The sequence below is a fragment of the Sphingopyxis microcysteis genome, from assembly GCF_012274265.1.
Classification (GTDB): domain Bacteria; phylum Pseudomonadota; class Alphaproteobacteria; order Sphingomonadales; family Sphingomonadaceae; genus Sphingopyxis; species Sphingopyxis microcysteis.
On sequence record NZ_JAANYY010000004.1, the window covers coordinates 1 to 57,414 of the forward strand.

A 57,414-nucleotide genomic window follows, 5' to 3' on the forward strand; every position below is an offset into this window, starting at 1 on the left:
TCGGCCGCCTGAAGGACTGGAGACGCGTCGCGACGCGCTACGATCGGTGCCCGAAGGCCTTCTTATCTGCCGTGGCTCTCGCCGCAACCGTCATCTTCTGGCTCTGATCAATGAGTCCTGACCCTAGGCGCTGCGCCGCTCGTACTGAGCGTCGCCCTGGTTTCGGCTCCTGCCTATGCGCAGGACGCCGCAGAAGATGGTACCACGACCGGCGGCGAAATCGTCGTGACCGGTACGCTGATCCGTAACCCCAACCTCGAACAGTCGTCGCCGGTTAACGTCACCACCGAAGACGAAATCCAGCTGCGTCAGGCCACCAGCGCCGAACTGCTGCTGCGTGAAACCCCCGGCATCGTTCCCAACCTCGGTTCGAACGTCAACAACGGTTCGGCGGGTTCGGCGCGCGTCGACCTTCGCGGCCTGGGCGCCAACCGTAACCTCGTCATGCTGAACTCGACCCGCCTCGTGCCGTCGAGCTTCTTCGGCGCGGTCGACCTTAACAACATCCCGGTTGCCCTGGTGGAGCGCGTCGACGTTCTGACCGGCGGCGCATCGACCACCTATGGTGCCGACGCCGTGACCGGTGTCGTCAACTTCATCACCAAGCGCGACTTTGCCGGTATCGACCTTTCGGCGACCCAGCAGATCAGCGAACAGGGCGACGCCAACCTGTTCCGCGCCGACCTGGTGATCGGTGCGAACTTCGACGATGGCCGCGGTAACGCCGTGATCTCGATCGGTTACATCGAAGCCGACAAGCTGCTGTTCGGTTCGCGCGGTTTCGGCCAGTGCGTGCTCAACTCGCTGTCGGGCTTCTGCGGTGGCGACTCGCCGACCGCGACCCCGACCTCGTTCGGCATCACCGGCGTGGCCGGCAACCGCCAGGTCAGCGCCGATGGCCTGAGCCTCGTGCCGCAATATTCGCTGTACAACTTCAACCCGGCGAACATCTACATCACCCCCTACGAACGCTTCAACTTCTACGGTGAAGGTCGTTACGACGTTTCGGACAGCGTGACCGTCTATGGTCGCGGCCTGTTCTCGAAGAACACCGTCAAGACCGAAATCGCGTCGTCGGGTATCTTCGGCGAAGCGCTGACGATCAACGGCAACAACCCCTATCTGCCGGCCGGCATTCGCGACCAGCTTTGCGGCTTTGCCGGTATCGCGCTGGGTGCGGCCTGTAACACCAACGCAGCAATCCCGCTCGGCGCCGTCTATCGTCGCTCGGTGGAACTCGGGCCGCGTCTGTCGGAATATGTCACCAACATCTTCGACATCAAGGCCGGTGCGACCTTCAACATCACCGACAATATCTCGTTCGACATCTACGGTGCCTATGGCGAATCGGAAAACACCGAAACCCGCCGCGGCTACGTTTCGCGTTCGCGCGTTGTCCAGGCGCTGGCTGCCACCAGCACCACCGCCTGTACCAACCCGGCCAACGGCTGCGTCCCGCTGAACCTGTTCGGTCCGGAAGGCAGCATCACCCCGGAAATGGGTGCGTTCATCGGCGGCATCACCAGCTCGATCCAGCAATATGCGTCGCTGGCGCAGGTGCATGGCGTGCTGTCGGGTTCGGCCGGTTTCGGATCGCCGTGGGCGAGCGAAGAAGTGTCGTTCGCGCTTGGCGGCGAATATCGCAAGTATAACGCTGCGCAGCGTCCCGATAACCTTGCACAGGTTCCGGGCGAGCTCGGCGGTGCAGGCGGCGCGGTCCGTCCGTTCTCGGGCGCCTATGACAGCACCGAAGCGTTCGCCGAATTGGTCGTGCCGCTCGTCAGCGACAAGCCCTTCTTCGACGATCTGACGGTCGAAGGCGGCATTCGCTACTCGCGTTACTCGGTCGACGCACCGGGCAACCCGAAGTTCAGCCCGACGAGCTGGAAGGTCGGCGTCAACTGGGCACCGGTCGACGCGCTGAAGTTCCGTGCGAACTATCAAAAGGCCGTTCGTGCACCGAACATCGGCGAATTGTTCGCGCCGCTCAACGTGCAGCTGACCAACCTTGCGACCGACCCCTGCGCCGGCGCAGCGCCGATTGGCAACGCCAATCTGACCGCTGTCTGTCTTGCCCAGGGTGCGCCCGCAGCTTCGATCGGCTTCATCGAGCAGCCGGCCGCAGGTCAGGCGAACGTGACCACCGGTGGCAACCCGAACGTCGGCCCGGAAACGGCGAAGACGTTGACGGTTGGCGCAGTGTTCACGCCGCGCGGCCTGATCCCCGGCCTGACGCTGTCGCTCGACTACTACCGCATCAAGGTTACGGACGCGATCACCGCACCGCTGCCGGGCGACATCATCGCCGCCTGCTTTACCGGTCTGTCGGCCGCTTCGGCGACCAACCCGGCCTGTACGGCTATCCGCCGCAACCCGGCAACGGGTCGCCTCAGCGGTTCGCCGGCGACGACGGGCGGTCTGCCCGCGCCGCTCAGCAACGCGGGTATCCTGTTCACCGACGGTTTCGACCTGATCGCGAACTACAAGCGCGACATCGGTTTTGCTGACCTGACGCTGAACTTCTCGGGCAACCACACCCGCAAGGCGACCTTCCAGGCGTCGGAAACGGTGACCAACTTCCCGAATTGTGCCGGCGTTTACAGCGTGAACTGCGGTATCGCCCAGGGTCAGTTGCAGCCGAAATGGTCGTGGACGATGCGTACCACGCTCGGCTTTGACGGCGTCGATGTGTCGCTGTTGTGGCGCCACATGTCGAGCTTCCGCTCGCAGGCCGGCAACCTCTGCGGCCCGGGCGTCACCGCCAACGGCTGTACCGGGTTCGTGCGCGGCGATGCCACGCGCTTCCCCGACATCGTCGGCCAGCCGATCAACCTGAACCGTATCAAGGCGTATGATTATTTCGACCTGACGACGCGGTTCTCGGTGACCGAGAACTTCGACCTGACGCTGACCGCGTTCAACCTGCTCGACAAGAAGCCGCCGCTTCTTGGCGGCAACGCAGGCACGACCTCGGCCAACAGCGGCAACACCTATCCGTCGACCTACGACGTGATCGGTCGCCGTTACAGCGCCACGGCACGCCTGAAGTTCTAATCGCTTCAGACGCAAATCAGGAAAGGGCGGGTCGCGTGCGGCCCGCCCTTTTCTTTTGTCTGATGGCCAAGCCGGGTGGCGAGGTGCCGACGATGCGCTGCGGATAACCGTCGCGCGCACGTCCGCGATCCTTCCGGCCGTTTTGGCGGGGGTGGCCTAGGGTCTTTCCTGTTCAAATTGATCCGTAGCCCTGAGCTTGTCGAAGGGCGCTTCTCGCCGATAAGCGCCCTTCGACAAGCTCAGGGCTACGGCGACTTGATTCAGCCTGAGCAGGACAGACCCTAGGCACAATATCGAGCGCCATTGGCGCGGCAGCGTCGGTACCGGTGGTTCGGATCGATGTTCGCGTCGATCGCGGTGGCCCGCGTGGCGCTATGTCCCAAGACGGTGGCGGGCCATGATCGCCGGGGCCGCTGGCCGGATGTTTGCGCCGAAACGCTGGGCTATTGGGCGATCAGCGGTGCGCCGAGCGTGGTGTCGATACCAACCGCGTGCGCGACCTCCTGTGCCCACAGGGTGACCTTGGCGATCTCGTCGCCATGCGCGGCGCGGCTCGCGTCATAATCCGCCGCGCGGTCGGCCGCGCTATAGCGCGCGCCGTCCTTCGAATTGCGTTGCAGCGGCCCGGCGAGAATCTGGGCGAGCTCGGCGGGATCGAGGGTCAGGCCGAAATGCGCCGCGGCATGGTGCAGCGCCGCGTCGGGCGCGGCCATGAACGCGGCGCTGTCGAGGGTGCGAACGCGGCCGGGGGCGCCAAGGATCAGGCTGCTGAACAACGACTGCTGGGCCAGCCACGCCATCGCCGCGATCTGCAGATCGGTCTGGCCCAGAAAATCGAGGTCGGTGAAGCCCAACGCCTGAACGCGTCCTTCGGCACGCAACTTCACGAACAATTCGCGCACCCAGCGGCGCCCGTCGAGACCCTTTTTCGCGATCGATGTCAGGAAATCGTCGAGCGGCGCATGCATGACGATCGCGCGCGCTTGCGGCTGGATGACCAGCATGGCCGCCGCCAGCCCGTTGACGACATTCGACGGCTTGACCACCGCCGCCTGATCGCCGGGGAAGGGCCGCCCGAGCAGGCGCAGCGCGTCCGCGAGCAGCGGGCCGATCGCCTCGGGCGGCGCGCCGCGCATCCGCCATCCGACGATATCATTGAGGATGACGGGTTCGCTCAGGCCGCTCGCCAGACCCGGCCGATCGAGGCAGGCGGCGAGCAGCGTCGAGCAACAGAATCCCGAGTGAAAAATGAAATGAACGGGCGCCGTCTGACCGATCGCGCGCGCCTCGTCGCGCGTCATCGAACGAAAATCCCGGCGCGGCAGATGGTCGTCGGTCAGAAAGGGGACGGCGGCGCGCGTTTGCCGATCATAGTCGACGAAGCGGATCGTCCCGGTCGCTTCATCGAACCGGTGCGCCAGCCATTCGGCCCCCAATGCCGCTGGGCTGGCCAGGATGTTGTCGGCCATGATCCGTCTCTAATCCCGCCGCACTTGCGCTCGATTTGAACCTATGATTAGGCGTCACGGTGACAGAGCAAGCCAACAAAGTCCAGCAACACCTGGCCGCCTTCAGCGACGCGCGGCGGCGCGGCGATCGCGGCGCCGAACTGCGCCATCTCGACGCAGCGCTCGCGCTGGCGCCGCACGACCCGCAACTGTTAAACGCGCGCGGGATGCATCATTTGCAGGATCAGAATTGGGACGCGGCGTCGGATCTTTTCAAGCTGGCCGCCGCTGCCGATCCGGGCGAGCCGATCCTGTGGATCAACCTGGCGACGGCGCGGCGCGCGCTGGACGACGTGCCCGGCGAACGCGCCGCGCTCGATCGCGCGCTGGCCGCCGATCGCTTTCAATTCACCGCCCTGTTTCGCAAGGCGGAACTCGAACAGCGCGCCGGGACGGAGGGCGATGCGGTGCTGGCCTGGGCGGCGGTGATCCAGGTCGGTCGTCAGATCAGCAACCCGCCGCAACCCGTGCTCGACGTGATCCGGCAGGGTGAGGCCTTTATGGCTACGCATGCGGGGAAGCTCAGCGATCGTTACGACGCCCTGTTCGGCGCCGATCGCGCCGCCGATCCCGACATGCGCCGGTTCAACCGCTGTCTCGACATCGTCCTGGGGCGCGGCACCACCTATCGCAACGAGTGTCACGGGCTCTATTATCCCTTCCTGCCCGCCGATGAGTTTTTCGACAAGCGGCTGTTCCCCTGGTTTGCCGAGCTGGAGGCCGCGACGGCGGATATCCGCCGCGAGGGGCTGGCGCTGATCGAACAGGGCGGCGAGGATCTGCGTCCCTATGTGCGGATGGAAGAGGGCGCGCCCGAAAGCAAATGGTCGCCGCTCGATCAGTCGCTCGACTGGACCGCCTGTTTCCTGTGGGAATATGGCGTCCCGAACCAGCGCGTTCTGGATCGTTGCCCGGCAACCGCCGCCGCCTTGGCGCGGGCGCCGCTGGCACCGATTCCGGGGAAGGCGCCTTCGGCCTTTTTTTCGATGCTGCGCCCCGGTGCGCATATTCCGCCGCATACCGGGGTCACCAACACGCGCGCGATCATCCACCTGCCGCTCGTCGTGCCGCCGGGCTGCGAATTCCGCGTCGGCGGCGAGACGCGGCAATGGGTCGAGGGCGAGGCGTTTGCGTTCGACGACACGATCGAACATGAAGCGATCAATCGCAGTGACGAGAACCGCCTGGTGCTGATCTTCGACGTGTGGAATCCCCATCTGTCATCGCGCGAACAGGCGTTGCTGGTCGACTTCTTCGCCAGTCAGGCCGGCTGATCGCGTCGCCTGACGATCGGTCGCGGTAGCGCTGCTAAACCCGGTCGAGCGCCGCGATGACCGGCGCCAGTTCGGCGGCATAATTTTGCCATCGCCCCGATGATTGCGCGTGGAGCGCCGATCGCGCCTTCCAATTGCTGGGGGTGCGGATGACCGGTGCGGCGCTGCCTTGCGGGGCGGTGGGGTCGATCGGCGGCAAACCAAACGCGCGCCACGTTGCCGCGAGCACCTGATCGGGGGTCCGGACCAGCTGGTCGTACGAAACGGTGACAACATCGTCGCCAAAGATCGCCCGCCAATGCGCCATCAGCCGACAATGCTGACCGAAATAATGAACGGCATCCTCCAGCCGGTCGCTATAGTTGATCGTGTCGGCAAAGTTCAGGAAATAGATCGACAGGATATTGTCGAGCGCGGCGCGTTCGGTGCACAGGATCCGCGCGTCGGGAAAGAGGGTCTTGATCAGCCCGATATGCAGGAAATTGTCGGGCCGCTTGTCGGTGACATAGCGGGCGCCGGGAAAATTTGCAGCAACCGCGGCCAGATAGGTGTCGCGCAGATCTTTTTTGGCGTCGGCGTCCAAGGATTGCAGCGCCGCGGGGTAGGGCATCAGGCGTTCGTGAACCAGCGCCGGGATCAGCTCCAGCTCGCCGCCGATCCTGACGAACGGATGTCGCCCGAGCAATTGTTCGATCACCGTCGATCCCGAGCGGAACATGCCGCAGATGAACAGCATTTCGGGGCCATCGGTTGTCGGCGGACCTTGCGGGCGCGCGGGAAAAGCCGCGATCAGATCATCGACGAGGCACTCCAGCCGGTCCGGATTGTAGCGGCGCGAAGGCGGCCGTAGCGCCGCGTTGATCCGGTTCGCCTGCGTGATCGCCGCAAAGGCTTCCGGATAACGCCCGGCGGCATCGAGCGCGTTGCCCAAGGCGAAGAAGAGTTCGGCAGCGTCGTCCTGGCTGTCGGCGCCGCTCTGCAACTGGCGCTCAAGGTCGCCGATCGCGGCGGCGGTGTCGCCCCGGTGAACGCGGATCGCCGCGAGGCGCGCGCGGGCGCGGCCATTGCCGGGGGCGCGGTGCAGCACCTCGGCATAGGCGTCCGCCGCCGCTTCGGCGTCGCCGACATCTTCCATCAGACCGCCAAGGTTGAGCCAGGCGGGCAAGAAGCCGGGATTGATCGCCAGCGCGGCGCGCAATTCGGCCGCGGCTTCGTCGGTGCGCTCCATATACTCGGACAGGATGGCGGCGCGGTTGACGTGTACCGCCTCGGCGCCGCCGATCCCCAGGCGCAGCGCTTCGGCATAAGCGCTCAGCGCGTCGGGATAGGCGCGCGTCTGGCGCAGCACATAGCCGAGATTGAACCAGCCGTCGGCGTGATCGGGGCGGAGCACGAGCGCTTGCCGCAGCAGCGCTGCGGCGTCGGCGTGGCGCCCCTGCGCGATGCTTCGCCCTGCCGCAGCGTCAAGCCGCGCCCACTCGTCGTTCACGCCAACCGCTCCTGCGCCGCCCTTATGTCGGCGTCAGTTTCAGCGCGCCGTCGCCTTCGTCGACCTGGATCGTCGAGCCGTCCTTCACTTCGCCTTTCAGGATCAGATCGGCAAGCGGGTCTTGCAGATATTTCTGCACCGCGCGCTTGAGCGGGCGCGCGCCATAGACGGGATCATAACCGACCCGGCCAAGCCAAGCGCGCGCCGCGTCGGTCAGCGCGAGGGTCACCTTGCGGTCGGTCAGCAATTTCTGCACCCGCGCAACCTGAATGTCGACGATACCGCCCATATGTTGCTGCGCCAGCCGGTTGAACAGCACGATCTCGTCGAGCCGGTTCAGGAACTCGGGCCGGAAATGCGCGCGCACGACTTCCATCACCGCGGGTTCGGCCTGTTCGACCGGCGCGTCGTCAGGCAGCGCGGCGATCGCCTGGCTGCCGAGGTTCGACGTCAGGATGATCAGCGTGTTGGTGAAGTCGACCGTGCGCCCCTGCCCATCGGTCAGCCGCCCGTCGTCGAGCACCTGGAGCAGGATGTTGAACACGTCCTGATGCGCCTTCTCGACCTCGTCGAACAGCACCACCTGATAGGGGCGGCGGCGCACCGCTTCGGTGAGCGTGCCGCCCTCCTCATAGCCGACATAGCCCGGAGGCGCGCCGACAAGCCGCGCGACGCTGTGCTTTTCCATGAATTCAGACATGTCGATGCGGACCATCGCATTGTCGTCGTCGAACAGGAAGCGTGCGAGCGCCTTGGTGAGCTCGGTCTTGCCGACGCCCGTGGGGCCGAGGAACAGGAAGCTGCCGAGCGGACGGTGCGGATCCTGCAGGCCCGCGCGCGCGCGGCGCACGGCGGTCGACACGGCGCGCACCGCTTCGTCCTGACCGATCACGCGCTGGGTCAGCGTCGTTTCCATGCCGAGCAATTTTTCGCGCTCGCCTTCCATCATCCGGTCGACGGGGATGCCGGTCCATTTGCTGACCACCGCGGCGATGTCGTCGGCGGTGACTTCCTCGCGCAGCATGGCGTTGCCCGCCGCGGCCTCGGCATCGGCGAGCTGTTTTTCGAGCCCGGGAATGGTGCCATAGCTGAGCTCGCCGGCCTTCGCGAGATCGCCGGCACGCTGCGCCTGCTCGAGCGCCGAACGCGCGGCGTCGAGTTCTTCCTTGATCTTCGCCTCGGCGTGGATCTTGTCCTTTTCGGCCTGCCATTTCTGGGTCAGTTCGGCGGACTGTTGTTCGAGGTTGGCGAGTTCGGCCTGAAGCGTGGCCAGTCGATCCTTCGACGCCGCATCACTTTCCTTGCCGAGCGCCGACTCTTCGATCTTCATCTGGATGATCCGGCGGTCGAGCGTTTCGATTTCCTCCGGCTTCGATTCGACCTCCATGCGAATGCGGCTCGCGGCCTCGTCCATCAGGTCGATCGCCTTGTCGGGCAGGAAACGGTCCGAAATATAGCGGTTCGACAGCGTCGCAGCGGCGACGATCGCGCCGTCGGTGATCCGCACCCCGTGGTGCAGCTCATATTTTTCCTTGAGCCCGCGCAGGATCGAGATCGAATCCTCGACCGTCGGCTCGCCGACGAACACGGGCTGGAAGCGCCGCTGGAGCGCGGGATCCTTTTCGACATGCTTACGATATTCGTCGAGCGTCGTCGCGCCGATGCAATGGAGTTCGCCGCGCGCCAACGCCGGCTTGAGCAGGTTCGACGCGTCCATCGCGCCCTCGCCCTTGCCCGCGCCAACCAGCGTGTGCATTTCGTCGATGAACAGGATGATCTCGCCCTCGGCGGCCTTCACATCGTCGAGCACGCCCTTGAGGCGTTCCTCGAACTCACCGCGATATTTCGCGCCCGCGATCAGCGCGCCCATGTCGAGCGACAGCAGGCGGCGGTCCTTCAGACTGTCGGGAACGTCGCCGTTGACGATGCGCAGCGCCAGCCCCTCGGCGATCGCGGTCTTGCCGACGCCGGGTTCGCCAATCAGCACCGGGTTGTTCTTGGTGCGGCGCGCGAGGATCTGGATCGTGCGGCGGATTTCCTCGTCGCGGCCGATGACCGGGTCGAGCTTGCCTTCGCGCGCAACCTCGGTGAGGTCGCGGGCAAATTTCTTGAGCGCGTCATAGCGGTCTTCGGAGGTCGCCGTGTCGGCGGCGCGGCCGCCGCGCAGCTCGTTGATCGCGCTGTTGAGCGCATCGGTCCTGAGCCCGGCGTCGGCAAACGCTTTGCCGACGGGCGTCGCGGCCGACAGGACCATCGCCAAGAGCAGGCGCTCGACAGTGACATAGCCGTCGCCTGCCTTCGTCGCGACCTGTTCGGCCTGGTCGAGCAGGCGCACCGCGTCATTGTCGAGGCCGGGAGTGGCCTGCGCGCCCGATCCCGACACCGCGGGAACCTTGGCGAGCAGCGCGTCGATGCCCTGCACCGCGCGCGCGGCATCGCCGCCGCTCTTGGTGATCAGGCCCGCGGCCATGCCTTCGCTGTCTTCGAGCAGCGCTTTTGCGATATGCTCGGGGCTGATCCGCTGATGGTTCATGCGGATCGCGATCGTCTGCGCCGCTTGCAGGAAGCCCTTGGCGCGGTCGGTGAATTTTTCGAGGTTCATGGGAAATAAGCCCCTTTCTTGTCCTGCAAGATAGTGTTGCTATTTGGCAACACAAGGGGTTGTTGGCCAGTTCCCATTCGTATCGAGCGAGGTCAAGACGCGCATCGGCAGCGTCCGACTTCGCGGTGTCTCGACTTCGCTCGACACGAACGGGATTGGAGATTGCTATTCCCCGCTGCGCGCCACTTGATCGAGCAGGCGCACGCCAAAGCCGCTCATTCCCTTCGGGACCAGCGGCGATGCCTTGTCGGCCTGGTTCACCCCGGCGATGTCGAGATGCGCCCACGGCGTCGCTTCGTCGACGAAATAGCCGATGACATGCGCGCCGATGCTGGCGCCCGGCCCCTGGCTTGGCGCGATGTTGCGAATGTCGGCGATGTCCGACTTGATCTTTTCGGCATAATTTTTGTGCAGCGGCATCCGCCACACTTCCTCGCCGCTCGCGGTTCCGGCGGCGAGCAGCGCGGCGGCGAGCTTTTCGTCGCGCGCGAACAGCCCGGCATATTGATCGTCGAGTGCGCCGACGATCGCGCCGGTCAGCGTCGCGATATTGACGATCGCGCGCGGCTTGTACGCCTGTGCGACATATTCATTGGCGTCGGCGAGGACGAGGCGCCCTTCGGCGTCGCTGTTGAGCATCTCGATCGTCTTGCCCGACATCGTGCGGGTGACGTCGCCGGGGCGCTGAGCATTGCCGTCGGGCATGTTTTCGGCAAGCGCCGCGACCCCGACGACATGCGCCGAGGCGCGCGACTTGGCGAGCGAGAGGACGGCGCCCATGACCGAGGCGGCGCCCGACATGTCGCCCTTCATGTCCCACATGCCCGCGCCGGGCTTCAGCGAAATGCCGCCCGAATCAAAGGTGATCCCCTTGCCGACAAAAGCCATCGGCGCGGCGGGGGCATTGGCGCCGCGATAGCGCACCAGCATCAGGCGCGAACCGCGCGGGCTGCCCTGGCCAACCCCGACGATCGTCCCCATGCCGAGCTTGCGCATCGCGGCTTCGTCGAGCACCTCGATGCTGACCCCGGCGGTTCCGGCAAAGGCTTCGCGCACCCGGGCGACGAAGCTTTCGGGATAGATGATGTTCGCGGGTTCGTTGGCGAGGTCGCGCGACAGGCGGACGCCATCGACCAGCGGTTTCCAGCGCCCGTTGAAGGCGGCTTCGGCCGCAGCCGGATTGGCGCCCACGACGGTCACGGCGCCGCTCGGCGGTGCCTTTTTGTCGACCGTCTTGTACCGGTCGAAACGATATTGGCCGAGCGCGAAGCCATAAGCGACATCGGCGGCGGACGCATCGCCGAACGCGCCGGCGATCGTCACCGGCTGGGCTTCGCTTTTCAGTTCCTGCGCCGCCTTGCCGCCTGCTTCGGCGAGCGCGAGCGAGGTCGGGGTGGCACCGGTGCCGACCAGCAGGATGCGCGAATAGGTGCCGATCCCGCGCAGGGACAGCGTCGATCCCGCTTTGCCGTCGAAGGTCGCGGCGGCGATCGCGGCGGTCACCGCCTGACGTTCGGCGGCGCCGAGCGCGATCCCGTCGAGCGGCGGCAGCGCCGCGTCGGTCATCGCGATGACGAGCGCGCCGCTTGCCGGGGCGCTCGCCGCAAAGCCGATTGCGCGTTCGGCGCTGTTGCTGGCGGTCGCCGGGATCACGCCCGACCCGGTCACCGTTTGGGCCATAGCGGGCGGGACCAAAGCGAATGAAAGGCACGCGGCAAGAAGCAGGCTTTTGTGATTCATGGAAATTCCCCGTTTGAAGTTATGGCGCCCTGCATAGCCAAGTGGCGCCTGATCGCAAATTCGGCTCGACGAACGACAGTTGCTTGCCATCGGACGACATGGCGGTCAGACAGGCGCGGATCGAGCGCATGAAAAGGACCAGAGATGTTGCGACGGATTTTGCTGGGATTTTTGCTGTTGCTCGTCGTTACCGCCGCGTCGCTGGCGCTATGGGAACCGCTGACTGCCGAAGCGCCCGCCGCACCGGCCTACAAGCCTGCCGACGTCCGCATCGCGCGCGACAAGTTCGGGGTGCCGCATATCTTTGGCAAGACCGACGCCGACGTCGCCTATGGCGTGGCCTATGCGCATGCCGAGGATGATTTTGCGACCTTGCAGGAAGTGCTGGCGATGACGCGCGGGCGCGCGGGGGCGATGCTGGGCGCCGATGGCGCGAAGGTGGATTATGCCGCGGCACTGCTCGACGTGCGCGCGACGACAGTACGCGACTGGCCGCGGCTGCCCGCCGATGTGCGAGCGCTGTTCACCGCCTATGCCGCGGGGCTCAATCATTATGCAGACAAGCATCCGGACGAGGTGCGCTTGTCGGGACTGTTCCCGGTGACCGGCGAGGATGTGGTCGCGGGTTTCGTGCTGCGCTCGCCCTTCTTTTTCGGTCTCGATTCGGTGCTCGGCCAACTGGTCGAGGGCAAGGATATGCACCGCGAGGGCGGACCCGCGCTCGACGCGACGGGGAAGATCGTGCCGCGCGCCGATACGCCGGTCGGCAGCGATCCCGCCAGCAACGGATCGAATGCGATGGCGGTCGCGCCCGCGCGCTCGACCGATGGCGCGACGCGGCTGGTGTCGAATTCGCACCAGCCATGGACGGGCGGCGTCGCCTGGTACGAACTCGTCGTCCATAGCGAGGAAGGCTGGGACTTTGCGGGCGCCAACTTCCCCGGCTCGCCCTATCCGTTCCTTGGGCACAACAAATATCTGGGGTGGACGAACACGGTCAATCGTCCCGACCTGATCGACGTGTACAAGCTGGTGCTCGACGAGAGCGGCGAGCAATATCGCTACGATGGCGCCTGGCGGCCGCTGGAACGGAAGCGCGTCTGGCTGAAGGTCAAATTCGGCCCGTTCGTGCTGCCGGTGCCGCGCACCGTCTATCGATCGATCCACGGCCCCGTGGTCAAGAACGACAAGGGCGCCTTTGCCATTCGCTATGCCGGGATCGACCAGGCGGCGATGGTCACCCAATATTACCGGCTCAACAAGGCAACGGATTTTGCCGCGTGGCGCGCCGCGATGGCGGGGCAGGGCGTCCCCGCGACCAATTTCATCTATGCCGATGCGAAGGGGAATATCGGGCTATTCTATAACGCGATGTTCCCCGAGCGGCCCGACGGGTTCAACTGGCGCGGCATATTGCCGGGCGATCGCTCGGCGGCGCTGTGGACAAAGACACTGCCGTTCGATCGCGTTCCGGCGCTGGTCAATCCACGCTCGGGCTATGTCATGAACGCCAACAACACGCCGTGGGTCGCGGCGGGCCCGGGCGACGAACTCGACGCGGCGGCTTTCTCGCCGCTGCTGGGGGTCGAGGACGATATGACCAATCGCGCGACGCGGTTGATCGAGCTGTTCGAAGCATCGGGGCAGATCGACGAGGCGCGGCTGAAGGCGATCAAATATGACACCGCCTATGCACGGTCGGGTTACGCCAAGGCGTGGATGGACCGGCTGCTCGCGCTGAATGTGAAGGACGATCCGGCGCTGGTCGCGGCGCAGAATTTGCTCCGCCGCTGGGACTGGAACCTCGACGGCAAGGGGAAGGGCGACGCGCTCGCGCTGATGGTGCTGCGCCCCGCGAACGGCAGTCATTACCAGCGCCGCGCCGGTCCCGATCCGCGCACCGTGCTGGCCGAAACGGTGGCGCATTTGCAGGAACATTTCGGCGGGCTCGATCCCAAGCTCGGGACCGTGCTGCGGCTGCGTCACGGCGAAGGCGCGTCGCGGATCGACCTGCCGCTCGACGGCGGCAACGACACGGTCCGCGCCTCGACGCTGTGGGACGCCGAGCCCGACGGGCGGCTGAAAGTGCGCCATGGCGACAGTTTCATCATGTTCGTGACCTGGGACGCGGCGGGCCAGGTGCGCTCGGAATCGATCCAGCCGTTCGGATCGGCGACAACGCGGCCCGAAAGCCCGCATTATAATGATCAGGCGCCGCTGTTCGTGCGGCACCGGCTGAAACCCGTGTTGTTCGATCCGGCGGCGCTGAAGGCCAGCGGGGCGCGCTTCTATCGGCCTTGAAAGCCGCGAAGGGCTGTCCTAAACCCCTGATACAGTGCCGTCCGGCACGCGGTCGCGCGCAGGCGCAAAAACTTCTGCGTTCGTAATCCAAGAGGATGTCCATGCCCCGTTTCCATCGTTTCGCCCTTGCCCTGGCGGCGACCACGTCGCTCGTCGCCGCCGGCCCCGCGTTCGCCAAGTCGAAGGCCGCCGATCCGGCGCCGATCGCCGACCTGGTGAAGGCGGTCGATATTCCGCACGAAGCCTTCACGCTCGACAATGGTCTGCGCGTCATCGTCCACGAGGACCGCAAGGCGCCCGTCGTCGCGGTGTCGGTGTGGTACCGCGTCGGATCGAAGCATGAACCCAAGGGCAAGACGGGCTTTGCGCATCTGTTCGAACATCTGATGTTCAACGGGTCGGAAAATGCACCGAACGACTTTTTCGAACCCTTGCAGCAGGTTGGCGCGACCGATTTCAACGGGACGACCAACGTCGACCGGACCAATTATTTCGAGACGGTTCCGACCGGCGCGCTCGATCTCGCGCTGTTCCTCGAAAGCGACCGCATGGGGCACCTGCTCGGCGCGGTGACGCAGGAAAAGCTCGATAACCAGCGCGGCGTCGTCCAGAACGAAAAGCGACAGGGCGACAACAACCCCTATGGCCTGCTGCGCTACGAGATCTTCGAAAATCTGTTCCCCAAGGGGCATCCCTATCACCACAGCACCATCGGTTCGATGGCCGACCTCAATTCGGCGAGCCTTGACGATGTGAAGAAGTGGTTCACCGACAATTACGGGCCGAACAATGCGGTGCTGGTGCTGGCGGGCGACATCGATGTCGCAACCGCAAAGGCGAAGGTCCAGCAATGGTTCGGCGACATCCCGCGCGGGACTGCGGTTCAGGCGCCCGCCGCGTCGGTGCCGACGCTGCCCGCGCCGCTCGCCAAAGAGGTCAAGGACCTGATCCCGACCCCGCGCGTCTATCGCATGTGGGCCATTCCGGGGCTCAACGACGCCGAAGCGGTGCCGCTGCAGATGGCGACCGCGGTGCTCGGCGGGCTGTCGTCGTCGCGGCTCGACAACGCGATGGTCCGCACCGATCCGGTGGCGGTGAGCGTCGGCGCCTTTGCGCAGACGTTTGAAGATGCGGGCTTGCTGGTCGTCCAGGCCGATGTGAAGCCCGGTACCGATGTCGATACCGTCGGCAAGAAGCTGGACGCGGAAATCGCCAAGTTCCTCGCGAACGGGCCGACCGCCGATGAGCTTCAGCGCGCCGCGGCGAGCTATCTGGGCGGCACGATCGCCGGGCTGGAAGCGGTCGGCGGCTTTGGCGGCAAGGCGGTCGCGCTCGCGGAGGGCGCGCTCTATTCGAACGATCCCGCCTATTACAAGGTCGAGCTTGACCGGATGGCGAAGGCGACGCCCGAACAGGTCGCCGCCGTTGCGCGCAAATGGATGTCGCGCCCGGCCTTTTCGCTGACCTACACCCCCGGCGAACGCACCGAAGGCGGCGAGAATCGCGGCGGCGCGGTGACCGCAGGCAAGCTGACCGAAGCGGTAGCGCCCGATCGCTTCTGGAATCCTGCGCTCGGCGATATCGGTCCCGACACTGGGATCGGCGCGGCGACCTCGATCGCCGACCGGTCGCAGTTTCCTGCGGTCGCCGACCTCACCGCGCTCGATTTTCCGGCAATCGAGCGGGCGACGCTGAAAAACGGCGTCGAGGTCGTCTTCGCGCGCCGTACCACGGTGCCGACGGTCAATGTCGCGGTCAGCTTCGATGCGGGCTATGCCGCCGACCCGCATAGCGCGCTCGGCACCCAGTCGCTGATGCTCAGCCTGATGGATGAAGGCACCACCAGCCTCAACTCGATCGCCTTTGCCGAGGCAAAGGAGCGGCTGGGGGCGCAGATCGATGCGACCGCCAACGCCGATGAAACGGTGTTCAGCCTGTTCGCGCTGAAGCCCAATCTGGGCGCATCGCTGTCGTTGCTCGCCGACTATATCCGCAATCCGGCGTTCGATGCCAAGGAACTCGAGCGTGTGCGGGCGCAGCAACTCAACCGGCTGAAGGCCGAACTCAACAATCCGAATGCGATCGCGGCGCGGCTGATGGCGCCGATGCTGTATGGCGCCGACCATCCCTATGGCATTCCGCCGTCGGGGCTGGGCGACGCGAAGGCGGTCGAGGCGGCGACGCGCGATCAGCTCGCCGCGTTCCACAGCGCCTGGATCCGTCCCGACAACGCGCGCGTGTTCGTCGTTGGCGATACGACGCTGGCCGAAGTGAAGAAACAGCTTGACGCGACGCTGGGCCAGTGGAAGGCGCCGAAAACCGCGAAGCCGGTCAAGAATTTCGACGTCGCAATCCCGGCGCCCAAGCCGCGTATCCTGTTCTTCGACCGCCCCAAATCGCCGCAGTCGATCATTCTGGCGGGCAAGGTGCTCGATGCCAAGGGCGGCGACAGCCTGGAAGTGCTGCGGTCGGCGAACGACATTTTCGGCGGCAATTTCCTGTCGCGCTTCAACACCAATTTGCGCGAGACCAAGGGCTGGTCCTATGGCGTGCGCAGCCGCATTTCGGGTGAGACCGACCGGCTGAGCTGGGTCGCGGTGGCGCCGGTGCAGGCCGACCGCACCGGCGATTCGATCAAGGAACTGCAGAGCGACCTCAAGAGCTTCCTCGCCGACAAGGGCGTGACCAAGGAAGAGCTGGAACGCACGGTCAACGGCAGCGTGCGCGAATTGCCGGGCAGCTTCGAAACCTCGGCCGATGTGCTGGCCGGGTTGCGCAATATCGTGAAATTCGGGCGGCCCGACAATTATTACGAGACGCTGCCCGCGACCTATGAAGCGATGACGGCGGCCGAAATCGATGCCGCGGCGCGTAAGGCGCTGAGCACCGATGATCTCGTCTATGTCGTCGTCGGCGATGCCGCGGTCGTCAAACCGCAGCTTGACGGATTGGGTTTGCCGGTGGAAACAGCGACTCCGATTAACTAACATTGATTTCAGTAAGGAGAGCTTCGATGTCCGTAGATGGCAGCTATGATTGCGTAACCAAGTCGCCGATGGGCGACCAGAAATCGGTGTTCACGGTCAAGAGTGACGGCGACAGCTTCACCGGATCGAACGCCGGCGCCATGGGCGCGCTCGACGTGGAAAATGGCAAGGTCGACGGCAACAAGCTGACCTGGACCATGAACATGAAGGTGCCGATGCCGATGACGCTCGAATGCGAAGCGACGATCGACGGCGACGCGCTCACCGGGACGATCAAGGCCGGTGCGTTCGGATCGATGGCGATGACGGGCACCCGTCAGGGCTGATCTGTCCGGCAGAGACATGCGAAGGGCCGTTCCCCAAAGGAGCGGCCCTTTTGCTATGCATAGCAATGCTCTTTGCCTTGGGGGGTGGTCAAAGCAACTGCATCGGCGCATAGGCTGCCCCGATGCACAGCCCGGCCCCACCCCCCAAGCGGACCCTGCCGGGTGACCGCGAAATGGTGGTCATGATGGCGATGGTGATGGCGCTCAACGCGCTCGCCATCGACGCCATGCTGCCCGCGCTGCCCGCGATCGGCAAAGGGCTGGGGGTGCTTGTTGCCAACGACCGGCAATATGTCATTTCGCTCTATCTGCTCGGTATCGGTTTCGGATCGCTGATCTATGGTCCGCTCGCCGACCGGTTCGGGCGCAAGGGCGTGCTCGTTCCGGCGCTGTTCGCCTATGTGGCCTTTTCGATCGGCTGCGGCCTGGCGACGAGCTTTCCGATGCTGCTCGCGCTGCGTTTCGGCCATGGGCTGGTCAGCGCGGCGCTCGGGGTGATCGTGGTCGCGGTGATCCGCGACCTGTTCGCGGGCGATGCGATGGCGAAGCGGCTGTCGCTGATCTTCCTCGTCTTCATGATCGTGCCGATCATCGCGCCGACGATCGGTGCGGGGGTCGCGGCGCTGGCGGGCTGGCGCGCGATTTTCATCGTGCTCGCGGTGATGGGGCTGGCCATGATTATGTGGCTGCGCCGTCTGCCCGAGACGCTCGAGCCCGCCGACGTGCGCCCGCTCGACTGGCGGACGATGGTCAGCGGCTGGGCAACGGTGACGCGGCATCGCCGCGCCGCGGGCTATATGATCGCGTCGGGCATGATGCAGGGGGCGCTCTACGGCTATCTCAACAGCAGCGAGCAGATCATCGACGAGGTCTTCGATGCGCAGAGCTGGTTCCCGCTGATCTTTGCTTGCGTCGCGGTGGGAATCGCCATCGCCAATTTCTCGAACGCGGCGATCGTCGAGCGGTTCGGCGCGCGGCGTGTGTCGCAAAGCGCGGTGTTCGCGTTCATGGCGACGTCGATTGCGCAGATCGCCGCTGCGCTCAGCGGCGCCGAAACGCTGTGGATGTTCACCGTGCTGATGATGGTCAATGTCGGGTTGATCGGCTTTATCGGCAGCAATTTCGGATCGATTGCGATGGAGGATTTCGGTCATATGGCCGGGGTCGCCTCATCGTACCAAAGCTTTGCCAAGACGCTGCTTGCCGCGACGGTCGGGGCGTTGATCGGCCAGCAATATGACGGCACCACGCTGCCGCTCGCTTATGCCTTTCTGATCAGCGCGATCGTCGGCCTGACGCTGGTGTTCTGGGCCGAGCGCGGCAAGCTGTTCACCCGGCCCGGGACCGCGCCCAAGACGCCTTACTGACAAAAATGAAGGAGCCGCCGCAGCACAGGCTGCGGCGGCTCCCCCAAATTTGTCGGCGATGACGGTGTTCAGTCGTGGATCGGCGCCGCCGGTTCCAATTCGCCTTCATGCACCTCGACGCGACCCTGACCCAGATGGCTTTTGCGATAGCCATAGGCGAAATAGATCACGAAACCGACCGCTGCCCAGCCCGGCAGGACCAGCATGGCTTCCAGCGGCAGGTTGAGAAACAGGAAGACGCAACCAGCCATCGTCAGCGGCCCGATCAGCCACAGCGCCGGCGTACGGAACGGCCGGGTCCGGTTGGGTTCCGACTTGCGGAGCAGCATAACCGCGAGCGCGACCATGAAGAACGCATAAAGCGTCCCCGCATTGGCGATATCGGCGAGCTGTCCCACCGGCAGGAACGCCGCGGCAAAGGCGACGACGCTGCCCGTGATCGCGGTGACGACATAGGGCGTTTTCCACTTCGGGTGGATTTTCGACAGGCCTTCGGGCAGCAGGCCGTCGCGCGACATCACGAAGAAGATGCGCGTCTGGCCGAACAGCAGGATCAGGATCACCGACGGCAGTGCGACGAACGCTGCGATCCCCAGCATGTTGCCGATGCCCGAGAAGCCGATTTCGCGCAGCACATGCGCCAAAGCTTCGTTCGAGCAGACCAGCATCCCGGCATATTCGGGCAGCGCGCACTGGCGTGCGAGCTCGGCCGAACCGGCGGGGAAAGGAATGCCGTTCGGCCCCATGATCGGCTGGCCACCGATCGTGCCGATCGCACCGGCGGCGACGAGGATGTAAAAGATGGTGCAGATCAGCAGCGATCCGATCAGGCCGATCGGCACATTCTTTTGCGGATCGCGCGTTTCTTCGGCAGCCGTCGATACCGCGTCGAACCCGACATAGGCGAAAAAGGTCGTCGCGGCGGCGCCAACGGCGCCGATCCCCGAGCCAAGCCCGCCGAACACGCCCGCGGGCAGGAAGGGGTTGAACTTGTCCATTTCGGCCTGCGGCAGCGTCAGGATGATGAAGGCGGTGAGCGCGGTCACCTTGATCGCGACCAGAACGGCGTTGACGCGGGCGGATTCGGTGGTGCCGATCATCAGCAGCCAGGTCACCAGCAAGGCGATGACGACGGCGGGCAAGTTGATCAGACCGCCGGGCGCGCCGCCCAGGGCCAGCGGACCGGCCGCCAGATAGGCGGGCAATTGTATGCCCAGAAACTCGTTCAATATTGTCCCGGAGAAATAGCCGGACCAGCCGACCGACACTGCGCTCGCCGCGACCGCATATTCGAGGACGAGCGCCCAGCCGACCGACCAGGCGAGAATTTCACCCATCACCGAATAGGTGTAGGTGTAGGCCGAGCCCGCGACGGGCATCATAGCGGCGATTTCGGCGTAGCAGAGCGCCGCGACGATGCAGATCGCCCCGGCGATGGCAAAGGCGAGCATCAGGCCGGGACCGGCCTTTTGCGCGCCTGCCGAGGTCAGCACAAAAATGCCGGTACCGATGACGCAGCCGATCCCGAACAGGGTCAGTTGCAGGGCACCGAGCGAGCGATGGAGCGATTTCTTTTCGGCCGTGGCCAAAATGGCGTCGATCGGTTTGACGCGACCAAATATCATGTGAACTTCCCCTTTTTGGCGACTTTGGCGCCATTCTCCTGCCGCGCAGACTAGACGCTTCGCGCGCCAGCGCAACTTAATTTCAGGCTTGTTACAAGCGCTTTATCGCACCGTGAAGCGCACCCGGTCGATCATTCGTCCGCCGGGGTCGACCAGCGCCAGCATATGGCTGCCCGGGCGCGGCAGGATTTGCTGCCCCGCATCGGCGTCGCCGAGCGGCTTTTTGTCGAGGATCAGGCGGTAGCCGGTCACGGCGCCGCTGACGGTCACTGCAAGGCGCTGGCGATCGATCGGAATGTCGGGGTCGACCGCATAGACGCTGCCGCTGACCGGACTGGTGATGCGCGGGCGGCGCGCGGCTTGCGGCGCGGCGGCCATTTCGGTCTGCGCGGTGCCAGCCATGAAATATTCGCGGCGCGGCGGTTCGCGGGTGCCGGAGAGGGTAATCCGGCGCGCTTCGACGCCCGCGGGCATGATCGGCGCCTTGCCCGGGCTGCCGGCGTGGAGCGCGAGCATCACGTCGCGCCAGACGGGCGCGGCGCCCGAGGTGCCCGAGACGGCGCGCATCGCATCGCCCTCGAGATTGCCGACCCAGACCGCGACGGTGAAGCGGTCGGACCAGCCGATGCACCAATTGTCGCGCATGCCTTTCGAGGTGCCGGTCTTGGCGGCGGCCCAGAAGGGCAGGCGAAGCGCGCTGTCGGCGCCGAAGGCGTCGGTGCGCGCCGAGGCGTCGGCGAGGATGTCGCCGACGATGAAGGCGGCGGCGGGGCTGACGATCTGGCGCGGCGGAAGGTTGCGAAGGTGCCGCACAGCGTCGAAAGTGACGGGCGACCATTGTCCGAGATTAGCGAATGTTCTGAATGCGTTAGCTTGTTCGACGAGTGAAACTTCGGCCGAGCCGAGGGCGAGGGAGAAGCCGTAATATTCGCCGTCCTCGACGAGGCCGTGGTAGCCGAGCGCCCAGAGGCGGTCGCGGAATTGCTGGACGTCGTCGATGACGAGGGCGCGGACGGCGGGGACGTTGAGCGAGGCGGCGAGCGCGTGGCGGACGCTGACCGGTCCCTTGAAGCTGCGGTCGTAGTTTTTGGGAACATAGAGGCCGGACGCGGTGTCGAGCTGGACCGGGCTGTCGTCGAGGATCGAGGCGGCGGTGAGCCAGCCATGCTCGATCACCTGCGCGTAAAGATGCGGCTTCAAGGTCGAACCCGCCTGCCGCCGTGCATTGGCACCATCGACCGACGCGGCGGTCGATTTGAGGCCGACGCCGCCGACATAGGCGAGCACTTCGCCGGTCGCGTTGTCGAGGACGACGACCGCGCCGTCGCGGACGCGGTCCGATCCCAGGCCCGACAGCTGGCGGCGCAGCGCGACGATGGCGGCGGTCTGGATGCGGCGGTCGATCGTGGTGGTGACGCGCTTGCCGGGCTGGTCGAGCAGGCGGACGGCGAGGTGCGGCGCGAGCGCGGGGTCGAACCGCGCGGCATGTTCGCCCGAGACGAGCGTCGCGGCGGCGGCGCGGATCGCGGAGCAGTCCTTGGTTTGCGCCACCCGGCAAGCGCGGAGGCCGAGCGCCTCGGCGCCCGCGGCCGGATTGGGGAGGAGGCCTGCGAACAGGGCGGCGTCGGTGCGCGTCATGTCGGCGGGTTTTTTGCCGAACAGGCTCTGCGCGCCGGCGCCGATCCCCTGCGCCTCGCCGCGCAGGGGGACGAGGTTGAAATAGGCCTCGAGCATCTGGTCGTGCGACCAGTTCGCCGCGAGCGCCTGCGCGGCGCGCATCTGGCGCAGCTTGGTGCGCCAGTCGCGCTGGCCCGGCTGGGCGAGGCCGGGGTCGAGGAAAGCGGCGAGCTGCATCGGCAGGGTCGAAGCGCCGCGCGAGCGGTCGCCGGTGCCCGCGATCCTGAGCCGCGCGCGGACGGCGCTGGCGACCGCGAGCCAGTCGACCCCGCCGTGCGACCAGAACCGCCGGTCCTCAGCCTGCACCACCGCGGTACGGACGGCGGGGCTGATGTCTTTCAGCAGCACCCAGGCGAGGCGGCGGCGCTCGAAGTTGACGCGCTCGCTGTCGAGGAGGCGGCCTTCGCGGTCGTAGAGCCAGGCTTCGCTCGGCTGCCAGTCGGCGCGGACGGCGGCGTAGGTTGGCATGGGGGGTGGTTTGGTGGCGAGGTGGGCGATGGTGGTGAGGATGAGCGCGGCGAGGGCGGCCCATGCGAGGGCGTGGGGCCAGCGGCGGTGGCGCGGCGCGCTAGCGCCCGTTTCTGGTATCTTCGTCATGCTGAACTCGTTTCAGCATCCATGGCCTGTGTTCTCGTTCGGCGCAGCGCCGAAGGACAGGGCAGGCCATGGACCCTGAAACAAGTTCAGGGTGACGAGGTTTAGATTTGAACGGCATCCCCCAGTCTCTGTTCGCCCTGAGCTTGTCGAAGGGCCGTTCTTTCTCGTCGGCGTCGAAGAAAAGAACGGTGCTTCGACAAGCTCAGCACGAACGGATTTAAAGGGGCTTTGCTGATCCAGCGCGCGTTGCTTCACAACAACCTCACGACCCCACACTCGCCACCGTCAGCGGTGCGTTCGGCCATTGCCCACGGATCGCGGGCGAGTACATCGCCTCGACGCGCGTCGGGGGGAGCGAGAAGCGGCCCGAGCCGTTCAAGCGCACGACATATTCGACCGCATGGGTGCCCGCGGGCATCCAGCCGAAATAGCCGCGCCAGCTGTCCTTGCCGCGCTCGACATAGCTTGGCTGCGCGCCTGATCCGCCTGCTTGGTTGGCGAGCATTTCGGACTGGCCGCCGAGATTGCCGACGATCGTCGCGCCCGGGGCGATCGGATCGTTGATCACGACCCACGTGCGGCCCGCGGCCGCGACGACCTCGATCCGCACCTTGATCACGTCGCCGCGGGTCAGGCGATCCTTGTTCGCCGCCTTGACGATGCTGACCGAGCGCTTGATCCGGTAACCGGCGTTGAGCGGCTCCTTCAATGGCACGGCGGCCTTGACGCTGACCGTCGCCCAAGGCGCGCCGCTACCCTGATGCTGAAGGCTCATCGTCGCGGCGTTGAGCGCGACGCGGAGCGGCGAGGGCGCTTCGGCGGGCAGCGGCCAGCTTTGCGAGGCGGTGGCGCCCGCAAGGCTGATATTGGTGACGCCGGTGATCGCGCTCGCCGGATAGAGCTCGGCGAAGCGGCGGACGGTGACGGCGCCCCACGCATTGGCGGGGGTGGTGTCCCAATGGCCCTTGCGCTGGCGCTGGGCGACGCCGACCATCAGCTTGCCCGCGTCATCCTCCCAGCCCTTGCGGCCAAGCACGGCTTCGAGTGCCTTGATCGCCATTTCGTCGCCGCTGGTCATCATCCACCAGGGCGCACGCGCATCGTCGACAAGGTCGAGGCGGGTGCCTTCGTACACGAGGCGCTTGCGCAGCTCGGCTTCGGCGGCGGTGCGCAGCGCGGGGGCGTTGCGCACCCCGGGCGTCTTTTCGATCGCCACCAGCCAGTCGGCGAGGGTGCCGGTCGCCATGTCGACCGGCGCGACGTCGATCGCGGCGACGAGCCCCGGGCTGGCAGCCTTGTTGCGGGCGAGCGCCGCCAAGGCCGCGATGCGGACGGGGCGGATGTCCCAAGGACCATAGCCGCGGCGGGTGAGGCGGCCTTCGACCACCGCCTGCAGCGCCGCCACCATCCTGGCCTTCGATGCCTCGGGGATCGCATAGCCGTTTGCCGCGGTGACGCTGAGCACATAGGCGGTGAGTTCGATCGACCCCTCCATCCGCTCGTTGGGCCAGTAGCGCAGCAGGCCGTCACCATCGAGATAGGTCGGCATCGCTTCGGCGAGCGCCTGCCAGCGGCCGAGATCGCCGAGCGCAATGGCGCGCGAGGTCGATTGTTCGAAGCAGGTATAGGGGTAGGCGGCCATATAGTCGCGCACCCCCGACAAGGGCGGAGCCAGCGTGCCGGCGAGCGCGACGTCGACATATCCGCCGGGCAAGGCGCCCGTCGGGATGGCGATCGGCAGCGTCGTGGCGGGGCCGACGCGGAACAGGCTGGCGGCCCAGGTTTCGACCGGCACCGCGGGCTCGATGACCTGCTGGAACACCAGCCGATCGCGCTGCTTGCCGCCCTTGGCGACCGCATCGACGGTCCATTCGATCGGGCCGGTTTGTTCGGGCGCGGTCATCGACCAGCTGATCGGCACCGCGCCGCCCGCGGGAATGGTGACGGTGAGCGGCGGCGCGGTGGCGACGGCGGGCGACAGCGTCGGGGTCGCGGTGACCTCCATCGGCTGATCGGTGCCGTTGCGCAGCGTGAAGCGCGCATCATAAGTGTCGCCGGTGCGGACGAGTTCGGGCATCCCGGCAAAGATGCCGAGATCCTGCACGGTGCGGACGGTGGTTTCGCCGGTGCCGAAAAATTGCGATCCGTCGGTCGCGATCGCGACGAGGCGGAAGCCCGAAAGATTGTCGCTAAGCGGCACGTCGACGCTCGCGCGCCCCTTGGTATCGAGCGGGACATTGCCCTTCCACAAGAGGACGGGGCGGAAATCTTCGCGGGTCAGGCCCGACAGGTCACCGCCGCCCCCGCCGCCGGGTTCGAGCGCCTTGCGGCCATAATGCCGCTTGCCGACGACCTGCATCTGCGCGGTCGAGGTGAGGACGTCGAGGGTGCGCTCGCCCATCATCGCCTCGATCAATTCCCAGCTTTCGTTGGGGGCGAGCTGAAGCAGCGCCTCGTCGACCGCGGCAAAGGCGACATCGGCGTTTTTGGGTGGCTTGCCGCCGGGGGTCTTGACCTCGATCGCGACTTTGGCGGTTTCGCGGACTGCATATTTTGCCTTGTCGGCCTTGACCTTGACGCCGAGCTGATGGCCTTCCCAGCCGACCTTGATCCGCGCGATGCCCATGCGATAGGCGGGTTTGGCAAGGTCGACCAAAGCGGTGGGGGGAGCACCCTCGCTGTTTTCGATCTTGAAACCGACCGCGCGTTTCATCTGGCGGAACCAGCTTTCGTTGCCGGTGACGCGCCCGCGCACCGCCATCACCGAGACATAAACGTCGGGGGCGTAAGTGGCGGGCAGCTTGACCTTGACCACCGGGTTGGTGCCCTTCAGCGGCACGACGAAGCTGGAGAGCACGCCCTCGCGTTCGACGGTGACCAATGCGGTCGCTTCGCGGAACGGCATGCGGACCTGAAAGCTGGCGGTGTCGCCCGCGGCGTAGCGCGGCTTTTCGGCGATGACGTCCATGCGGTCGCCATTGTCGCCGCCAAACCACCAGTCGTTGTCGCCCGCGAGCCACACCGAGCGGACGGCGCGCGCTTCGTTGCCGTCGGCGTCGAGCGTCGTTGCGACCACCGTCACCTCGCCCGAGATGCCCGGCGCCATCGCGCAGCGCGCGCGGCCTAGCTTGTCGGTGGTCGCGGAGCAGCTGGCGGCGAGCTTCGTCGTCCGCATCTGGTTGTCATAGGCGTAGAAGCCGCCGATCAGGCGGCGCCGCGCGGTGATGATCTCGCGGTTGTAGAGCGCGACCGACACGCGCTGGCCCGCGATCGGCTGGCCGTCGAGGTCGAGCGCGATGAAATTGAGCTTGAGGTCGTTGTCGCGCATCAGCCAGCCGTCGGTCTTGAGCCCCAAGCGGACGGCGGAGGGATAGAGGGTGATGCGGCGGCTGGCGGTCAGCGTTTCGCCATTGGCGTCCTCATAGTCCATTTCGGCCGCCATCAGCGTCGGTTCGGTGATCGGCTGGTCGACCGTCACATTGGCGGTGGCGGCGCCATTGGCGTCGAGCTTGAGCGGCACCGAGCGCGCGAGCGGCAGCTCGGCGGCGGGCTCGTCGCCGCTGTCGTCGAGCTGGATCACGCCTTCCTTCACCGGCTGCCCGTCGAAATCCCAGTCGCGATAATCTTCGGGGGGCGACCAGCTGGAGCGGAAATTGGTGCGCAGTTCGACCGGGATATTGGCGGCGGGGCCGCCCGACAGATAGCCGACGAACAGGCTGAGCGGGACGGCAGCGGGGCGGACGAGCGCCGTTTTGGGCCCGGTGACCGCGGCCTTCATCGTCGGCAGGCGATATTCGTCGACCTTGACCGACTGACCCGACCAGATCGTCTTGTCTTCGCCATCCTTGTCCTTGGTGACGAACACCAGCTCATAATCGCCCATCGGGGCGGAGGCGGGGACGTTCCAGACGCTGTCGCCGCTGCCGGTCGCGGCGATGGCGAAGGGCATTTCGAATTCGGTGTCCGAACCGCGGTGGACGAGGCGGAGTTTGCCCGCGAGCGGCTGCGGCGTCATAAAGCCGGTGCCGACCGGGCGGCGCAGGATATGCTTCATATGGACGGTCTCGCCCGCCTTGACGAGCGCGCGGTCGAAGACGGTGTGGAGAATATCCTCGCGTTCCGACCAGCCGTAAGGAAGGTCGAAATCATAGGGGCGGATGCCGCGACCCCAATCGGTGAGGGTGAAGCTGAAATCGTCGCCCGACCGCGCGCTGACCATCAGCGCATGGCCTTCGCTCTTGGTCGGATCGGGGGTTTCTTCGCAGCTCGAATAAGTCTCGGGCTGGGGTAGCCCGCCCGCAAAGGCGAGGCGCCCCGCCTTGTCGGCGGTACCGCGCGCGAGCAGGCGGCCGGTGCAGCTGTCCGAGACGCGGATTTCGGCGCCCGCGACGGGCAGGCCGGTGTCGAGCGCGGTGACCCAGGCGAGCGAGCCTTCGCGGCCCCATTTGAAATGCACCGCCATGTTCGTGACGAGCGCGGCGGTCGCGACATAGCGCGTCGCCTTGCGCCCGAGCAGCGCGGCGCCGAGTTCGGGGCTGGCGATCTCGACGATATGGAAACCCTTTTCCGACAGGGGTATGCCGACAACCTCGAACTCCTTGCCGCCGCCGGGCGGGGTCAGTTGCAGCGCGCGGCGCTCGCCGCCCGCGGGGGCATCGGCGAACACCGATTTGGTGCCGGTGTAATTGACGCGGACCTCCTTGCCGGTGCGGTCCTTTTCCTCGCGATAATCGGTGTCGTCGGCGTCATCGACGCGTTTCAGCCAGCGCGCGATCGCGGCGTCATCGTCGCCGACCCGCAGCGCGGTGGCGGGCAGCTTGAGGTTCGATTGCACCATCGTCCCTTCGACCCCGCGCACGGTGACGGGCAGGACACCGCCCTCGCGGGCTTCGAGGATGCCGAATTCGGCGGCGAATTTGACCAGCGGCGGGGCGCGGTCGATGTGGAATTTCAGCGGGAAGTTCGACTGGTTCTGCAAGCGCCGACCGCTCTGGTCGGTGACATCGGCGGGCAGGACCAGCGTTGCGTCGACATTCTGCGGCAGCGGTCCGGCGAAGCGAACGCTGGTGAGGTAGGCGTCATTCTTGTCGTCGTCGTCGACCCGGGGGGTCATGCGTTTGCCGTCGGCGGTGGTCAGCGTCGCGGCGAGCGCGGTGTCCCGCGCGACGGGGGAGGCGAAGCTGAGCGTCACATCCTTGACCGGATTGCAGCCCGCCTGCGGATTGACACGGCTGCACGACATTTTGGCGGTGAAAGCGGGGCGGACGTCGAAATCGAAGCGCTGGTCGCGCCCGGCGGTGCGGCCGGGGACGCCGGCCTGCGCGATGCGCGCGTCCCACACGACCGCCATTTCGCGCCCCGGCGGCAGCGGGCGGCGGCATTTGACCGCGACGACGCGGTCGAGCGCGGCCTCGCGGTCGGCGCCCGCGGCGGGCAGGCGCTGCGGCAGTCCGGCGTCATAGGTGAAGGACTGGCGCGACCAGTTGGCATCGCCGAGGCCGGTCAATATCTCAGTCGCGGTGGTGCGCGGCAGGACGTCGAGCGGGATCTTCTCGCCGATCCCGTCGACCGCGCAATAGCCGAAGCGGCCGACCGAGGCGCGGTCGGCGGCGACGTTGGTGGCGACGAGGAAGACCTGCTCCTCCTCGATCCCGTCGTAGATGCCGCCTGCGAGGATGGCGCGTGCCGAAGGGCCGCCGGTGTCGAGCGCGAAGCGGTCGTTGCCCGCGACGGCGATGCCGCGCGCGGTTTTCAGGCCATTGCGGAGCACGACATGGCAGCGCAGCCCGCCGGGGAGCGGTTTGTCGAACTCGAGCACCCAGGTGCGGGTGTCGACCCAGCGGGATGACGCCGCGAGCTTGCAGTCGTTGGTCGCGGGGGCGGCGGCGCGGGGATCGCCGAGCGGCACCATGTCTTCGGAAAAGCGCAGCGTGAAGCGGGTGATCGTGCCGTCGCCGGTGCCGCTGCTGCCGGGGGTGGCGAGGGTGACCTGCGGCACGGTGTCGGCGGTCGCGGTCGCCGCCATCGCGAGGCTGAGCGGCACAAGCAGCGCCAGTTTTGCCCTGCCGGCAAGGCGTTTTCCCAGCGCGCGCCAACCCGTTTTCATCCCGCCGTCTCCCCGCCTAAATCCGCGCGCTTATCCTGCTGGAAACAGGCGCTGCTGTCCACCCGTCGCCGTGTCCCGGGAACGCTTAGCCGCGTTTCGGGAAAAGGCTGTGACCGCGGTCATAGACAGACATAATCGTCGCCCCCGCGAAGGCGGGGGCCGTAGTCGGTTTACGCGGCGATGCAGGAATAGGCCGCTTGCGGCCCCCGCCTCCGCGGGGGCGACGGGCTATCTGGCCAGCATCGGGCCGAGCTTTTGCCCGGCGAAAATATGGACGTGGAGGTGCGGAACCTCCTGATGGCTGTCGGGGCCGATGTTGGCGAGCAGGCGGTAGCCGGGGGCGACGAGGCCCGCGTCGCGCGCGACTTGGCCGACGGCGCGGACGAAGCCGGCGATTTCGGCGTCGCTGGCGCGCGCGGAGAAATCGTCCCAGCTGACATAGGCGCCCTTGGGGATCACGAGGATGTGGAGCGGCGCCTGCGGGTTGATGTCGTGAAAGGCGAGGGCAAATTCATCGTCATAGACGGTTTTCGACGGCAGCTCGCCGCGCAGGATGCGCGCGAAGATGTTGCTGTCGTCATAGGGGAGGGTGGCGTCGATCGGCATGGAATTCCCTCTTTCTTACGTCATCCCGGCGAAGGCCGGGATCTCGCCGGTGCGTCTTTGCGATAGGGTGAGATCCCGGCCTTCGCCGGGATGACGGAGATGAAAAACAGACAAAGTGTTGTTCATTGGCGGCTGGCTTTTTCGGCGTGGCCCGAGGTGCCGTGGCGGCGGCTGAGTTCGGCGGCGATCGCGTCCCACGTGAGCCCGCGTTCGGCGAGCAGGATCGAGAGGTGGAAGACGAGGTCGCTCGCTTCGCCGATGAGCGCCGGATCATCCTCGCTGACCGCGGCGATCACCGCCTCGACGGCTTCTTCGCCGAGCTTTTGGGCGATCTTGCCGCGCCCCTTGGCGGCGAGGCTGGCGACATAGGAGGCTTCGGCTTCGCCGGCGGCGAGCCGGTCGTGGATGACGGCCTCGAGCCGCCCCAGCGCTTCACCCATTGCCTTGCTCATCGACGCGCTCCCTTTGCGAGCGTGACTAGCGGCGCGGGCGTGCGGCGACAAGCTGTGGCGCGAAGGACGCACGATCGGAATTTTATCCGCCGGTAACCATATCGAAACGCGGTTTACCGTATCTTTTCCGCGCCGGGGGGCGAGTTCAACTTTTAAGTTCGGAAAAAATATCATGAAATCAGGCACCCGCCCCCAGGTGTTGCTGGCCGCCACCGCCTCGGTCATCGCCTTGATGGCCACCCCCGCTGCGGGACAGACCGGCGAAGACGAGATTATCGTCACCGGATCGCGCATCGCGAAGAGCGAATTTACCAGCGCGGACCCGATCCAGGTCATCGATATCGAAAGCGCCAAACTGCAGGGGCAGGTCCAGCTCGCCGATGTGCTGCAATCGACGCCCGCGGCGCAGGGATCGATCCAGATCACCTCGGCGCTGTCGAACCGCGTGATCGCCAATGGCGGTAACGACGTGCAGAGCGTGTCGCTGCGCGGGCTGGGCGCCGAGCGGACGCTGGTGCTGATCAACGGCCGCCGCGCGGGTCCGGCAGGCATCCGCGGCTCGGTCGCGCCCTTCGACCTCAATGTCCTGCCGCTATCGGTCGTCCGGCAGGTCGAGGTGCTGAAGACCGGCGCCTCGTCGATCTATGGCTCGGACGCGGTCGCGGGGGTGGTCAACATATTGACCCGCAACGACCTGAACGGCGCCGAAATCGGCGGTTTTTCGTCGATCACCGAACATGGCGGCGGTGAAAGCTATGGCGTCGATGCAAGCTTTGGCAGGACATTCGATCGCGGCCATTTTTTCGCGACGGTCGACTATTTCAAACAGCAGAATCTGACGCGCCGCGACCGCGGCTTCCTGTTCTGCGCCGAAGAATATTTGAAGCGCGAGGCCGATGGCAGCCGCGCCGACATCGTCGATTTTCGTACCGGGCGGCCGCAGTGCAGCGGCACGCTGGGCAACGCGATCGCCTTCAGCGATTTTTCCGGGGTCGACCAAAATGGTTTCCCGACCTTTGGGCCCGGACTGTTTGCGCCGAACGGCCAGTTGATCGCTTCGGGCCAATATGGCGCCGAATTCGCGGGCGTCGGCATGCCGATCAACGCCTATAATCCGATCGGGGTGTTCGGCCCGGCCGATTTCTTCGGGCTCAATTTCGATGGCCCGTCAACCGGGGCGCTCAACAAGTTCGAGCCCGCCGAGCAGGATATGGACGTGTTTTCGGGGGTCAAGCGGATCAGCGCCTTCGCCGATGCCGCCTATGAGGTGGCGGGCGGGGTTACGATCTATGGCGAAGCGCTGTTCAGCAACCGCAAGTCGCAGAACAGCGGCTTCCAGCTGATGGCGCTCGAGCAATTTACCGGCGCGTCGATGCTGCCCTTCTTCCTTTGCAACCCTGCGGCGAACAATTGCGACCCGGGCGACATGGGCGATCCGTTCAACGCGGAGTTCGGCGGCAACATCATCCTGCGCCCGCAGATACTGGTGCGGTCGGAGAGCAGCGCCGACGTCGATTATTATCGCGGCGTGTTCGGCCTGCGCGGCACGTTCGGCGGCTGGAAATGGGACGTCCACGGCCAGCACAGCCGGTCGGACGCCAGCTATACGCAGGACGTGATCTATCAGGACGCGCTCGCGTCGCAGACGCTGCGCACGCGATCCTGCGCCGGAACGACGACCGCGATCCGCGGCGCGCCGTGCATCGACATCGACTTCACCGACCCGCGCGTGCTGCGCGGCGATTTCACCCCCGCCGAGCGCGCGTTCCTGACGGGGCGCGAGACGGGGCGGACCTTGTTCAAGCAGACGTCGGCCGAGGCGTTGCTGACGGGCAAGCTGTTCAATCTGCCCGCGGGGCCGGTCGGTGTCGCGGTCGGCGCGAATATCCGCCGCGACGAAATCGACGACACGCCGGGCGAGGCGACGCTGGCGGGCAATGTCGCCAAATTCACGACGTCGGGCATCACCGCGGGGCGCACCGTTTCGAAAGAGATTTTCGGCGAGGTTGAAGTGCCTTTGCTCGAAGGCGTGCCGATGATCGAACGGCTGACCCTGTCGGGCGCGGCGCGCTATACGCATGTCGAGGCGACGCGCGGCGACGGGGTGCAGGACAGCTTCAGCGATACGACGTGGAAGGTCGGCGCCGACTGGGCGGTGACCGACTGGCTGCGCTTCCGCGGCACCTGGGGGACGTCGTTCCGCGCGCCTGCGCTGTTCGAACTCTTCCTCAATGACCAGACGGGCTTCCTCGGCCAGCAGGCGATCGACCCGTGCATCCAGACCGCGGCGCGGCTGGCGGCGGGGGCGATCAGCCAGCGCATCTTCGACAATTGCGCCGCCGAGGGCATCGCGCCCAATTATGCGGGCGGGATCAGCCCCGCGACGATCGTGTCGGGCGGCGGCATCGGGCGGTTGAAGCCGGAGACTTCGACCGCAAAGACGGTGTCGGTCATCCTGACCCCCGATGTGTCGGGGGCGCTGTGGGGCGGGCTGAAGGCGCGGCTCGCGGTCGATTATTTCGACATCAAGGTGAAAGACGAGATCACTTTGCTTGGCGCGGGCAATATCCTGCGCGGCTGTTATGATTCGGACGTCGCCGATGAGCCGCTCTGCGGGCTGTTCACGCGCGTCGCCGCGGGTCCCGACCGGCAGAGCGTCGCGAGCGTCACCGACCGCTATGTCAACATCAGCCGCCAGCGGGGTCGCGGCGTCGACCTGTCGCTCGCGCTCGATCAGGAGCTTGGCCGTCTCGGGTCGCTCGCGTTCCGCGCGCAGATGGTCTGGCAGATCGAGGACAAGGTTGCGCTGTTCCCCGGCACCCAAATCGACGACAATGGCAAGATCGGCAATCCGAAATGGGTCGGCGATTTCAACCTGGGCTGGATGAAGGGGGGCTGGACGTTGTTTTACGGGCTCGACGTCACCGGTGCGGCGTCGAACGAGGAAGACCTGCTCCGTGCGCAGGGCGGCGATGCGTGCCGCACCTCGGGCTTCCGCCCCGGCGGGCGTTTCTGCCCCGATGTCAGCGTCCCGGCGACCTTCTATCACTCGCTGTCGCTGAGCCGCGACGTTGCCGACCGGTTCCGGATTACCTTGGGGGTCGCGAACCTGTTCGACACCCCGCCGCCGCGGGTTTCGACGGTGGTGACGGCGACGCCGCCGGTGATCGGGCAGGCACCGGCTTTCGGGACGCAATATGATTATTTGGGGCGGCGGTTCTTCGTGGGGGTGCGGGGGAGGATTTAGGGGGAGGCGTTGGTTTGGGGTGGGGAGCGGACGTTCCAATAAACCGTCGCCCCCGCGAAGGCGGGGGCCGCTACAGGCCTTGTTCTTCGTCGCTGCGTAGACCGACAGCGGCCCCCGCCTGCGCGGGGGCGACGGCTTGCTTCGGTCGCTAACCGCCATTCACCCGGCGCCAGCACTGGACAAGCCCGCGCGCCTCTGGTGAAGCGCCGACATGGCCGAGGTTAAACTGCATCCCGACTGGCTCGCGGCGATAGGCGGCGAGTTTGCGCAGCCCTATATGGCGGCGCTCAAGCAATTTCTGGAGAGCGAGCGCGCGAAGGGGAAGGCGATTTTTCCGCGGCCGCGCGACTGGTTTGCCGCGCTCGATGCGACGCCGCCGCAGAATGTCCGCGTCGTCATATTGGGGCAGGATCCCTATCACGGGCCGGGGCAGGCGCATGGCCTCTGCTTTTCGGTGCAGCCGGGGGTGCGAGTGCCGCCGAGCCTCGTCAACATCTACAAGGAAATGGAAAGCGACCTTGGCATCGCGCGCGCGCGCCACGGCTATCTCAAATCCTGGGCAAGCCAAGGCGTGCTGCTGCTCAACAATTGCCTGACGGTCGAAAGCGGCATGGCAGCGTCGCATCAGGGCAAGGGGTGGGAGAAGTTCACCGACGCGGTCGTCGCGGCGGTCGCGGCCGATCCGGCGCCGAAGGCGTTCATCCTGTGGGGCAGCCATGCGCAGAAGAAGGCGGCGAATGTCGCAGGCTTGGGCGCGGGCAGCCCGCATCTGGTGCTGCGTGCGCCGCACCCCTCGCCCTTGTCGGCGCACAACGGCTTTTTCGGGTCGCGGCCGTTCAGTCAGGCCAATGATTTTCTAGCGGCGCAGGGACGCGGGACGATCGACTGGCGCCTGCCGGACGAACCCGGCGCATGAGCCTGCTCAGCGATCCGCTGACGTTCGCGGTGCTGGCGCTGGCGGTGATCCTGCTGGGGCTGGCCAAGGGCGGGCTTGCGGGCGTCGGGGCGCTTGCGACGCCGATCGTTGCGCTGGTGCTGCCGCCGACGCTCGCTGCGGCGCTGCTGCTGCCGATCCTGATCGTGCAGGATATCGTCAGCGTCTGGTCGTTCCGCAAGACATGGGACGGGTGGATCATCGGCTGGATGCTGCCCGGCGCCGCGATCGGCATCGCCGCGGGCTATGTCCTGGCCGAGCAGGTCGATGAGCCAAAGCTGATGGCGGCGCTGGGCGCGATCACGCTGGTGTTCGGGCTGTATCGCCTCTGGGTCGAGCGCGGTGGACGCGTCGTCGCGGCGTCGACTTCGCCGGGCTGGGTCGGCAGCCTGTTCGGGGTCGCCACCGGCTTTACCAGCCAGATCGCACATGCCGGCGGGCCGCCGTTCCAGATGTGGGTGACCCCGCGCCGCCTGCCGCATCTGGTATTCATCGGGACGAGTTCGGTGCTGTTCGCGGCGATCAACTGGATCAAGGTTCCCGCCTATATCGCGCTTGGCGCCTTCCCGCGCGAGGTGCTGGTGGCGGCGGCGCTGCTGATGCCGCTGGCGATCGTGTCGACCTTGCTGACGGTCCGCTGGCTGAAACGGATCGACGGCGCGCGCTTTTACGTGATCATCTATCTGCTGATGGTGCTGCTCGGGGCCAAGCTGATGTGGGACGGGCTGGCGGCATGACCGCGCCGGTCATTCTGGTCGACGCCGACGCCTGCCCGGTGAAGGACGAGATTTACAAGGTCGCGTGGCGCCACGAGGTGCCGGTGAAGGTCGTCAGCAACAGCCGCCTGCGCGTCCCCGATCATCCGCTGATCGAACGCGTCGTCGTGTCCGACGGGTTCGACGCCGCCGACGACTGGATCGCCGAGGCGGCGGGTGCGCGGAGCATCGTCGTCACCGCCGACATCCTGCTCGCCGACCGCGCGCTGAAAGCCGGAGCGACGGTGCTCGGCCCCAATGGCAAGCCCTTTACGATGGCGTCGATCGGCGGTGCGATCGCGACGCGCGCGATCATGGCCGACCTGCGCGCCGGGATGGACGGACGGACGGGCGGGCCGCCGCCCTTTTCGAAGGCCGACCGGTCGCAATTCTTGCAGGCGCTCGACGCGGCGCTTGTCCGGTTGAAACGCGGCTAGCGGCGCTTCCGCCGGTTGACCGCATCGCGGCGTCGCCGCATGTTGACGCGATGGCCCGACTCTACACCAGCTTCGCCGAATTCTGGCCCTTTTACCTGCGCGAGCATAGCAAGGCATCGACCCGGGCGTTGCATTATATCGGCACGACGCTGGTCGTGCTGATCGCGCTCGCCGCGGTGGTGAGCGGGCGCTGGGGGTGGCTGATCGCGCTGCCGCTGGCCGGATATTTCTTTGCCTGGGTGGCGCATTTCGGGGTCGAGAAGAACCGGCCGGCGACCTTTACCTATCCGCTGTGGAGCCTGGCCGCCGATTTCAGAATGTGGGGACTGTGGCTGACCGGGCGGCTGGGGGCGGAACTCGACAAAGCGGGGGTGGCGCGCTGACGCGCGGCTCCGCCGCTTCACCATTCGCATGCCAAGGAGAAACCGCATGACCCTCAATCGCGCATCCGCACGCTACGAAGGATTCGGCAAGGAAGGCAAAGGGTCGATCACGACCAAATCGGGGGTGCTCGACCAGCAGCCCTATGGGTTCGGGACGCGCTTCGAGGGGGTGCCGGGGACGAACCCCGAGGAGCTGATCGCCGCGGCGCATGCGGCGTGCTTTACCATGGCGCTGTCGTTCGGGCTCGCGCGCGCGGGCTATGCGGGCGACACGCTGGAAACCAGCGCGGCGGTCACGCTCGATCAGGTCGACGGCGGGTTCGAGATCAGCAAGTCGGCGCTGACACTGGCCGCGAAAGTGCCCGGCATCGACGCCGATGAATTTGCCCGCATCGCCAAGGAAGCCGAAATGAACTGTCCGGTGTCGAAGCTGCTCGATTGCGAGATCACCCTGGAGCACAGCCTGGAAAATTAGCCCCTGCGCTTCAGGTGCTGACGAGCAGGTTCCATTCCTCGGGCGGGGTATAGGGGCTTTCGCCGACGTCGGGCAATTTGGTGCGGTTCGCCTGCCAATCACGGTGGTGGTTGCGCAGCATGTAGATCGCGAATTGCGCCGACACCTCATTGCGGTCCGCAGGGGCAATCCCGGCGTCGTCGGCGGCCAGCGTTTCGAGGGTCGACAGGCTGGTGCGCGGGCAACGCAGCACCAGGCTGGTCCACGGGGCGGTCTCGTCATGATCGCCCTCGAACGCTGACGATACCCCGACGTCGAACAGCCGCTGACGCAGCGCGCGCAGGTCCGGATCGGCGTCGAGCGCGGTGACCAGCGCGACCGTCGCGGCGCGCCATGCTTCGGCTCCGGGACCGGCCGCATCGGCATGCGAAATACGGTCGGTCACCGAAATGCGATCTTCGGTGTCGCCCGGCAGCGCGAGCGCGCAGCTGGTCAGGCCAATCAGCGCGATCCGCGGCCGCAGCGCCAGCGCCAGTCGCTGTTTCGCGGCGGCTATAGGATCGGATTCAAATGTCGCCATGGCCGCCTGCCATTCCCATTATGTCTAACCCGGGGATTTGTCGCGCGGGGGTGCGCCTTCGCTGCCCGCCCGATCAAATTCCTCGTTCATCGTGCGTTCGATCTCTGAACGCTGCGACGGGGCGTAGAGGTTGTCGGGGCTGGAATAAAGCCCCTTGAGAAAGGCAAAGTCCCACTGGGTCAGTGTCACCGGCACTTCGCTGTCGGACGCTGCATCAAGGATGCGCAGGATCGTCGACGGCGCGGCGGCGTCGATCCGCGCCGGATCGATGCGCGCCAGCGCGCGCATGGCGGCATAATCGGCGAGCTGGGTCGTGGTGAGCCCGTCGAGCGCGGCGCCGTCGATCACCACCGCCGCGGCGAGGAAAGCAGGCCGCGCCGCCGCGGTGATCCGCGACGGGTTGCGCGTGGTGCGGTTGACCGGCATGTCGCCTTCGTTTGCGACGATGCGGCCGTCGCCGTTCACCATCGTCTGGATCTGCCAGGCGGTCGCCGGTCCCGGTTCGGCCAGGATCTTGCGGACTTGCGCCGGGGTCCGGTCGCCGAACATATAATTATGGTCCTTGCCGAGCGCCTTGACGAAGGCGTTCTTGTCGGCGGCGACCATGACGAGCAGGTTCGGGGTGCAGTCGGGCTTGGCAACATCGAGCCCGATACCCTTGGCGACCGCGCGGAGGCGCTCGCGCACGGCGGCGCGCTGCGCTTCGGGAATGCCGAACACGCCCGGGCACACCGCGGTTTCGAACCGCGCGATCTGGCCGCGCGGCGACGCCGGGGTCAGCGCGCCGACGAAGGATTTGATCTGTTGTTCGAGCTCGCTGTAGCCGGTCACGACGATCGGGCCGTCATCCTGCGCCGCCGCGGGGGCGGCCAGCAGGGCGAGAGATAGCAGGGCGAAACGCATCGAGAGCCTCCCGTCAGGGTTGCGAAGCAAAGTTGCGCCGGAGCCCTGCCGCGGGGACGGGCCGCGGCTGGTACTCCGACGATGGCGACCATCGCTACGGCGCCGCGCCTTGTCGCGCCGCGTTCGACAAGCCGCGCGCGGGCGCCGACCAGCGAGCGGGCGGCGAACGCATGATCGCCGCTTGATCTCAACCGCGCTTCAGCTTTCATAAGCGTCGGCAGTTGATTCGCGAACGGAGTCCCTTGCCGATGTTGCACTATCCCGCTGCCCCCGCCTCCAGCGCCGACGACGGCGATCCGGAGCCCGTCGAACGCGCGCCGCTGCTGACGCGCTATCTGGCGCGGATCGGCTATGCCGGGCCGGTGGCGCCCACGGCCGACGTGCTGGCGGCGCTTCAGGCCGCGCATATCGCCGCGATCCCGTTCGAGGCGATCGACGCGCTGACCGGGGTCGGGATCGCCATCGACGATGCCGCGATCGAGGCGAAGCTGATCGACCGGCGCCGCGGCGGTTATTGTTTCGAGCAGAACGCCATGTTCCTGCGCGTGCTGCAGGCGATCGGGTTCGAGGCCGAGGCGATGCTGGGCCGGGTGCGCTGGATGCTGGCGGACGATGCGCCGCCGACCCCGCGCACGCACCAGGTGGTGCTGGTGACGCTGGACGGGCGACCGTGGCTCGCCGACGTCGGCTTCGGCGCCGCGGTGCCGCCGCAGCCGCTGGCGATGGACAGCGAGGCGGTGCAGCCGACGCGGCACGAGGATTATCGCGTGCGCCGCGGCAATTTCGAGTGGGAGGTCGCGGCACGGATCGGCGATGCCTGGCAGGCGCTGTACCGGCTGGACGACGCCCCGGCGCCGCCGATCGATCGCATCGTCGGCAACTGGTACACGTCGACCCACCCCGATTCGCATTTCACCCAGCAGCTGGTCGCCGCGCGCACGACCGCCGAGGCGCGCTACGCGCTGCGCGACAACCGGCTGACGACGCGGCTGAGCGACGGGCGGACCGACCGCCGCTATCTGACCGCCGACGAAATCGAGCGCGCGCTCGCCGAGATTTTCCTGCTGCCCGTCCAGCGCAGCTGGCGCCCGGCGATCGAGCGAGCGGCGACGGCGGAGATCGACGGATAGCGGCTCGGCGGGCCGATCGGGGCGCCGCGCCCTATTTCGTCGCCGGGCGCGGTTTCATGTGCCACAGCGCGTTGACGATGATCCAGCGCTCGCCAAATTTCCCCATGTGGAAATAATCGACGAACCACGGCGTTTCGGCGCGCACCGCCGCCGTATTGCCCGCGACGTCGAGGATCTTGCACGACCGGTTCCACTCGCTTTTGGGCGTCTTGAGCGCTCCCTCGCGCGTCAGCCCGACAAGTTCCTCGCGGCTCATGCGTTGCAGGCCGAGCCGCTCGTCGATGGTTTCGCCCAGCACGCGGCGCTTGGCGAGGTCGGGGTGCAGCGCGCGTTTGACGCGCTCGGGATCGCCCTCCAGCTGGCCGTCGACATAGTCGAAGCAGGTCGCCTCGATCGCCGCGAGGTCGGAAGGGGACGGGGGCGCCGCCGGAGCCGTGGCGGCAGCGGCGAGGGTAAAAAGGGTCGTCAGCATGGCGGCTCCAGCGTGCGCTACGTTTGTAGTGTGCGACATATGTAGCGCGATTCTGACAAGCGGTCAGTCGATGATCGGTGCGCCCGTGACCTGTCCGCTATTGGACGACGGGGCGCGATACCAGCAGCTGTTCTGCCGCTCGCGCCAGTTCGCTGACGTCACGTTTCCTGGCGACGCCGATCGAAACATTGCCCTGGGCAATCGGCATCAGCAGCATGGTAAAGTCACCATAGCCGACCGCGACATAGCGCAGCCCGCCGCAGTCCAGATTGCCGCGGCGTTGCGCCATAAAGATCAGGCTGGGGTTGAGCAGATATTCCTCGAAGAAATTGGTTTGCGTGGTCGTGTCGGTTTCGATGCCGTCGGCGAGCCGCATGACGGTCTGGCCGTGCCAGTCGAGGGCGACATATCCGACCTCGCCCAGACCGAACAATGACCGGATCAAATCCTCGGCTTCGTCCGGTGCGGGCGCGTCATAGGTGGCTCGCGTCATCTCTCGTCTCCCTTTGCTGCTGGCTGCAGGCGGCGATCCTTCCACAGCGTTCGCGCTTTCGCTTCGACCGGACAGCCTTCGGCCTCGCACGCCGCGACATCGCATAGTCGGCAGTTCGCATAGGCATCGGTCATGTCCTCGGTCGCGTTCGCTAAAATCGCCTCCAATCCTTGACGCAGATGGGCCAGTTGTGCGGCATCCATGCCAGCAAGCAGGGGGGCAAGCACCGCGCTCCGTGCGTCCACCAGGCGCGCATGGACGGCTTCGCCGACGTCGCTCAGCGAAAGTTTGACGACGCGTTTGTCGGCGGCGTCGGTGCGAAGCACCCACCCGCGACGAGACAGCCCATCGACGAGCCGGACGGTTGCCGAATGGCTGAGCCGCAAGCTTGTGGCGAGGCGGCGGATCGACTGGCCGGGGCGCATGGCAATCAGGACGATGGCCGCTCCGACCTGCGGACTGACCCCCGCCTTTGTCGCGGCCAATGTTTCGACCCGATCGCCGACCGCCAGCGCCGCTGCGCCAAGAAGATTTGCGATAAACATGTATGCATCATGCATATATATGTGGCAGCGTCAATACGGGTTTGTCAGTTGCAGCGCGCACCGGTTGAGGGCGAAGAGCGCGGGGCAGAATGGCAACGGAAATGTGCAGCAAACCGCAAATGGTGAGCGGCTTAGGTTTTGTCAGGCGACATCCCCGTACAGCCGCCACCGGCCATGTTCGACATGGGTGGTCTTGCCGACGATGCTTTCGGTCAGGATGATCTCGTCGACCGTCCAGCCGATCGGCGGCATTTTTTGAGCATTCAGCCGGTCGCCGCGATAGTTGATCGTGATGTGCGGTTCGGGGGTGGTGCCGTCCATGATCGGCGCCTTCGCGGCGAGCAGATGGTTGACCAGCGCCTTCTGAAACGCTCGCGCCTCGGCCAGCGGATCGCGCGTGCGCAGCGTCACCGCCTTGCGGTTCTCGATCCGGTCGAAACGGAGCGGAAAGGCCGCCGCGGCGAAGCCGTCCAGCGCGGCGATGGTCGCGGGCAGCCACTCGGGCGGCGCATAATGCAGGTCGTAGAGCGAGATGAGCGTGACATGGAGGAGGTCGGGGCCTCGCCCGGGGTCGTTGCGCGGCAGCGCGACGATCTGCGCCCGCACCTCCGGCGGTGGCTTGGCCATGACATAGAGGGGGTTTCGAGCGCGCATTACGGGGGTGTAGCATGGTGTGCGGGCGATTGCGGATATAGTTGTCAAAGATTAGTTCTGCATCGCCGACAACTTGGAAAGCGCTATGGTACTCCCCGATAACTGGTTCCGCTATCCCGACTTAAAGAACCGGAAAGTTGCCGACGCGGTTTGGATACCTCTCCGTGCGTCCGAAAATCTTCGTTCGAGAGGTGAATATGGTGAGCTTGGATATCTGCGCGAGTCATTCTGTTGTGGAAGCTTGGCAGTCTATCTGGCTCACCGCGAAGAGGGCGACAAGCTTGGCTGGATGGATATCGGGTTAATACACGAGATCGGTAGCTACGCGGATGACACAGCATACAAGGCGGCGGATGAATACTGGACTGATTGGCCTGCCGACCACGCGACCGGCATAGAATTGGTTTTACCTCAAAGCTTTGGTTGGGATCACTTGCCCGAATGGCATTTGCACCAGGATTTTGTTGTCGCATTAAGACTGATACGAGAAGGCGATACTTGGCTTCGACCTGAAGAGGGGTACGTCGATGTGGTTCGTCTCATAAGAGATGAAGACGGTTACCCACGGCGCATTGAAGCACGAGCAGATCATCTCAGGGACTATTTAGCGGCACGGAATATGGCTTTGCGGCTTGTTTGGTATCGTGACCGAGATGCAATCCTCGAAGACACCAGCCGGTTTGGCATCACATCTGAAGAGGAGGACGAAGACCACCCCAACTTCCGATGGGTCGGGCGCAATTTTCCTATCCATGAAGGTTCGGGAGATCGGCTCGGTTCCCAAACGGCCGTGTTTCACGTCTGGCGAACCGACGTTGACCCGGATGCGGACGTGCCCGTCTTTGGCGACGAGGCCGAAGAAAATACCGACTATTCGTCTCGCACATTTTCACGGGAAGGGGCGACGGTTTATCGGGTGGAAGGTGAAATCTGGGCAGAAGAATGGGTCGAGCCTGCCGAAAATAGTCCGCGCATTCGGCGTGACAAGGTCGCATCAAGCGCCGCGTTTATTGTTTCTGCTTCCGGTGAGACACAGACCGCAGATGACTTGAACAACGAAGATATCGGGAAATACCTTTGGTTTAGGCCAGATGTGATCCCGGATATGATTGCGCGACGTGGAGTGAAGCTGGCTTGGTACACATTAGATACCGCCGGCTTGGAGCTTTCGTCGGGCTATCGAGTGCATTTCGGTGTAAACCGGATCGGCCTCGTAACTGTTTATGCTTACGATATTGCGCGGTTACCGGAATGGCAGCGGCGGATCTGGCAAGGATTCAATGTCTCACCTGAAGGAGGTGTTTCTAAAGAGTTGCTTGATGCGCAAATGAAGGCGCGTCCCGCGGGGACTATGGCGCCAGAGGCGCATCTGGCCGAAGCATTGCAAGACATAGACGACAAATTTGCCGCCCGATTTGGCGCTCATTTATTTCGCAAACATGAGTCTCATGCCAGTATTTTGGCTTCCGTTCATCGATTTAGAGCGTTGGACCAAAACGGCGTTTTTGCCCTCGCGAAGGATATTTCGCGTCTTATTGTCGAAGCCATCGATGTTGCCGAATTGCATCGCATAGCTCCGCCTGAAAAGGGTGCTGGCGGGACGGGCTCAATGAAATCATTGGAGCGAGTGCTTTCTACAATTGCTCCTGCGCCAGAAGCGCGTAGCGCCCTAACGCGTCTTGTGGGCATATACGAACTCAGGGGCGCGGACGCCCATCTTCCATCCTCGGCTCTTGACGAAGCCTTTGAATTGGCGGGCGTCGACCGGGCCGCCGCTCCTCTCGATCAGGGACTGCAAATGTTACTTAGGACGATGCAGGCACTCGTTGGCCTGCATCGTCTAATCATTGCCAGTACTTAGTCCATTTCATCGAGGCGCAAGTCCGCCGTCTCTGCTCAGTCGTGCTCCCGCCCGCCCGCGCCCATATACAGCTCGCGCCCGGTTTCCTCATAAACCTCGCTCATTTTCGCCATGCCCTTCTCCGCCTCTTCGGCGGCGATGAAGGCGGCGCTGTCCTGATTTTGCAGCTTCGCGAACTCCCTCACCTCCTGGCTGATCTTCATCGAGCAGAATTTCGGCCCGCACATGCTGCAGAAATGCGCCGATTTGGCGCCCTCGGCGGGGAGCGTCTGGTCGTGGTACTGCTCGGCGGTGTCGGGGTCGAGCGACAGGTTGAACTGGTCGCGCCAGCGGAATTCGAAGCGCGCTTTCGATAGCGCGTCGTCACGGACCTGCGCGGCGGGGTGGCCCTTGGCGAGGTCGGCGGCGTGCGCGGCGAGCTTGTAGGTGACGACGCCGACCTTCACATCGTCGCGGTCGGGCAGGCCCAGATGCTCCTTGGGCGTGACGTAGCAGAGCATCGCGGTGCCGTACCAGCCGATCTGCGCGGCGCCGATGCCGCTGGTGATATGGTCGTAACCCGGCGCGATGTCGGTGGTGAGCGGCCCCAAGGTGTAGAAGGGCGCCTCGCCGCACGCTTCGAGCTGCTTGTCCATATTCTCCTTGATCTTGTGCATCGGGACATGGCCCGGCCCCTCGATCATCACCTGCACATCCTGCGCCCAGGCGCGCTTGGTGAGCTCGCCCAGCGTGTAGAGTTCGGCGAACTGCGCCTCGTCGTTCGCGTCATAGATGCTGCCGGGGCGCAGGCCGTCGCCGAGGCTGTAGGCGACGTCATAGGCCTTCATGATCTCGGTAATCTCGTCGAAGCGTTCGTAGAGGAAGCTTTCCTTGTGATGCGCGAGGCACCATTTCGCCATAATGCTGCCGCCGCGCGACACGATGCCGGTCATGCGCTTTGCCGCGAGCGGCACGTAAGGAAGCCGGACGCCGGCGTGGATGGTGAAATAGTCGACGCCCTGTTCGGCCTGTTCGATCAGCGTGTCGGCGAAGATTTCCCAGGTCAGCTCCTCGGCGATGCCGCCGACCTTTTCGAGCGCCTGATAGATGGGGACGGTGCCGATCGGGACGGGCGAATTGCGGATGATCCATTCGCGCGTGTCGTGGATATTGCGCCCCGTCGACAGGTCCATGACGGTGTCGGCGCCCCAGCGGATCGACCAGACCATCTTGTCGACCTCGGACGCGACGTCGGACGCGACCGCGCTGTTGCCGATATTGGCGTTGATCTTGACGAGGAAGTTGCGGCCGATCGCCATCGGCTCGCTTTCGGGGTGGTTGATGTTGCTGGGGATGATCGCGCGGCCGCGCGCGACCTCGTCGCGGACAAATTCGGGGGTGACATAATCGGGGATGCTCGCGCCCCAATCCTGCCCGTCGCGGACATATTCGGCGAGGCGTTCGCGGCCGAGATTTTCGCGCGTCGCGACATATTCCATCTCGGGCGTGATGATGCCGCGGCGGGCGTAATGCATCTGGCTGACGTTGGCGCCGGGTTGGGCGCGTAGCACCCTAGGGCGGACGGCGGGGAAGGCGGGGACGCCGCCCGAGCGATCGGGGCCGAGCTGGCCGTTATCCTCCGGGCGGACTTCGCGCTGGGTCACTTCCTCGACGTCGCCGCGGGCGCGGATCCAGCTGGCGCGCAGTTCGGGGAGGCCGGCGGCGATGTCGATCTTCGCATTGGGGTCGGTGTAGGGGCCCGAGGTGTCATAGACGCGGACGCTGGGTTCGCCGCTGTGCGGGTCGAGGTCGATCTCGCGCATCGCGACGCGGATGCCGCTGCCGGTGGGCGATGCGATGTGCACCTTGCGGCTGCCGCGGATCGGGCCGGTGGTGACGCCGATCGCGCCGAGTTTAGCTTCAATGCGGGAATCGATGTCGGCCATGTGCGTCGCTCCAGTTATCGAAGCGAAAGACGGTTTTCACGCCCCGTTTCGCTTTGGGGTGAAGCCGACCCTCCCTCCGCCGGTATTACCCGGATCAGGTTCAACGGGTCGCGGTCTATTCCGCTCTCAACCTGCGTTTGCGCGGCAGGCTCCCCGGGGATGGCCAAGATGTAGCGGGCCGGTGCGTCGCTGTCGAGCGTTGCCGCTCATTTCGTAGCGGCGGCGCGGAAATCATGGACGAATTCACCGGGGGTGCGGCTGTCGTAGCTGCGTTGAAGGACGCATTTGCCGTCATCGCTCTTGCAGGCCGCCGTTGCGATGCGGGCGGCGCGTTTGGCGTTGCGTTCGACGACGAGACCCCAGTTCTTGTCGGTCCGGTAGGACTGGATCAGCCCGTTCGCCACCCAGGTGGCGACCACGCAGGTCTGGCCGGTGGCGCGGCCGCACGCCGCCAGCGCCGCGTCGTTGGCGGCGGTGAGCTGCGGGTAGCCGCTCGCGATAAAGGCGCGCGCATAATCCTTTTGGTCCGCCGCCCAGGCGGCGCTGGCGTAGCGCTTGCGCGCGGTGGCCAGGTTCGGCGTATGGCCGGATTTGCCCGCGTCGAAGCTGTGCAGCACCTCGCACGGCAGTTGTTGGGCAAGCGAACAGTCGGCGAGCACCCGCTTGCGCTCGGCGCCGCCTTCGCCGTTCCAGCCGCGGTACAAGGTTCCCTGATTGTCGCGGATGATCGTCATCGACGAATTATACCATTCGCCGATCGAGGTGCAGCCGCCGCCCATCGCGCGGTTGCAGGCTTCGAGCGCCAGATGTTCGGCAAAGCCGGAACTAAATCTTTTGCCCGCCATCCAGACGTCGTCGACGTCGGGGTGCCACGCCACCGAGCCATAGACATAATAGGCGCCGCCGCCCCCGCCGCCCCCGCCGCCATCACCTCCGCCGCCGGTGCGTTCGCACACCGGCACCGCGGCGATGCCGTGGCTGCCGCCCGATACCCCGACCTGCACCTCGCCGGGGCCGGGGCCGCCGGGGCAGGGATAAGCGGCGCGGGCAGGCTGCGGCATCGCGGCGAGCAGCGCGGCGAAAAACAGGCCAAGACACAGGAGAGAGCGGATCATCGTTCGACCTTCAACGGGGCGCGGGGTTGAATTCATGTACAAAATCGCCCGCGACGCGGCTGTCGTAGCTGCGCTGCAATTCGCAGCGCTGGCGGTGCCGTTCGCAATTCACCTGCGCCGCCTGCGCCGCGCGTCTGGCGCTGGTTTCGACGGTGGCGCTCTGTTCATTGTCGTCGCCGAGGCGATAGGGCTGGATCACGCCATTTCCGACCTGCGCGAGGATGGCGCAGCGCCGCTTGGTCGCCGCAGCGCAGGCCGCGAGCGCGCGGCGTCCGGCGGCCGCCGCATCGGCCTGGCCGCTGGCGATGTAGAGGCGGCTGTCGAACCCGTCGGTGCCATCGACCCACGCGCCCGCGGCGTAGGATTTTCTGACCGCGGCTGGGGCGGGCGCGTGCCGCCGCCGACCCGCCGGGAAGGTGCCGAGTATCTCGCATGGCAACAGCTGCTTGGCGCTGCACGCGGCGAGCGTGGCGGCGCTGTGGACGCCTTGTTCGCCATCCCACGCCGAGATCAGCCCGCCGTACCGGTCGCGCAAGATTGTCATCGCCGAATTATGCCATGTGCCGATCGAGGTGCAGCCGCCGCCCATGGCGCGGTTGCACGCCGCCAGCGCTTCGCCTTCGGCGATGCTCGCGGCGCCGCTGTTGCCGACCATCCAGACGTCGGCGGCATCGGCGTGCCACGCGATCGAGCCATAGGTGTACGTCGCGCCGCGCGGCACCATCACGGAGCCGTCCGGCGCGCCGAGGTCGCCCGGCGCATCGCCCGTACTGCCGACGCGGTTGCACAGCGGCAGGGTGGCAATGCCATGGCCGCCGTCGGCCATGCCGACCTGGACCTCGCCGGGGCCGGGGCCGTTCGGGCAGGGATAGGCGGCGCGGGCAGGCTGGGCGAGCGCGAGCAGGAAAAGGACCGCCGCGGCGATGCGCGCCAGAAGAAGGGGCCAGCGAGCAGCGCGAGCGGCGGTCGAGGGTCTCATGCGCCGGCATCATAGGGTTTGCCGCGCCGGATGGCGCGATGCCACGGGGTACTGGTACAATCGGGCGGTGCGACGGACGGGCGATTGCTGTGTTAGGCTAGAGCCCTTATCCCGGGACGCAATCGGGCAGCGGCAGCGCCCCGAACCAACAACCAACGCACATGGAGCCAGCGCCGATGATCAAACCCCGTTTCAAGCGACGGCAGCTGTCGCTGGCCACGCTGGCGCTGTTCGCAGTGGCGGCGTGCGGCGGCGAAGCGGCGGGAACCGCCGATGCGGCGGACAGCGCGGCGCCGAGCGCAGCGTCGCAGGCCGGTGACGGGGCTGTGGTTGCCGCGACCGCCGCCAGCGGCGCCGCGGAGCAGGCGATGACCGAAAGCGACCGCCTGTTCCTCGACATGGCCGATGGCGCCTGCAACGCCGTGGATTTTTCGTCCTTTTTCAAGGCATTCTCCGGATCGTGGGCGGTGCGCGCGAAATATACCGCGGCGACCGTCTCGCACGGGATGACCGGCAAAAGCCGGTCCTTGCCGCGTCGCGACTATCTGGCCCTGAACGACTTCCCGATTAGCCCGATGGATTATGATTATGTCACCGCCGCGTCGGCGGCGGCGTTCGAGGGCAAGCCCGATGCATCGTGGCGCGACCTGTCGTACGTCCAGCTGGAGTTCAACACCGCGAACGACAACCGCCGCCGGGTCGACTGGCTGCCGGGGATTTTTCAGAAGCACCAGACCCCGCCGCCGCCCGAGCTGGAAGAAGGGCTGGGCGATCTGGTGCGCGCGACGGGCGGCGGCGGGACGTTGCTGTTTTTCCCGACCGAGACATGCTGGGAACTGGTCGAGGATGTCCGCAACCCGGCGCCGCAGCGCTGATCGGGCCGCGTTACCGGTCAGGCATGATCGAGCACATCGGCGCCGTTTGCGGCGAGCCGGGTGCGCTTGTCGTAATCGCCCAGCACCGCCTTGGTCAGTCCGAAATCGGTGATCGCCAGGATCACCAGCTCGTCGGTGGGTGACAGGTTTTTCGACTGGTGGAACACCCAGCGCGGGACAAAGGCGAGGCCGCCGGGGTTCAGCGTCAGCGTGGCGTCGCCGATGCGCACCTCGGCGGTGCCGCTGATCACATAGAAGAGTGATTCATGCGCATGCTTGTGCAGTTCGTTGTTGCACCCCGCGGCGATCCGTACGACGCGGGCATCGAACGCCTGGGTGCCGGGAAAATCGAGCACGTCGACGGCAAAATCGATCCCCAGCTTGGCGTTGCAGTTGCGATAAATCTGTCGGTGGCTGTTGCCCGGATCGGCGTGGAATGCGGCGACCGGCGCGTCGGTGGCGAGCGGCTGGCGCGCCTCGATATTCGTGATGAGGGCGAGAAGGTCGGGGTTCATGCGGATATTGTCCTGTTGAAGCGCGGGGCCGCGCGGCGATGCCATCGCCGCGCGGCCCCGCGTCGGATCGGTCAGACGGCCATCGCCAGGGCGGGGCGTTCGGCGCGCGCCATCGCGCGTTCGTAGAGCCAGTCCCAAAAGGACGAGCGCAGCGACAGCGCCTTGATCATCCCGCGGCGCAGATCGCCCTTGCCCGTCGGAGTAGCGGCGAACGCCAGCGAGATGTCCTCCAGCGCCTCCTGATGATGATCGTCGACCGCGGTGTGCAGCGGGAAGAAGACCGTGTCGCGCGGGTGAAGATCGGTGCGCGCGATCGCGTTGACGAAGGGGAGATAGATGGTGCTGACGATATTTTCGGTGCCGAGCCCCAGCGCGCCGAGCGCTTCGGCGGCCGAACCATGGGTCAGCGTGGCCAGAAAGGATTCGCGCCAGCACACCAGTTCGATCGCGTCATCTTCGGGGACATAGGCGGCGGTGATGCCGGTGGCCTCGCGAAAGCGGCGGAACAATTGGGGGTGCGGAATGCCCTCGATCCATTCGCGTTCAACCCCGACCGCGGCGAGTTCGGCATATTCCTCGTCATCATAAATGCCCGATTCTTCGGTCAGATTCTGAAGCAGGCTATGGCGATGCGCCGGGATTTCGAGTTTGGAGATTACGGTGGTCAGATAGCGCGGGAAGTGTAGCGAATATCCGTAATAATGTTCGGCAAAGTCGCGCAACGCCCAATCGGTATCGGGAAAATCGCCGACATCAAGTGCCGCAAGATAAGGGTGATTTACAGCGCGATGGCTCAGTGATTCTTCGATAAGATCCTTGATGCAAACAGTCACACGACCTCCTGAGTGATTTTGGGGGAAATTATATTTTATACACTTTGTTTATATTCTTATGCCCCGGAGGATGATTTCTATATCCGCGCCCCTTGGTCGATGAAAACCGGGCCAAAGACCCGGGTCATTATATTGGTGTCGGCAATTGGCGCGCAGGCGCGCAGGCGCCCGAGTCCTGCCCTGCGCGGTGTTAAGGGTTCCGGGTGCAGCGCCGGGCGTTGCCCCGGCGCGCGGCGGCTATTTGGCCGCGGGCGCCATGAAGTCGTGGACGAATTCGCCCGGGGTGCGGCTGTCGTAAACCCGCTGGAGGGTGCAGGCCTGACCGCGCTTCTTGCAATTCGCCTGCGCCGCCTGCGCGGCGCGCTTGGCATTGGATTCGACGGTGGCGCTCTGGTCGCCGGTGCCGAGGCGGTAGGTCTGGATCACGCCGTTGCCGACAAAGGTCAGGATTGCGCAGCGTTGCCGGGTCGCCTTGGTACAGGCATCGAGCGCCAGACGTTCGGCGGCGGCGGCGTCGCGCTGGCCGCTGGCGATATAGAGGCGGCTGTCGAAGCCTTCGGTCCCCTCGACCCAGGCGCCGACCGCATAGAGTTTGCGCGCCGTGGGTTTGGGCAGATGGCGGTTCTTGCTCGACGAATAGGTGCCGAGCACCTCGCACGGCAGCAGCTGTTTGGCGCTGCAATCGGCGAGCGCCTTTTTGCTGCGAACGCCGCCATCGCCATGCCATCCCGACCACAGCGCGCCGCTGCGGTCGCGGAAGATCCGCATCGACGAATTATGCCATTCGCCGATCGAGGTGCAGCCGCCGCCCATCGCCTGATTGCATGCGGCGAGCGCGGTGCGTTCGGCGGTGTTGGGGCCGTCGTAGCTGCCCTCCATCCACACATCATCGGCGTCGGGGTGCCAGGCGATCGAGCCGTAGCGGTAATAGACCTCGTCGCCACCGCCTCCCCCGCCGCCCTGGGCGCGATCGCAGATCGGAACCGCGGCGACGCCGTGGCTGCCGCCCGACACCCCGACCTGGACTTCGCCCGGACCCGGACCGCCGGGGCAGGGATAGGCGGCGTGCGCCGCTTGCGGTTGCACGAACAGCGCAAGGGCGAGGGCGGCAAACAGGCCGAGAGCTAGGCGCAGGATCATCGCGCCATCATATCAGCGGTCGCGGCCAGGTTACAATGCGCCGGTGTACCAGTGCTGCGCCGGGCGCGCGCGATGGGGCTATCGTCGTCGGCGCATTTCGATCAGAAGGGGCTGGGTCGACAGGGTGATGGCGGGCGCGGCGGAGGAAGGCGATGGCGATGAAATCGGGATTGGCAGCCGGTCTGGCGCTGCTTCTGATCGCCGCAAGCCCGGCGCCGCGGGTCGACGATCTTGGCTGGCTGGCCGGGCAATGGATCAGCGAGACGGGCGATCGCTGGACCGAGGAAAGCTGGACCGGCCCACGCGGCGGAGTGATGCTGGGGCACAGTAGATCGGGGCGCGGCGATGCCTTGCGCGAATTCGAATTTCTGCGCATCGCGCCCGGCGCCGACGGCACGCCGGCCTATGTGGCGCAGCCGCAGGGCGGGGCGCCGGTGTCGTTCGCGCTGGTGCGGCGCGATGCGGCGAGCGCGACCTTTGAAAATGCAGCGCATGATTATCCGCAGCGGATCCATTATGCCCGCGACGGCGACACGCTGACCGCGACGATTTCAGCGATCGACGGGTCGAAACCGCGACGCTGGACCTATCGGCGGCGCTGACGGGCGACGGGCATCATGGCGGACAAGACGGGGCGGCTTTTTGCGATCATCGACGGCCTGCGCCGCCGCCGCCGGCCGGTGACCGCCGAGATACTGGCCGACGAGCAGGGCGTGTCGGTGCGCACGCTGTACCGCGACATCCAGGCGCTGATCGCACTCGGCGCCCCGATCGAGGGCGAGGCTGGGGTGGGCTATGTGCTGCGCCCGGGATTTTTCCTGCCGCCGCTGATGTTCACCGCCGATGAGCTGGAGGCGCTCGTGCTGGGCGCGCGCTGGGTCGAGGGGCGGCAGGACGGCAGCCTGTCGCGCGCCGCGGGGCTGGCGCTGGCGAAGATCGCGGCGGCGAGCCCCGATGCGCTGAAGCAGCGCATCGACGAGGCGGGGCTGTGGCCGGTGAGCAGCCGCTGGCGCGAGACCGACGCACCGTTGCTCGCCACGGTGCGCGAGGCGATGCGCGCCGAAAAGACGCTGCACATCGCCTATGCCGATGAAAGCGGCGCGGCCACCGAACGCGCGATCTGGCCCGCGGCGCTCGCCTATTTCGAGGACAAGCAGGTGATCGCCGCCTGGTGCCTGCTGCGCGAGGATTTCCGGAGTTTCCGGATCGACCGGGTGACCGCGGCGCGGATCGGCAGCGAAGGTTTCGGTAGGCGGCGCGCGGTGCTGATGGCCGACTGGTGGCGGCAGAATGGGGTGGAGGCGGCCTCCTGACAATTTCTGTCAGGGGGATGCGCTAAGGATCTTCGGGTGAAAGGCGCCGGCGGACGGCGCGTCAGACCGGAGAAGACCGATGCTCAAAACCCACCATGGTTCGTGCCACTGCGGCGCCGTCAAATTCGAAGCCGACATCGACCTCGATGCCGGGACCGGCAAATGCAACTGTTCGATCTGCACCAAGAAGCGCGGCTGGAGCGCGCAGATCAAGCCCGAGGCGTTTCGCCTGCTGACCGATCCGGCGGCGCTTTCCGACTATCAGTTCGGATCGGCGAGCGTGCATCACCTGTTCTGCAAGACGTGCGGGGTTTCGCCCTATGGCCATGGCTATGTCGAGGAGATCGGCGGCGCCTATGTGTCGGTCGCGATCGCGTGCCTCGACGATCTGGATCATGCCGCGATGGCGGCGCTGCCGGTGCAGCATATGGACGGCGCAGGGAATAATTGGTGGAATGCGCCGGAGGTGACGGGGCATATGTGACGGGGGTGTTTGCTGCGAGAAATGGCCCGGATTATTCGTCACGCCGGACTTGATCCGGCGTCCATAACCCCGTGCACTGCCTTTTGGTGCGAGGGCGGATGGATCCCGGATCAAGTCCGGGATGACGAAAGTATAGATCCGTGATCGCCGTCCAACCCGTCCTCAACCCGTCCGCCGCGCCAGCCACACCCCCGCGACCATCAGCGCGATGCCGGCGAGGCGTTTCGCGTCGAGCGGAAAGCGCATCGAACCGAACAGCGCGAAATGGTCGATCACCGCGGCGCTGGCGAGCTGGCCGACGAGGACGAAGAAGATCGCGTTGCCGACGCCGAATTTGGGGGCGATGAAGGTCACCGAAATCACATAGAAAGCGACGAACAGCCCGCCGAAATAGAAATGCAGCGGGATGTCGGACGAAATGCGGATCTGGCCGAGCGTGCCGGTCGCCAGCGCGCCGGCGGCGGCGATCAGGAAGGCGAGGCCGAAGAGGATCGTCGATGCCGCCAGCGGGCTGCCGAGCCGCGCGCCGAGCCCGCCATTGAGCGCAGCGAGGATCGGGATGCCGATGCCGGTGAGCAGCATGACGATAGCAAAGGTGGGGGCGTTGCTGCTGGTCATTGCGGGGGCGCCTTGGCCGCCTGCGCGGCGCGAAATTCGGCGACCGGCAGGCCGCCGATGCCCCAATTGTCGAGATCGACCTCGTCGATGGTGATGACGGTGGTCGCGGGGTTCTTGCCCAGGACGCGCTGGAGCAATTCGGTGACCCCGCCGATCAGTTCGGCCTTTTGTTCGGGCGTCGCGCCCTCGCGGGTAATCTTGATGTTCACATAGGGCATCAGGTCGCTCCCTGGTTCGATGTTGGCGCGGGCCAGCCCGGCATCGCGGGAAAGCCCGGCAGCGCGGCGATCCGGTTCGTCCATTCGCCGATTGCCGGCCAGTCGGCAAGGTGGATACCGGCTTCGGCGATCAGCGCCAGATAGGGGCTGGCGGCAAGGTCGGCGATGGTCAGCCGGTCGCCGACCAGCCAGCGGTGCGCCGCCAGATGTGCCTCGATGACGGGGAGGAAGCGCCCGGTGACCGCCTGTGCATGCTCCTCGGCGATCGGCGTACCGAACTGGCGCGCGAGCCGGAGCGTCGCGGGGCCATTGGCGATTTCATTGGCGGCGTGTGACAGCCAGAGCGCGATTTCGCCGCGTTCTTCAGGGGTGCGGCCGTCCCAGTCGCCGGGGCGGTGGCGCGCCGCGAGATAGGCGAGGATCGCCTGGCTGTCGCGCAGCGTGCGATCACCTTCGACATAGACGGGAATCTGGCGCATCGGATTGATCGCGGCAAAGGCGGCGGACTGGCGCGCCGCGGCGTCGGTCAGCTGCTCCTCCCATGACAGGCCGAGGAAGGCGAGCGCCAACCGGACCTTGTGGGCGTTGCCCGAGCGCGGGGTGGCGTAGAGCATGATCATCGGCGGTCTCCGGACAGGCGGGCGTGGAGCGCGGCGTTTTCGGCGCGCAGTTGACCCAGTTCTGCGGCCATCGGCTGGATCGCGGCGGAAATTTCGGCCTCGGTGAAGCGCGGGGTGATATGCTGCGAGCAATTCCACTCCCACCCGAGCACGTCGATCAGAAAGGCGCGCTCGGGCGTCGCACGATACCCCTCGGGCATCAGCGAGGTCACCAATGCGGGATCGTCGGCGAGTTCGACGCTGTGCGCGTGGCCGACGAGTTTCAGCCGGTCCTTGTTCGGATAATCCATCAGGAACAGCGAGACGCGGTCGTTGGCCGCAAGGTTTGCGGTGCTGATATATTGCCGGTTGCCGCGATAATCGGCGAAGCCGATGCGGTTGCCTTCGATGTGGCGCAGGAAGCCCGCCGGGCCGCCGCGGTGCTGCATATAGGGCCAGCCATGCGCGGTGACGCTGGCCATGTAGAAACTGTCGCGCAGCGCGATGTAATCCAGTTCCTTCGCGGTCAGCGCGTCGGGGGTGCCGTCGGCGCCCGCGTCCATCTTCAGATAGGAGGCGCGCGAGCCATGGCGTTCCTGGAGCGCCTTGACCGCGTCGCTGAACAGGGTGTGCCGGTAATTGCGGGCCATCGACTGATCCTTCGCAAAAGGGGGCGAACGAAGCCCGAGAGGGGACAGCTTCGTTCGCCGCACCCGATTTAGATCGTTGCAATGGATGCGATAACGGGCAAATATTGAACGACTCTGTTCCGAAAAGTGGAATAATCAATGGACCGATTGCTGACGCTGGAAATGTTCGTCGCGGTCGCGAGCGAGGGCGGGTTCGCCGCCGCCGCGCGCAAGCTGGGCAGCTCGCCGCCCGCGGTGACGCGCGGGATCGCGGCGCTCGAGGCGCGGCTGGGGACGCTCTTGTTCCACCGTTCGACGCGCGCCGTCGCGCTGACCGACGAAGGCACGGCGTTTCTGGAACAGGCGCGGCGCATCCTCGCTGACCTTGCCGGGGCCGAACGCGAGCTGCGCGGCGCGGCAGCGCAGCCGCGCGGCCAGCTGCATGTGACCGCGCCGGTGATGTTCGGGCGGCTGCACGTCCTGCCCGTCGTCGGCAAGCTGATGGCCGAGCACCGCGAGCTGATGGTGCGGATGATGCTGATCGACCGCAATGTGCGGATCGTCGAGGAGGGGATCGACGTTGCGGTGCGGATCGGCGCGCTCGCCGATTCGGGATTGAAAGCGGTGCGGATCGGCTGGGTGCGCCAGATGCTGGTGGCGAGCCCTGCCTATCTGGCGCGGCGCGGCGCGCCGCAGGCGATGGCCGACCTGGCGCAGCATGACCTGATCGGGACGATGGGGCCGCGTGCGGCGGGCGAATGGCAGCTGGCGCGCGGCAAATGGCGGCTAGACCCGCGCCCGCGACTGGTGCTCAACACCGTCGATGGCGCGCTGGCGGCGGCCGAGGCGGGATTGGGGATCGCCAATCTGCTGAGCTACCAGCTGGCCGATGCGCTGGCGGCGGGGCGGCTGATCGCGCTGCTCGCCGACGAACAGCCGTCGGCGCTGCCCGTGCACCTGTTGTTCGAACCGTCGCGCGCGGCTTTGCCCGCGGTGCGGTCGTTCGTCGAGGCGATGAAGGAGCGGATGCCGGCAGCGGGTTTGGGGTGAGGCATATATCCTGATCCTCCCTGTGGCGAAGCCATGGGGAGGGGGACCGTCCCCGCGAAAGCGGGGATGGTGGAGGGGCGCCGACGTCAGCGCAATAGCCCCTCCGCCAGCGCTTCGCGCTGTCACCTCCCCATGGCTTCGCCACCGGGAGGATTAACGTCCGTCCTTCGTCAGAACTGATACGCCAGCCCGCCGCCGAACAGCCATTGATCGGCGCTGCCGACGTCCTTCACGATCGGCGAATCGGCGAGGCGCGAGAGGAGGCGGCCATATTGGGCGCCGCCGATCAGCACGAATCCTTTGCGCAGGTCGCCCGACAACGCATAGGCGCCCGCCATCCCGATCGTATATTTGCCCGCGCCCGCCTTGGCGCTGGCGCCGGTATAGACCGGCAGGCCGCTCGCCGCGCTGCCCAGCGCGTCGACATCGTAATAATAGCGGCCAAAGCCCTTGCCGTAGAAATTGACCGACGCCGACACGCCGACAAAGGCGCGTTTCGACAGCGGGGTGCCATAATCGATCGTCGGCGATGCCGCCCAGCTGCCGTGGCGGCCCGAAATATCCTTCAATGCGACGATGCGCAGGCCGATCTGGTCATAGTCGCTGGTGATCACTCCGGTGTGGGTGACGCCGGTGAAAAAGCCCGCCTCGACCGCCAGCTTGCGCTTGCCGAGCGCCTCGACCTGCGGATCCTTGATGCTGCCGGTGCGGTCGGCGCGCAGGCTGATGATCGGGCCGAATTTGAAGTCGGTCTTTTGTCCGCGGCGATGGCGGATCAGGTCGACCTGAAGATTCGTGCCGCGGGTCGAGAAGGAATAGCCGTCATAACGACCGCGAACGTAAAAGGCGGGGAGCAGGCGGCGCTCGTCCGAGCCGTTATAGTCGGGCGAGCTCAATATGCCCCCGGCCACCGAAATATAGTTGCGCGACCATTTGCGTTCGCCGTCGTCATCGTCGTCGCGCGCCGCGGGGAGCAGGATGTCGTCGTCGATGTCGCTGACGTCCTGCAGATGGCGTGCCGGCTCGTCGGCGTCCGGGATCAGTCCGTCGGCCGGCGTTTCAACGGGTGCCGCGGGGACTGGCGCCTCTTCCGCCATCGCGGGTGCCGCAGCGCCGCCGCCGAGCGCCAGTGCAGCAAACAGCCGAAGCAGGGAAGCGATGCGAAGCGGGCGGGAGCGCGAAGTCAAAACGGGCATATTCATCCTATATTCTTGCCCCTCGTGCAGCGGGGTGTAGGTGAAGGTCCAGATATTGCAAAGGCTTCGTCTTGCCCAAACAAGCTTTTGGCCGCATCGTGCTTTTCATGCATCACTACGGTCCTTCCGCTTGCCTATCGCGCCGCGTCGCCATTGGTTCCCGGCAAAACGCGATCCCGTTTGTCCGACCGATGCTGTCATGGCCATGAACCGCACCGGGCGGCTGATCGGCTATGCGCTGATGGCAATCGCTGCCGCACTCGCATTGGCAGAGCGGCGCGGGGCGATCGACAGCATCGGGCCGTTCCCGGTCGCAGCGGTCGCGCTGCTCGTCGGGATGATCGGGGTGATGCTGGTGTTCACCGACCTGATGGTGCGCGGGCTGTACGCGCAGGTCGATGCGGCGAAACGCGACGAGGGCGGGGAAGGGTAAATCCTTTTCGTTCGACAGTATCGGCGGTTACCAGTATGACCGCCCGATGACTGATCGACCGCATACGCCGCTGCTCGACACGGTGGATGTCCCCGCCGACCTCCGCAAGCTGAAGCCCGAAGACCTCCGCCAGTTCGCCGACGAGCTGCGCGCCGAGATGATTTCCGCCGTGGGCACCACCGGCGGGCACCTGGGCAGCGGGCTCGGCGTCGTCGAGTTGACGACCGCGCTCCATTATGTGTTCGACACCCCGCGCGACAAGATTGTGTGGGACGTGGGGCACCAATGCTATCCGCACAAGATCATCACCGGACGCCGCGACCGGATTCGTACGCTGCGCCAGGGCGGCGGACTGTCGGGCTTCACCAAGCGCAGCGAGAGCGAATATGATCCGTTCGGCGCGGCGCATTCGTCGACCTCGATCAGCGCCGCGCTGGGCTTTGCGATCGCCAACAAGCTGAAGGATCAGCCTGGCCGCGCGATCGCGGTGATCGGCGACGGGTCGATGTCGGCGGGCATGGCCTATGAGGCGATGAACAATGCGCAGCAGGCGGGCAACCGGCTGATCGTCATCCTGAACGACAATGACATGTCGATCGCTCCCCCCGTTGGCGGACTCTCGGCCTATCTCGCCAAGCTGGTGTCGTCGCGGCCGTTCATCGAGCTGCGCGAGATCGCGCGGCGCTTTGCGCGCAAATTGCCCGAACCGCTGCACAAGGCGGCGAAAAAGACCGACGAATATGCGCGCGGCATGGCGATGGGCGGCACCTTGTTCGAGGAACTTGGCTTTTATTATGTCGGGCCGATCGACGGGCATAACCTCGACCATCTGATCCCGATCCTGGAAAATGTCCGCGACAGCGACCATGGCCCGGTGCTGATCCATGCGGTGACGGTGAAGGGCAAGGGCTATGCCCCCGCCGAAGCCGCCGC

The 57,414-nt window shown here is 66.0% G+C and carries 48 protein-coding genes, 1 pseudogene and 1 riboswitch (1 of these 50 only partly in view); of the genes and pseudogenes, 23 read left to right on the forward strand and 26 right to left on the reverse strand.

Going from position 1 to position 57,414, the window contains the following annotated elements:
* Positions 1–107: pseudogene (locus G9408_RS11345) on the forward strand (IS5/IS1182 family transposase); the annotation flags it as partial.
* 118 nt (positions 108–225) lie between these two features.
* Positions 226–3,054: a TonB-dependent receptor domain-containing protein gene (locus tag G9408_RS11350; protein ID WP_328804447.1), complete on the forward strand. Its 2,829-nt coding sequence runs from the start codon at positions 226–228 to the stop codon at positions 3,052–3,054.
* A gap of 443 nt (positions 3,055–3,497) precedes the next feature.
* Here G9408_RS11350 and G9408_RS11355 read toward each other — a convergent pair whose 3' ends face one another.
* Positions 3,498–4,523, reverse strand: a complete 1,026-nt coding sequence (locus G9408_RS11355; protein WP_168454133.1) for a hypothetical protein — start codon at positions 4,521–4,523, stop codon at positions 3,498–3,500.
* Positions 4,524–4,582: 59 nt separating this feature from the next.
* On the opposite strand from G9408_RS11355, the gene G9408_RS11360 reads away from it, so the two are divergent.
* Complete coding sequence (locus G9408_RS11360) at positions 4,583–5,836, forward strand: aspartyl/asparaginyl beta-hydroxylase domain-containing protein (protein WP_168454134.1); 1,254 nt, start codon at positions 4,583–4,585, stop codon at positions 5,834–5,836.
* Between the two features lie 34 nt (positions 5,837–5,870).
* Here the strand turns inward: G9408_RS11360 and G9408_RS11365 are convergent, their stop codons facing one another.
* The 3 genes from G9408_RS11365 to G9408_RS11375 all read right to left on the reverse strand — a co-directional run bounded on the left by G9408_RS11365 (position 5,871) and on the right by G9408_RS11375 (position 11,607).
* Positions 5,871–7,325: a tetratricopeptide repeat-containing sulfotransferase family protein gene (locus tag G9408_RS11365; RefSeq protein WP_168454135.1), complete on the reverse strand. Its 1,455-nt coding sequence runs from the start codon at positions 7,323–7,325 to the stop codon at positions 5,871–5,873.
* A 22-nt stretch (positions 7,326–7,347) separates the two neighbouring features.
* On the reverse strand, positions 7,348–9,927 hold the full coding sequence (gene clpB, locus G9408_RS11370; RefSeq protein ID WP_168454136.1) for an ATP-dependent chaperone ClpB: 2,580 nt from the start codon (positions 9,925–9,927) through the stop codon (positions 7,348–7,350).
* Between the two features lie 165 nt (positions 9,928–10,092).
* Complete coding sequence (locus G9408_RS11375; RefSeq protein WP_235957762.1) at positions 10,093–11,607, reverse strand: leucyl aminopeptidase; 1,515 nt, start codon at positions 11,605–11,607, stop codon at positions 10,093–10,095.
* A gap of 204 nt (positions 11,608–11,811) precedes the next feature.
* Here G9408_RS11375 and G9408_RS11380 point away from each other — a divergent pair, with 204 nt between their 5' ends.
* The 4 genes from G9408_RS11380 to G9408_RS11395 all read left to right on the forward strand — a co-directional run bounded on the left by G9408_RS11380 (position 11,812) and on the right by G9408_RS11395 (position 18,648).
* The gene (locus G9408_RS11380) at positions 11,812–13,968 is read left to right on the forward strand and encodes an acylase (RefSeq protein WP_210423352.1); all 2,157 of its coding nucleotides are present in this window, start codon (positions 11,812–11,814) and stop codon (positions 13,966–13,968) included.
* 101 nt (positions 13,969–14,069) lie between these two features.
* Positions 14,070–16,955, forward strand: coding sequence for a M16 family metallopeptidase (locus tag G9408_RS11385; RefSeq protein ID WP_168454138.1), 2,886 nt, complete (start codon positions 14,070–14,072; stop codon positions 16,953–16,955).
* A gap of 26 nt (positions 16,956–16,981) precedes the next feature.
* Entirely contained in the window at positions 16,982–17,281 is a 300-nt protein-coding gene (locus G9408_RS11390) for a hypothetical protein (protein WP_120217485.1), read from the forward strand.
* 122 nt (positions 17,282–17,403) lie between these two features.
* Positions 17,404–18,648: a multidrug effflux MFS transporter gene (locus G9408_RS11395; RefSeq protein WP_168454139.1), complete on the forward strand. Its 1,245-nt coding sequence runs from the start codon at positions 17,404–17,406 to the stop codon at positions 18,646–18,648.
* 68 nt (positions 18,649–18,716) lie between these two features.
* On the opposite strand, the gene G9408_RS11400 is transcribed toward G9408_RS11395, so the two are convergent.
* From G9408_RS11400 to G9408_RS11420, 5 genes are all read right to left on the reverse strand, one after another.
* A complete protein-coding gene (locus tag G9408_RS11400; RefSeq protein WP_168454140.1) occupies positions 18,717–20,273 on the reverse strand; it encodes an amino acid permease in 1,557 nt (518 codons plus the stop codon).
* Positions 20,274–20,375: 102 nt separating this feature from the next.
* Entirely contained in the window at positions 20,376–22,547 is a 2,172-nt protein-coding gene (gene pbpC, locus G9408_RS11405; RefSeq protein ID WP_168454141.1) for a penicillin-binding protein 1C, read from the reverse strand.
* 262 nt (positions 22,548–22,809) lie between these two features.
* Positions 22,810–28,653: an alpha-2-macroglobulin family protein gene (locus G9408_RS11410; RefSeq protein ID WP_168454142.1), complete on the reverse strand. Its 5,844-nt coding sequence runs from the start codon at positions 28,651–28,653 to the stop codon at positions 22,810–22,812.
* 228 nt (positions 28,654–28,881) lie between these two features.
* A complete protein-coding gene (locus G9408_RS11415) occupies positions 28,882–29,259 on the reverse strand; it encodes a histidine triad nucleotide-binding protein (RefSeq protein WP_168454143.1) in 378 nt (125 codons plus the stop codon).
* 122 nt (positions 29,260–29,381) lie between these two features.
* The gene (locus G9408_RS11420) at positions 29,382–29,711 is read right to left on the reverse strand and encodes a phosphoribosyl-ATP diphosphatase (RefSeq protein ID WP_120217480.1); all 330 of its coding nucleotides are present in this window, start codon (positions 29,709–29,711) and stop codon (positions 29,382–29,384) included.
* A gap of 172 nt (positions 29,712–29,883) precedes the next feature.
* On the opposite strand from G9408_RS11420, the gene G9408_RS11425 reads away from it, so the two are divergent.
* The 6 genes from G9408_RS11425 to G9408_RS11450 all read left to right on the forward strand — a co-directional run bounded on the left by G9408_RS11425 (position 29,884) and on the right by G9408_RS11450 (position 35,942).
* Positions 29,884–32,958 (forward strand): TonB-dependent receptor plug domain-containing protein, encoded by a 3,075-nt coding sequence (locus tag G9408_RS11425; RefSeq protein WP_168454144.1) that lies wholly within the window; start codon positions 29,884–29,886, stop codon positions 32,956–32,958.
* 211 nt (positions 32,959–33,169) lie between these two features.
* Complete coding sequence (gene ung, locus G9408_RS11430) at positions 33,170–33,874, forward strand: uracil-DNA glycosylase (RefSeq protein ID WP_168454145.1); 705 nt, start codon at positions 33,170–33,172, stop codon at positions 33,872–33,874.
* Positions 33,871–34,629 (forward strand): sulfite exporter TauE/SafE family protein, encoded by a 759-nt coding sequence (locus G9408_RS11435; RefSeq protein ID WP_168454146.1) that lies wholly within the window; start codon positions 33,871–33,873, stop codon positions 34,627–34,629. The genes ung and G9408_RS11435 overlap by 4 nt, the downstream gene beginning before the upstream one ends.
* On the forward strand, positions 34,626–35,084 hold the full coding sequence (locus G9408_RS11440) for a YaiI/YqxD family protein (protein WP_168454147.1): 459 nt from the start codon (positions 34,626–34,628) through the stop codon (positions 35,082–35,084). The genes G9408_RS11435 and G9408_RS11440 overlap by 4 nt, the downstream gene beginning before the upstream one ends.
* Positions 35,085–35,134: 50 nt before the next feature.
* Positions 35,135–35,467 carry a DUF962 domain-containing protein gene (locus G9408_RS11445; RefSeq protein ID WP_168454148.1) on the forward strand — a complete coding sequence of 111 codons (333 nt, stop codon included), beginning with the start codon at positions 35,135–35,137 and terminating at the stop codon, positions 35,465–35,467.
* 46 nt (positions 35,468–35,513) lie between these two features.
* Positions 35,514–35,942: an OsmC family protein gene (locus G9408_RS11450; RefSeq protein ID WP_168454149.1), complete on the forward strand. Its 429-nt coding sequence runs from the start codon at positions 35,514–35,516 to the stop codon at positions 35,940–35,942.
* Between the two features lie 10 nt (positions 35,943–35,952).
* Here G9408_RS11450 and G9408_RS11455 read toward each other — a convergent pair whose 3' ends face one another.
* A complete protein-coding gene (locus G9408_RS11455) occupies positions 35,953–36,501 on the reverse strand; it encodes a hypothetical protein (RefSeq protein ID WP_168454150.1) in 549 nt (182 codons plus the stop codon).
* Positions 36,502–36,525: 24 nt separating this feature from the next.
* Positions 36,526–37,404, reverse strand: coding sequence for a hypothetical protein (locus G9408_RS11460; RefSeq protein ID WP_168454151.1), 879 nt, complete (start codon positions 37,402–37,404; stop codon positions 36,526–36,528).
* A 32-nt stretch (positions 37,405–37,436) separates the two neighbouring features.
* Between G9408_RS11460 and G9408_RS11465 the strand changes: the two genes are divergently transcribed.
* Both G9408_RS11465 and G9408_RS11470 read left to right on the forward strand, forming a co-directional pair.
* Complete coding sequence (locus tag G9408_RS11465; protein ID WP_168454152.1) at positions 37,437–37,589, forward strand: hypothetical protein; 153 nt, start codon at positions 37,437–37,439, stop codon at positions 37,587–37,589.
* A 63-nt stretch (positions 37,590–37,652) separates the two neighbouring features.
* A complete protein-coding gene (locus G9408_RS11470) occupies positions 37,653–38,534 on the forward strand; it encodes an arylamine N-acetyltransferase family protein (protein ID WP_168454153.1) in 882 nt (293 codons plus the stop codon).
* 31 nt (positions 38,535–38,565) lie between these two features.
* Here G9408_RS11470 and G9408_RS11475 read toward each other — a convergent pair whose 3' ends face one another.
* The 4 genes from G9408_RS11475 to G9408_RS11490 all read right to left on the reverse strand — a co-directional run bounded on the left by G9408_RS11475 (position 38,566) and on the right by G9408_RS11490 (position 40,698).
* Positions 38,566–39,006, reverse strand: coding sequence for a nuclear transport factor 2 family protein (locus tag G9408_RS11475; protein WP_168454154.1), 441 nt, complete (start codon positions 39,004–39,006; stop codon positions 38,566–38,568).
* 97 nt (positions 39,007–39,103) lie between these two features.
* Positions 39,104–39,499, reverse strand: coding sequence for a hypothetical protein (locus tag G9408_RS11480; protein WP_168454155.1), 396 nt, complete (start codon positions 39,497–39,499; stop codon positions 39,104–39,106).
* Complete coding sequence (locus G9408_RS11485; protein WP_168454156.1) at positions 39,496–40,044, reverse strand: MarR family winged helix-turn-helix transcriptional regulator; 549 nt, start codon at positions 40,042–40,044, stop codon at positions 39,496–39,498. Before G9408_RS11485 ends, G9408_RS11480 begins: the two co-directional genes overlap by 4 nt.
* A 141-nt stretch (positions 40,045–40,185) precedes the next feature.
* Positions 40,186–40,698: a 2'-5' RNA ligase family protein gene (locus G9408_RS11490; protein WP_168454157.1), complete on the reverse strand. Its 513-nt coding sequence runs from the start codon at positions 40,696–40,698 to the stop codon at positions 40,186–40,188.
* An 85-nt stretch (positions 40,699–40,783) separates the two neighbouring features.
* Between G9408_RS11490 and G9408_RS11495 the strand changes: the two genes are divergently transcribed.
* Positions 40,784–42,559: a hypothetical protein gene (locus G9408_RS11495; protein WP_168454158.1), complete on the forward strand. Its 1,776-nt coding sequence runs from the start codon at positions 40,784–40,786 to the stop codon at positions 42,557–42,559.
* 35 nt (positions 42,560–42,594) lie between these two features.
* Here the strand turns inward: G9408_RS11495 and thiC are convergent, their stop codons facing one another.
* From thiC to G9408_RS11510, 3 genes are all read right to left on the reverse strand, one after another.
* Positions 42,595–44,484, reverse strand: a complete 1,890-nt coding sequence (thiC, locus tag G9408_RS11500) for a phosphomethylpyrimidine synthase ThiC (protein ID WP_168454159.1) — start codon at positions 44,482–44,484, stop codon at positions 42,595–42,597.
* Between the two features lie 54 nt (positions 44,485–44,538).
* A riboswitch (TPP riboswitch) is annotated at positions 44,539–44,650 on the reverse strand.
* 40 nt (positions 44,651–44,690) lie between these two features.
* Positions 44,691–45,599 carry a DUF4189 domain-containing protein gene (locus tag G9408_RS11505; RefSeq protein WP_168454160.1) on the reverse strand — a complete coding sequence of 303 codons (909 nt, stop codon included), beginning with the start codon at positions 45,597–45,599 and terminating at the stop codon, positions 44,691–44,693.
* A 10-nt stretch (positions 45,600–45,609) separates the two neighbouring features.
* Positions 45,610–46,578, reverse strand: coding sequence for a DUF4189 domain-containing protein (locus G9408_RS11510; RefSeq protein ID WP_168454161.1), 969 nt, complete (start codon positions 46,576–46,578; stop codon positions 45,610–45,612).
* Positions 46,579–46,754: 176 nt separating this feature from the next.
* On the opposite strand from G9408_RS11510, the gene G9408_RS11515 reads away from it, so the two are divergent.
* Positions 46,755–47,453 carry a hypothetical protein gene (locus tag G9408_RS11515; RefSeq protein WP_168454162.1) on the forward strand — a complete coding sequence of 233 codons (699 nt, stop codon included), beginning with the start codon at positions 46,755–46,757 and terminating at the stop codon, positions 47,451–47,453.
* A 17-nt stretch (positions 47,454–47,470) separates the two neighbouring features.
* Here G9408_RS11515 and G9408_RS11520 read toward each other — a convergent pair whose 3' ends face one another.
* The 3 genes from G9408_RS11520 to G9408_RS11530 form a co-directional block, all read right to left on the reverse strand.
* Positions 47,471–47,968 (reverse strand): cupin domain-containing protein, encoded by a 498-nt coding sequence (locus tag G9408_RS11520; RefSeq protein ID WP_168454163.1) that lies wholly within the window; start codon positions 47,966–47,968, stop codon positions 47,471–47,473.
* A 71-nt stretch (positions 47,969–48,039) separates the two neighbouring features.
* Complete coding sequence (locus G9408_RS11525) at positions 48,040–48,801, reverse strand: TenA family transcriptional regulator (RefSeq protein WP_168454164.1); 762 nt, start codon at positions 48,799–48,801, stop codon at positions 48,040–48,042.
* A gap of 237 nt (positions 48,802–49,038) precedes the next feature.
* A complete protein-coding gene (locus G9408_RS11530) occupies positions 49,039–49,941 on the reverse strand; it encodes a DUF4189 domain-containing protein (RefSeq protein ID WP_168454165.1) in 903 nt (300 codons plus the stop codon).
* Positions 49,942–50,099: 158 nt separating this feature from the next.
* Between G9408_RS11530 and G9408_RS11535 the strand changes: the two genes are divergently transcribed.
* The 3 genes from G9408_RS11535 to G9408_RS11545 all read left to right on the forward strand — a co-directional run bounded on the left by G9408_RS11535 (position 50,100) and on the right by G9408_RS11545 (position 51,738).
* The gene (locus G9408_RS11535; protein ID WP_235957764.1) at positions 50,100–50,543 is read left to right on the forward strand and encodes a DUF6265 family protein; all 444 of its coding nucleotides are present in this window, start codon (positions 50,100–50,102) and stop codon (positions 50,541–50,543) included.
* A gap of 15 nt (positions 50,544–50,558) precedes the next feature.
* Positions 50,559–51,254 carry a helix-turn-helix transcriptional regulator gene (locus G9408_RS11540; protein ID WP_168454167.1) on the forward strand — a complete coding sequence of 232 codons (696 nt, stop codon included), beginning with the start codon at positions 50,559–50,561 and terminating at the stop codon, positions 51,252–51,254.
* Positions 51,255–51,333: 79 nt separating this feature from the next.
* Positions 51,334–51,738, forward strand: coding sequence for a GFA family protein (locus tag G9408_RS11545; protein WP_168454168.1), 405 nt, complete (start codon positions 51,334–51,336; stop codon positions 51,736–51,738).
* Between the two features lie 162 nt (positions 51,739–51,900).
* Here G9408_RS11545 and G9408_RS11550 read toward each other — a convergent pair whose 3' ends face one another.
* From G9408_RS11550 to G9408_RS11565, 4 genes are read right to left on the reverse strand one after another with little or no spacing between them, the layout of a single operon-like run.
* Positions 51,901–52,356, reverse strand: a complete 456-nt coding sequence (locus G9408_RS11550) for a DMT family transporter (protein WP_168454169.1) — start codon at positions 52,354–52,356, stop codon at positions 51,901–51,903.
* Positions 52,353–52,574 (reverse strand): tautomerase family protein, encoded by a 222-nt coding sequence (locus tag G9408_RS11555; RefSeq protein WP_168454170.1) that lies wholly within the window; start codon positions 52,572–52,574, stop codon positions 52,353–52,355. The genes G9408_RS11550 and G9408_RS11555 overlap by 4 nt, the downstream gene beginning before the upstream one ends.
* Positions 52,574–53,194, reverse strand: a complete 621-nt coding sequence (locus G9408_RS11560) for a glutathione S-transferase family protein (RefSeq protein WP_168454171.1) — start codon at positions 53,192–53,194, stop codon at positions 52,574–52,576. The genes G9408_RS11555 and G9408_RS11560 overlap by 1 nt, the downstream gene beginning before the upstream one ends.
* A complete protein-coding gene (locus G9408_RS11565) occupies positions 53,191–53,823 on the reverse strand; it encodes a pyridoxamine 5'-phosphate oxidase family protein (protein WP_168454172.1) in 633 nt (210 codons plus the stop codon). Before G9408_RS11565 ends, G9408_RS11560 begins: the two co-directional genes overlap by 4 nt.
* 138 nt (positions 53,824–53,961) lie before the next feature.
* Here G9408_RS11565 and G9408_RS11570 point away from each other — a divergent pair, with 138 nt between their 5' ends.
* Positions 53,962–54,852: a LysR family transcriptional regulator gene (locus G9408_RS11570; protein ID WP_168454173.1), complete on the forward strand. Its 891-nt coding sequence runs from the start codon at positions 53,962–53,964 to the stop codon at positions 54,850–54,852.
* 170 nt (positions 54,853–55,022) lie between these two features.
* On the opposite strand, the gene G9408_RS11575 is transcribed toward G9408_RS11570, so the two are convergent.
* Positions 55,023–56,039, reverse strand: a complete 1,017-nt coding sequence (locus G9408_RS11575) for a MipA/OmpV family protein (protein WP_210423353.1) — start codon at positions 56,037–56,039, stop codon at positions 55,023–55,025.
* Positions 56,040–56,247: 208 nt separating this feature from the next.
* Here G9408_RS11575 and G9408_RS11580 point away from each other — a divergent pair, with 208 nt between their 5' ends.
* A complete protein-coding gene (locus tag G9408_RS11580) occupies positions 56,248–56,481 on the forward strand; it encodes a hypothetical protein (RefSeq protein WP_168454175.1) in 234 nt (77 codons plus the stop codon).
* 46 nt (positions 56,482–56,527) lie between these two features.
* On the forward strand, positions 56,528–57,414 hold the 5' portion of the coding sequence (gene dxs, locus G9408_RS11585) for a 1-deoxy-D-xylulose-5-phosphate synthase (protein ID WP_168454176.1). 1,042 nt of this gene lie beyond the right edge of the window; the window shows 887 of its 1,929 coding nt (coding positions 1–887); its start codon is at positions 56,528–56,530; the stop codon falls past the right edge of the window.

Coding starts and splice junctions, on each gene's coding strand:
- G9408_RS11355 (WP_168454133.1), bottom strand. CDS start 4,523: ATGGCCGACAACATCCTGGCCAGCCCAGCGGCATTGGGGGCCGAATGG.
- clpB (WP_168454136.1), bottom strand. CDS start 9,927: ATGAACCTCGAAAAATTCACCGACCGCGCCAAGGGCTTCCTGCAAGCG.
- G9408_RS11375 (WP_235957762.1), bottom strand. CDS start 11,607: ATGGCCCAAACGGTGACCGGGTCGGGCGTGATCCCGGCGACCGCCAGC.
- G9408_RS11380 (WP_210423352.1), top strand. CDS start 11,812: ATGTTGCGACGGATTTTGCTGGGATTTTTGCTGTTGCTCGTCGTTACC.
- G9408_RS11385 (WP_168454138.1), top strand. CDS start 14,070: ATGCCCCGTTTCCATCGTTTCGCCCTTGCCCTGGCGGCGACCACGTCG.
- G9408_RS11390 (WP_120217485.1), top strand. CDS start 16,982: ATGTCCGTAGATGGCAGCTATGATTGCGTAACCAAGTCGCCGATGGGC.
- G9408_RS11395 (WP_168454139.1), top strand. CDS start 17,404: ATGCACAGCCCGGCCCCACCCCCCAAGCGGACCCTGCCGGGTGACCGC.
- G9408_RS11400 (WP_168454140.1), bottom strand. CDS start 20,273: ATGATATTTGGTCGCGTCAAACCGATCGACGCCATTTTGGCCACGGCC.
- pbpC (WP_168454141.1), bottom strand. CDS start 22,547: ATGACGAAGATACCAGAAACGGGCGCTAGCGCGCCGCGCCACCGCCGC.
- G9408_RS11410 (WP_168454142.1), bottom strand. CDS start 28,653: ATGAAAACGGGTTGGCGCGCGCTGGGAAAACGCCTTGCCGGCAGGGCA.
- G9408_RS11415 (WP_168454143.1), bottom strand. CDS start 29,259: ATGCCGATCGACGCCACCCTCCCCTATGACGACAGCAACATCTTCGCG.
- G9408_RS11420 (WP_120217480.1), bottom strand. CDS start 29,711: ATGAGCAAGGCAATGGGTGAAGCGCTGGGGCGGCTCGAGGCCGTCATC.
- G9408_RS11425 (WP_168454144.1), top strand. CDS start 29,884: ATGAAATCAGGCACCCGCCCCCAGGTGTTGCTGGCCGCCACCGCCTCG.
- ung (WP_168454145.1), top strand. CDS start 33,170: ATGGCCGAGGTTAAACTGCATCCCGACTGGCTCGCGGCGATAGGCGGC.
- G9408_RS11435 (WP_168454146.1), top strand. CDS start 33,871: ATGAGCCTGCTCAGCGATCCGCTGACGTTCGCGGTGCTGGCGCTGGCG.
- G9408_RS11440 (WP_168454147.1), top strand. CDS start 34,626: ATGACCGCGCCGGTCATTCTGGTCGACGCCGACGCCTGCCCGGTGAAG.
- G9408_RS11445 (WP_168454148.1), top strand. CDS start 35,135: ATGGCCCGACTCTACACCAGCTTCGCCGAATTCTGGCCCTTTTACCTG.
- G9408_RS11450 (WP_168454149.1), top strand. CDS start 35,514: ATGACCCTCAATCGCGCATCCGCACGCTACGAAGGATTCGGCAAGGAA.
- G9408_RS11455 (WP_168454150.1), bottom strand. CDS start 36,501: ATGGCGACATTTGAATCCGATCCTATAGCCGCCGCGAAACAGCGACTG.
- G9408_RS11460 (WP_168454151.1), bottom strand. CDS start 37,404: ATGCGTTTCGCCCTGCTATCTCTCGCCCTGCTGGCCGCCCCCGCGGCG.
- G9408_RS11470 (WP_168454153.1), top strand. CDS start 37,653: ATGTTGCACTATCCCGCTGCCCCCGCCTCCAGCGCCGACGACGGCGAT.
- G9408_RS11475 (WP_168454154.1), bottom strand. CDS start 39,006: ATGCTGACGACCCTTTTTACCCTCGCCGCTGCCGCCACGGCTCCGGCG.
- G9408_RS11480 (WP_168454155.1), bottom strand. CDS start 39,499: ATGACGCGAGCCACCTATGACGCGCCCGCACCGGACGAAGCCGAGGAT.
- G9408_RS11485 (WP_168454156.1), bottom strand. CDS start 40,044: ATGTTTATCGCAAATCTTCTTGGCGCAGCGGCGCTGGCGGTCGGCGAT.
- G9408_RS11490 (WP_168454157.1), bottom strand. CDS start 40,698: ATGCGCGCTCGAAACCCCCTCTATGTCATGGCCAAGCCACCGCCGGAG.
- G9408_RS11495 (WP_168454158.1), top strand. CDS start 40,784: ATGGTACTCCCCGATAACTGGTTCCGCTATCCCGACTTAAAGAACCGG.
- thiC (WP_168454159.1), bottom strand. CDS start 44,484: ATGGCCGACATCGATTCCCGCATTGAAGCTAAACTCGGCGCGATCGGC.
- G9408_RS11505 (WP_168454160.1), bottom strand. CDS start 45,599: ATGATCCGCTCTCTCCTGTGTCTTGGCCTGTTTTTCGCCGCGCTGCTC.
- G9408_RS11510 (WP_168454161.1), bottom strand. CDS start 46,578: ATGAGACCCTCGACCGCCGCTCGCGCTGCTCGCTGGCCCCTTCTTCTG.
- G9408_RS11515 (WP_168454162.1), top strand. CDS start 46,755: ATGATCAAACCCCGTTTCAAGCGACGGCAGCTGTCGCTGGCCACGCTG.
- G9408_RS11520 (WP_168454163.1), bottom strand. CDS start 47,968: ATGAACCCCGACCTTCTCGCCCTCATCACGAATATCGAGGCGCGCCAG.
- G9408_RS11530 (WP_168454165.1), bottom strand. CDS start 49,941: ATGATCCTGCGCCTAGCTCTCGGCCTGTTTGCCGCCCTCGCCCTTGCG.
- G9408_RS11535 (WP_235957764.1), top strand. CDS start 50,100: ATGAAATCGGGATTGGCAGCCGGTCTGGCGCTGCTTCTGATCGCCGCA.
- G9408_RS11540 (WP_168454167.1), top strand. CDS start 50,559: ATGGCGGACAAGACGGGGCGGCTTTTTGCGATCATCGACGGCCTGCGC.
- G9408_RS11545 (WP_168454168.1), top strand. CDS start 51,334: ATGCTCAAAACCCACCATGGTTCGTGCCACTGCGGCGCCGTCAAATTC.
- G9408_RS11550 (WP_168454169.1), bottom strand. CDS start 52,356: ATGACCAGCAGCAACGCCCCCACCTTTGCTATCGTCATGCTGCTCACC.
- G9408_RS11555 (WP_168454170.1), bottom strand. CDS start 52,574: ATGCCCTATGTGAACATCAAGATTACCCGCGAGGGCGCGACGCCCGAA.
- G9408_RS11560 (WP_168454171.1), bottom strand. CDS start 53,194: ATGATCATGCTCTACGCCACCCCGCGCTCGGGCAACGCCCACAAGGTC.
- G9408_RS11565 (WP_168454172.1), bottom strand. CDS start 53,823: ATGGCCCGCAATTACCGGCACACCCTGTTCAGCGACGCGGTCAAGGCG.
- G9408_RS11570 (WP_168454173.1), top strand. CDS start 53,962: ATGGACCGATTGCTGACGCTGGAAATGTTCGTCGCGGTCGCGAGCGAG.
- G9408_RS11580 (WP_168454175.1), top strand. CDS start 56,248: ATGGCCATGAACCGCACCGGGCGGCTGATCGGCTATGCGCTGATGGCA.